The sequence below is a fragment of the Cupriavidus sp. OV096 genome, from assembly GCF_900115455.1.
GTDB lineage: Bacteria > Pseudomonadota > Gammaproteobacteria > Burkholderiales > Burkholderiaceae > Cupriavidus.
The window spans coordinates 55,811-113,481 of record NZ_FOWM01000012.1 but is presented as its reverse complement, the minus strand read 5'-3'; the positions used below and the strand labels follow the sequence as shown (position 1 = coordinate 113,481).

44 protein-coding genes and 1 tRNA gene (2 of these 45 running past the window's edge) are annotated in these 57,671 nt (G+C 60.8%); 26 read left to right on the top strand and 19 right to left on the bottom strand.

What is annotated here, in order from left to right; all coding sequences use genetic code 11:
• The 6 genes from BM115_RS22085 to BM115_RS22060 form a co-directional block, all read left to right on the top strand.
• On the top strand, positions 1-586 hold the 3' portion of the coding sequence (locus BM115_RS22085) for a cytochrome b (protein WP_092299237.1). Its footprint begins 818 nt before the window's first position; 586 of the gene's 1,404 nt are visible here — the last part of the coding sequence; its start codon lies beyond the left edge, outside the window; the stop codon is at positions 584-586.
• A gap of 37 nt (positions 587-623) precedes the next feature.
• The gene (locus BM115_RS22080; RefSeq protein WP_092299234.1) at positions 624-1,367 is read left to right on the top strand and encodes a cytochrome c1; all 744 of its coding nucleotides are present in this window, start codon (positions 624-626) and stop codon (positions 1,365-1,367) included.
• A 244-nt stretch (positions 1,368-1,611) separates the two neighbouring features.
• Positions 1,612-2,223, top strand: a complete 612-nt coding sequence (locus BM115_RS22075) for a glutathione S-transferase N-terminal domain-containing protein (RefSeq protein WP_008643086.1) — start codon at positions 1,612-1,614, stop codon at positions 2,221-2,223.
• A gap of 27 nt (positions 2,224-2,250) precedes the next feature.
• Positions 2,251-2,739: a ClpXP protease specificity-enhancing factor gene (locus tag BM115_RS22070; protein ID WP_092299231.1), complete on the top strand. Its 489-nt coding sequence runs from the start codon at positions 2,251-2,253 to the stop codon at positions 2,737-2,739.
• Between the two features lie 50 nt (positions 2,740-2,789).
• A tRNA-Thr gene (locus tag BM115_RS22065) sits at positions 2,790-2,865 on the top strand.
• A 225-nt stretch (positions 2,866-3,090) separates the two neighbouring features.
• Positions 3,091-3,864, top strand: coding sequence for a hypothetical protein (locus tag BM115_RS22060; protein WP_092299228.1), 774 nt, complete (start codon positions 3,091-3,093; stop codon positions 3,862-3,864).
• A gap of 188 nt (positions 3,865-4,052) precedes the next feature.
• Here BM115_RS22060 and BM115_RS27175 read toward each other — a convergent pair whose 3' ends face one another.
• Entirely contained in the window at positions 4,053-5,006 is a 954-nt protein-coding gene (locus BM115_RS27175) for a hypothetical protein (RefSeq protein ID WP_143093932.1), read from the bottom strand.
• 791 nt (positions 5,007-5,797) lie between these two features.
• Here BM115_RS27175 and BM115_RS22055 point away from each other — a divergent pair.
• Positions 5,798-7,018: a hypothetical protein gene (locus BM115_RS22055; protein WP_092299225.1), complete on the top strand. Its 1,221-nt coding sequence runs from the start codon at positions 5,798-5,800 to the stop codon at positions 7,016-7,018.
• 364 nt (positions 7,019-7,382) lie between these two features.
• Here BM115_RS22055 and BM115_RS22050 read toward each other — a convergent pair whose 3' ends face one another.
• Both BM115_RS22050 and BM115_RS22045 read right to left on the bottom strand, forming a co-directional pair.
• Positions 7,383-9,278, bottom strand: coding sequence for a UvrD-helicase domain-containing protein (locus tag BM115_RS22050; RefSeq protein WP_092299222.1), 1,896 nt, complete (start codon positions 9,276-9,278; stop codon positions 7,383-7,385).
• Complete coding sequence (locus tag BM115_RS22045) at positions 9,278-11,233, bottom strand: ATP-dependent nuclease (RefSeq protein ID WP_092299219.1); 1,956 nt, start codon at positions 11,231-11,233, stop codon at positions 9,278-9,280. The genes BM115_RS22050 and BM115_RS22045 overlap by 1 nt, the downstream gene beginning before the upstream one ends.
• A gap of 644 nt (positions 11,234-11,877) precedes the next feature.
• Here BM115_RS22045 and BM115_RS27170 point away from each other — a divergent pair.
• Positions 11,878-13,224, top strand: a complete 1,347-nt coding sequence (locus BM115_RS27170; RefSeq protein ID WP_143093931.1) for a hypothetical protein — start codon at positions 11,878-11,880, stop codon at positions 13,222-13,224.
• A gap of 154 nt (positions 13,225-13,378) precedes the next feature.
• Here the strand turns inward: BM115_RS27170 and BM115_RS22040 are convergent, their stop codons facing one another.
• The 3 genes from BM115_RS22040 to BM115_RS22030 form a co-directional block, all read right to left on the bottom strand.
• The gene (locus BM115_RS22040) at positions 13,379-13,738 is read right to left on the bottom strand and encodes a hypothetical protein (RefSeq protein ID WP_092299216.1); all 360 of its coding nucleotides are present in this window, start codon (positions 13,736-13,738) and stop codon (positions 13,379-13,381) included.
• A 42-nt stretch (positions 13,739-13,780) separates the two neighbouring features.
• The gene (locus tag BM115_RS22035; RefSeq protein ID WP_092299213.1) at positions 13,781-14,149 is read right to left on the bottom strand and encodes a hypothetical protein; all 369 of its coding nucleotides are present in this window, start codon (positions 14,147-14,149) and stop codon (positions 13,781-13,783) included.
• A 181-nt stretch (positions 14,150-14,330) separates the two neighbouring features.
• A complete protein-coding gene (locus tag BM115_RS22030) occupies positions 14,331-16,190 on the bottom strand; it encodes a hypothetical protein (RefSeq protein WP_255370938.1) in 1,860 nt (619 codons plus the stop codon).
• Positions 16,191-16,350: 160 nt separating this feature from the next.
• On the opposite strand from BM115_RS22030, the gene BM115_RS22025 reads away from it, so the two are divergent.
• On the top strand, positions 16,351-16,698 hold the full coding sequence (locus BM115_RS22025; RefSeq protein ID WP_092299210.1) for a helix-turn-helix domain-containing protein: 348 nt from the start codon (positions 16,351-16,353) through the stop codon (positions 16,696-16,698).
• 22 nt (positions 16,699-16,720) lie between these two features.
• Here the strand turns inward: BM115_RS22025 and BM115_RS22020 are convergent, their stop codons facing one another.
• From BM115_RS22020 to BM115_RS21995, 6 genes are all read right to left on the bottom strand, one after another.
• Complete coding sequence (locus tag BM115_RS22020; protein WP_092299207.1) at positions 16,721-17,023, bottom strand: hypothetical protein; 303 nt, start codon at positions 17,021-17,023, stop codon at positions 16,721-16,723.
• 102 nt (positions 17,024-17,125) lie between these two features.
• Positions 17,126-18,097 carry a hypothetical protein gene (locus tag BM115_RS22015; RefSeq protein WP_092299204.1) on the bottom strand — a complete coding sequence of 324 codons (972 nt, stop codon included), beginning with the start codon at positions 18,095-18,097 and terminating at the stop codon, positions 17,126-17,128.
• Positions 18,094-19,005, bottom strand: a complete 912-nt coding sequence (locus tag BM115_RS22010) for a recombination directionality factor (protein ID WP_092299201.1) — start codon at positions 19,003-19,005, stop codon at positions 18,094-18,096. Before BM115_RS22010 ends, BM115_RS22015 begins: the two co-directional genes overlap by 4 nt.
• Positions 18,999-20,015, bottom strand: a complete 1,017-nt coding sequence (locus tag BM115_RS22005) for a YqaJ viral recombinase family nuclease (RefSeq protein ID WP_092299198.1) — start codon at positions 20,013-20,015, stop codon at positions 18,999-19,001. Before BM115_RS22005 ends, BM115_RS22010 begins: the two co-directional genes overlap by 7 nt.
• A gap of 70 nt (positions 20,016-20,085) precedes the next feature.
• The gene (locus BM115_RS22000; protein ID WP_092299195.1) at positions 20,086-21,051 is read right to left on the bottom strand and encodes a DUF932 domain-containing protein; all 966 of its coding nucleotides are present in this window, start codon (positions 21,049-21,051) and stop codon (positions 20,086-20,088) included.
• Between the two features lie 106 nt (positions 21,052-21,157).
• Positions 21,158-21,613 (bottom strand): hypothetical protein, encoded by a 456-nt coding sequence (locus tag BM115_RS21995; protein ID WP_218158053.1) that lies wholly within the window; start codon positions 21,611-21,613, stop codon positions 21,158-21,160.
• A gap of 612 nt (positions 21,614-22,225) precedes the next feature.
• On the opposite strand from BM115_RS21995, the gene BM115_RS21990 reads away from it, so the two are divergent.
• The 9 genes from BM115_RS21990 to BM115_RS21950 all read left to right on the top strand — a co-directional run bounded on the left by BM115_RS21990 (position 22,226) and on the right by BM115_RS21950 (position 42,154).
• Entirely contained in the window at positions 22,226-22,441 is a 216-nt protein-coding gene (locus tag BM115_RS21990; RefSeq protein ID WP_092299192.1) for a methylation-associated defense system helix-turn-helix domain-containing protein MAD1, read from the top strand.
• Positions 22,434-24,476, top strand: coding sequence for a methylation-associated defense system DNA methyltransferase MAD2 (locus BM115_RS21985; RefSeq protein ID WP_218158052.1), 2,043 nt, complete (start codon positions 22,434-22,436; stop codon positions 24,474-24,476). Before BM115_RS21990 ends, BM115_RS21985 begins: the two co-directional genes overlap by 8 nt.
• A complete protein-coding gene (locus tag BM115_RS21980) occupies positions 24,473-25,810 on the top strand; it encodes a methylation-associated defense system AAA family ATPase MAD3 (RefSeq protein WP_092299189.1) in 1,338 nt (445 codons plus the stop codon). Before BM115_RS21985 ends, BM115_RS21980 begins: the two co-directional genes overlap by 4 nt.
• Positions 25,807-26,463, top strand: a complete 657-nt coding sequence (locus tag BM115_RS21975; RefSeq protein WP_092299186.1) for a methylation-associated defense system protein MAD4 — start codon at positions 25,807-25,809, stop codon at positions 26,461-26,463. Before BM115_RS21980 ends, BM115_RS21975 begins: the two co-directional genes overlap by 4 nt.
• Complete coding sequence (locus tag BM115_RS27165) at positions 26,460-27,857, top strand: methylation-associated defense system restriction endonuclease subunit S MAD5 (RefSeq protein ID WP_143093930.1); 1,398 nt, start codon at positions 26,460-26,462, stop codon at positions 27,855-27,857. Before BM115_RS21975 ends, BM115_RS27165 begins: the two co-directional genes overlap by 4 nt.
• A complete protein-coding gene (locus tag BM115_RS21965) occupies positions 27,811-32,022 on the top strand; it encodes a methylation-associated defense system protein kinase MAD6 (RefSeq protein ID WP_218158051.1) in 4,212 nt (1,403 codons plus the stop codon). Before BM115_RS27165 ends, BM115_RS21965 begins: the two co-directional genes overlap by 47 nt.
• Positions 32,019-33,695, top strand: coding sequence for a methylation-associated defense system protein MAD7 (locus BM115_RS21960; RefSeq protein WP_218158050.1), 1,677 nt, complete (start codon positions 32,019-32,021; stop codon positions 33,693-33,695). Before BM115_RS21965 ends, BM115_RS21960 begins: the two co-directional genes overlap by 4 nt.
• Complete coding sequence (locus BM115_RS21955) at positions 33,692-39,244, top strand: methylation-associated defense system ATP-binding protein MAD8 (RefSeq protein ID WP_092299177.1); 5,553 nt, start codon at positions 33,692-33,694, stop codon at positions 39,242-39,244. The genes BM115_RS21960 and BM115_RS21955 overlap by 4 nt, the downstream gene beginning before the upstream one ends.
• 258 nt (positions 39,245-39,502) lie before the next feature.
• Positions 39,503-42,154 (top strand): ATP-binding domain-containing protein, encoded by a 2,652-nt coding sequence (locus BM115_RS21950; RefSeq protein WP_092299174.1) that lies wholly within the window; start codon positions 39,503-39,505, stop codon positions 42,152-42,154.
• Here BM115_RS21950 and BM115_RS21945 read toward each other — a convergent pair.
• Positions 42,054-43,556 (bottom strand): tyrosine-type recombinase/integrase, encoded by a 1,503-nt coding sequence (locus BM115_RS21945; protein ID WP_092299171.1) that lies wholly within the window; start codon positions 43,554-43,556, stop codon positions 42,054-42,056. The two genes, BM115_RS21950 and BM115_RS21945, sit on opposite strands and share 101 nt — an antisense overlap.
• 280 nt (positions 43,557-43,836) lie before the next feature.
• Here BM115_RS21945 and BM115_RS21940 point away from each other — a divergent pair, with 280 nt between their 5' ends.
• The 5 genes from BM115_RS21940 (at position 43,837) to BM115_RS21920 (ending at position 48,718) form a co-directional block, all read left to right on the top strand.
• Entirely contained in the window at positions 43,837-44,535 is a 699-nt protein-coding gene (locus tag BM115_RS21940) for a DUF3348 domain-containing protein (RefSeq protein WP_092299168.1), read from the top strand.
• 10 nt (positions 44,536-44,545) lie between these two features.
• Positions 44,546-46,441 (top strand): DUF802 domain-containing protein, encoded by a 1,896-nt coding sequence (locus BM115_RS21935; protein ID WP_092299165.1) that lies wholly within the window; start codon positions 44,546-44,548, stop codon positions 46,439-46,441.
• A complete protein-coding gene (locus BM115_RS21930) occupies positions 46,438-47,085 on the top strand; it encodes an OmpA family protein (protein WP_092299162.1) in 648 nt (215 codons plus the stop codon). Before BM115_RS21935 ends, BM115_RS21930 begins: the two co-directional genes overlap by 4 nt.
• The gene (locus BM115_RS21925; protein WP_092299159.1) at positions 47,078-47,758 is read left to right on the top strand and encodes a DUF2894 domain-containing protein; all 681 of its coding nucleotides are present in this window, start codon (positions 47,078-47,080) and stop codon (positions 47,756-47,758) included. The genes BM115_RS21930 and BM115_RS21925 overlap by 8 nt, the downstream gene beginning before the upstream one ends.
• Before the next feature lie 63 nt (positions 47,759-47,821).
• Complete coding sequence (locus BM115_RS21920; protein ID WP_092299478.1) at positions 47,822-48,718, top strand: endo alpha-1,4 polygalactosaminidase; 897 nt, start codon at positions 47,822-47,824, stop codon at positions 48,716-48,718.
• Between the two features lie 40 nt (positions 48,719-48,758).
• Here BM115_RS21920 and BM115_RS21915 read toward each other — a convergent pair whose 3' ends face one another.
• The 5 genes from BM115_RS21915 to BM115_RS21895 all read right to left on the bottom strand — a co-directional run bounded on the left by BM115_RS21915 (position 48,759) and on the right by BM115_RS21895 (position 51,461).
• Positions 48,759-49,262, bottom strand: a complete 504-nt coding sequence (locus BM115_RS21915) for a M48 family metallopeptidase (protein WP_092299475.1) — start codon at positions 49,260-49,262, stop codon at positions 48,759-48,761.
• A gap of 49 nt (positions 49,263-49,311) precedes the next feature.
• The gene (locus BM115_RS21910; RefSeq protein WP_092299156.1) at positions 49,312-49,533 is read right to left on the bottom strand and encodes a hypothetical protein; all 222 of its coding nucleotides are present in this window, start codon (positions 49,531-49,533) and stop codon (positions 49,312-49,314) included.
• Between the two features lie 74 nt (positions 49,534-49,607).
• The gene (locus BM115_RS21905; RefSeq protein WP_255370936.1) at positions 49,608-49,910 is read right to left on the bottom strand and encodes a hypothetical protein; all 303 of its coding nucleotides are present in this window, start codon (positions 49,908-49,910) and stop codon (positions 49,608-49,610) included.
• 206 nt (positions 49,911-50,116) lie between these two features.
• Positions 50,117-50,560 carry a hypothetical protein gene (locus tag BM115_RS21900; protein WP_255370935.1) on the bottom strand — a complete coding sequence of 148 codons (444 nt, stop codon included), beginning with the start codon at positions 50,558-50,560 and terminating at the stop codon, positions 50,117-50,119.
• Positions 50,561-50,618: 58 nt separating this feature from the next.
• A complete protein-coding gene (locus BM115_RS21895; RefSeq protein ID WP_092299153.1) occupies positions 50,619-51,461 on the bottom strand; it encodes a hypothetical protein in 843 nt (280 codons plus the stop codon).
• Between the two features lie 169 nt (positions 51,462-51,630).
• Here BM115_RS21895 and ettA point away from each other — a divergent pair, with 169 nt between their 5' ends.
• Positions 51,631-53,298 carry an energy-dependent translational throttle protein EttA gene (ettA, locus tag BM115_RS21890; RefSeq protein WP_092299149.1) on the top strand — a complete coding sequence of 556 codons (1,668 nt, stop codon included), beginning with the start codon at positions 51,631-51,633 and terminating at the stop codon, positions 53,296-53,298.
• A gap of 57 nt (positions 53,299-53,355) precedes the next feature.
• On the opposite strand, the gene BM115_RS21885 is transcribed toward ettA, so the two are convergent.
• Positions 53,356-54,489 carry a metallophosphoesterase gene (locus BM115_RS21885; RefSeq protein ID WP_092299466.1) on the bottom strand — a complete coding sequence of 378 codons (1,134 nt, stop codon included), beginning with the start codon at positions 54,487-54,489 and terminating at the stop codon, positions 53,356-53,358.
• A 288-nt stretch (positions 54,490-54,777) separates the two neighbouring features.
• Between BM115_RS21885 and BM115_RS21880 the strand changes: the two genes are divergently transcribed.
• Positions 54,778-57,204 carry a carbohydrate-binding family V/XII gene (locus tag BM115_RS21880; protein WP_092299146.1) on the top strand — a complete coding sequence of 809 codons (2,427 nt, stop codon included), beginning with the start codon at positions 54,778-54,780 and terminating at the stop codon, positions 57,202-57,204.
• Positions 57,205-57,375: 171 nt separating this feature from the next.
• Positions 57,376-57,671: the beginning of an efflux RND transporter periplasmic adaptor subunit gene (locus tag BM115_RS21875; protein ID WP_092299143.1), read on the top strand. It continues 898 nt past the right edge of the window; only the first 296 of its 1,194 coding nucleotides appear in the window; it begins with the start codon at positions 57,376-57,378; its stop codon lies off the right edge, out of view.

Here is a 57,671-nt window from a genome sequence, read left to right as displayed (position 1 = left end):
GATCTTCTTCTTCCCGGAAGTGGGCGGCTATTTCCTCGAAGCCAACAACTTCTTCCCGGCCGATCCGCTGAAGACGCCGCCGCACATCGCGCCGGTCTGGTACTTCACCCCGTTCTATTCGATGCTGCGCGCTACGACGTCGAACTTCCTGCCGGTGCTGTGGCTGTTCTTCGCCATCGTGCTGGGCCTGGTGGTCCTGCGCAGCAAGGATGTGCGCGTGAAGATCGGCTCGGTGGCGATCCTCGTGATCCTGGCGGCAGGCTTCTACTTCATCGAAGCCAAGTTCTGGGGCGTGCTGGTGATGGGCGGCTCCGTGGTCGTGCTGTTCTTCATGCCCTGGCTCGACTGCTCGCCGGTCAAGTCCATCCGCTATCGTCCCGCCTTCCATAAGACAATTCTGATTGTCTTCGTGGTGGTGTTCCTGGTCCTCGGCTACCTGGGCGTGCAACCGCCGTCGCCGGTGGGTGAGAAGGTGTCGCAGCTCGGTACGCTGCTGTACTTCGCCTTCTTCCTGACCATGCCGCTGTGGAGCCGTGCCGGCGAGTTCAAGCCGGTGCCGGAGCGTGTCACGTTCCATCCGCACTAAGCGCCGCGCGACCCCCAAAAGAGGACAAGGACACAAGATGAAAAAGTTGCTTTCGATCTTCGCACTGGTCGGCGCGTGCTTCGCGGCCATGCCCGCGATGGCTTCCGAGGGGGGCTACCCCCTGGAGCCGGCGCCGCTCGACACCAGCGACGTGTCGTCGCTGCAGCGCGGTGCCAAGCTGTTCGTCAACTACTGCCTGAACTGCCATGGCGCGTCGATGATGCGCTACAACCGGCTCAGGGACTTGGCGCTGACGGATGACCAGATCCGTCAGAACCTGCTCTTCACGGCCGACAAGGTGGGCGAGACCATGACGATCGCGATGCCACCGAAGGACGCCAAGACGTTCTTCGGCGCCATGCCGCCGGACCTGTCGGTCATCGCCCGCGCCCGCGGCAACGACTGGCTGTACACCTACCTGCGTACCTTCTACCGCGACGACACGCGCGCCACGGGCTGGAACAACCTCGTCTTCCCGGCCGTCGGCATGCCGCACGTGCTGTGGGAGCTGCAGGGCCAGCGCACGGCCAAGTTCGCCGAAGTGGAAGAACACGGCCAGAAGGTGCACAAGTTCGCGGGCTTCGAGCAGGTCACGCCGGGCAAGCTGAGCACGCAGGAATATGACCAGGCCGCGGCCGATATCGTGAACTACCTGAACTGGATGGCCGAACCGGCGCAGAGCCACCGCAAGCGTCTGGGCGTCTGGGTGCTGCTGTTCCTCGGCGTGTTCACGGTCTTTGCCTGGCGCCTGAACGCGGCTTTCTGGAAGGACGTGAAGTAAGTTGTAACAGCCGTCAGCGGCTGCCGGCAGGGCCGGCGCGGAAGTTGCACTGTTGCAGCACCGCGCCGGCCCTTTTCCGTTGCGGATCGGCAGTCTAGGTGGCTCAAGCGTCTCTTTCTCTATTTGTAACTTATTTGCTTTTCGATGGGGCGTTCTGACAGAATGTTTGCCCTGTCCGATCTAGCGCTGCCAAGTTCGCCGTCATGCACTGCATCCGGCGACTTTACACCCAAGGAATTCAACCATGATGGTGTTGTATTCGGGTACGACTTGCCCGTTTTCCCAACGTTGCCGCCTTGTCCTGTTCGAAAAGGGCATGGATTTTGAAATTCGCGACGTTGATCTGTTCAACAAGCCGGAAGACATTTCGGTGATGAACCCGTACGGCCAGGTGCCGATTCTCGTCGAACGTGACCTGATCCTGTACGAATCGAACATCATCAACGAGTATATCGACGAGCGCTTCCCGCACCCGCAGCTGATGCCGGCCGACCCGGTGCAGCGTGCACGCGCCCGCCTGTTCCTCTTCAATTTCGAGAAGGAACTGTTCACCCACGTGTACGTGCTCGAGAACGAGAAGGGCAAGGCCGCCGAGAAGAATCACGAGCGCGCCCGCGCCGCGATTCGCGACCGCCTGACCCAGCTCGCACCGATCTTCGTGAAGAACAAGTACATGCTCGGTGAAGAATTTTCGATGCTCGACGTCGCCATCGCGCCGCTGCTGTGGCGCCTGGATCACTACGGGATCGAGCTCTCGAAGAACGCCGCGCCGCTACTCAAGTATGCGGAACGGATCTTCAGCCGCCCGGCGTACATCGAGGCGCTGACCCCGTCTGAAAAGGTCATGCGTCGTTAAGACGGTATCGACGCCACCGGAAGCGTAATGTCTGAAACATCCACCAAGCCTTACCTGATCCGCGCCATTTACGAGTGGTGCACGGATAACGGTTTTACGCCGTATATCGCCGTGTTTGTCGACGGGAATACGAACGTGCCGCGCGAATTCGTGAAGAACAACGAGATCGTGCTGAACGTGAGTTTCGACGCGACGAGCGGGCTGGACATGGGTAACGAGTGGATCGGATTCAGCGCGCGCTTTGGTGGTGTTTCCCGCAAGATCGACGTGCCCGTGGAAAACGTGCTGGCGATCTACGCGCGGGAAAATGGCCAGGGCATGGCGTTCCCGGTGGAGCGCAGCATCCCCGAGACGCAGGCCGCCACCGAGCGTGAAAACAATCCCCCGCCGAAGCTGGCACCGGTGGATGCAGACACGCCGGTCACGGCCGAACAGGGCGGCACGGACGACGATCCGACTCCGCCCCCGGTACCGCGAATCGGAGGCAAGAAGCCGTCGCTGAAGGTGGTGAAGTAGCCATCGTCAAAGTGGGTCGCATGCAGTAGAATCGCGGTCTGCAACAAAATGCCGGCTTAGCTCATCAGGTAGAGCAGTTGATTTGTAATCATCAGGTGGCGGGTTCGAGTCCTGCAGCCGGCACCAATAGAAATCAAGGGGTTACAGGCGATTTGCTTGTAGCCCCTTGTGCATTCTGGGGTTCATGTAACCGTCATGTAACCAAACTGGATCCTCGTCGATCCATCCGGAACCATATCCCCGCGTACACGCTGCCGCAGTTAGCGCCCCATTTGCTCGTGTGGTACATCGGTCTCGCACGATAGAATCCTTGCCAAGATTAGTACCACCGCATCAAAGGGGAACGGGGTCGTGTCACAAGCAAGTACGCCACAAGAACGCGTCGCTGCCGCAAGGCAGCTCTATGCCGTCTTGAAAAAATATCTCGATCGGTCAACCTGGACGCCGGTCGAAGGGGCGCTCATCCTGTCGGGATTGCACGCGCCGGCCGGATGTGCGGAGATTCCGCGTGAAGCAACAGGTCTCGATGGCAAGCCGTTCAGGGCGGACGTTATCGATCGCTTGACCAAGGCGCGCGAGATCATGCGGCTGTGGGAGTGGTCCTGGGACGATGAGGAAAGCGGCACCGTTGCACCGACACGGCTTGAGCCCCATGAATTTCTCGCGTGGTGTCAGGATGTCGATATCGACACGGAATGGATACGCCTCGTATTTGAGGTCATCAGCGCTGGCAAGGTGCAAACAGATCAACCGGATCTGATCCCGCTTAGTGTTGCGGAATACGCAACGCAATCGGCTGAGACGATCAGCGCAATCCACGCCCTGGCGGGGCAGGTGTCGAGCGAATCATCAGTGGGTGTCCCGGCACTGAAGGCAGTGGAAAAGAGCGCGCCGCGTGTTCCAATGCCGATTCCGGCAAACCGGGATCACGTATCCACAGAAGAGTTGGCGGCCATTCTGGCGATCGAACCTCAGTCGATTCGCAAGCGCTACTCTTTGGATGGAAGCTACCTTGGCATCCGGCCGACAAAGCTTCCCAATCGTCGATTGTTGTGGCTGGTCGCGGATGTCCAGAAACTGGTGGGAGGCAACCGCCGCGACGCTGCCGAACCGGGCACCAAATAGTTGTTTCGCCCATATGGGGCGGGGAGATACCCGTCGGACTCCCATCCCGATCGGCCAATTGCAGCCGCTTCTGGCGCAGTCCAGATGGTGTTCGGCACCTTTGCCGAGCACCCGCCGCCATGCGCGGACATCTTGAAGCCGCCAGTCAGCTGGTGCTGATTTCCAGCCGCCCGTACAAAGCCCTCAAATCAGTAATCCCCGGGCAAATCGAAGGTTATGCGTGGCTCCGCTAGCGCATCGGGCATGCCGTGTCTGACGGCGAGGTCGATTAGCCTCTCCAGCACTTGGGTACGGGATACGCCAAGCCCTTTGGCTAGCTTGTCCAGATCCTTAATGGTTGCATCAGGCAGAACAAAATTCCTCTGGCGAATTTTATTCTTTTCCTGCTTCTTACGATATTTTCGCTGGCTCCAGAGCTTTTTGATGTGAGCTACGTGACTTTTCTTTTCAAAATCAGAAACCTGAAGCGAGTCGAAATAGCATTTCAATCCCGTGCCGCCAGGGTATTTTCTGAACTCCTGACCAATGACGGGATTTAGTTGAATTGAATCCGATAGCGTGTATTGCATTCGGGTGTCAAGAACTTGCCATGCGAAATCGCATCGTCCGGGTTCGTCATCGTCACTAAACCAATTCAGATACGACGTATCCTGCAAATGCCGAAGCCAGGATTGATGAAGCGTTGCGAGATGGTTTTTCTTGTCGAGCAAAGAGCCTAAGATAAGATCCATTAGGCAAATGAAATAATCGCGCTTGCTAAAACGTGCCTCGGCGTCTGGGATTTCTATTTTCAGAAAATTGCGGGTGCGATAAATGAGCCAGCAGAGTTGCCGATCATCGGTGCCTATCCAATCGAAATCCTCTGTTCTATTAAAAAATCTTCCAGCGTGCAACGTCTGGATCGATGCGGCTTGACCTCTCAGCATTTGATCAAGCTCAAAATCGATATCCCCATCTAAAAGCGGTGATTTGACATGGACGATCGACTCAATCGGCGACGCACTTAGTCGCATGAGCAGGACGGGGCGACCAGGGAAAAAATACTTCAGCCATGCCCATAGCCACCGCCTTTCTCGCGAGGAAGGCATCTCTCCCCAATAATCTGCAATCCGCCCTAATGTCCCGTTCGTTTGAATAGTCATGGTCTATTAAATTGCTTGCTTGATGAAGAATCATACCGACTTAAGCGGGAGTAGCTCAAGAGGAATTAAAGAGTGATAGAGGAATCTTTCAAGATGAGAACAGGAAGATCTCTAGAGGTTTTATGGAAGTGCCACTGGGATGAGATGCCATGTGGACGCTGGGGTCCGGGGGAGTGCAAGAAATTCAGTACTGGAATCCTCAACTGTCATCCATCGTGCAGATCCAGTACCGGGGGGATGCCCAGATAAGGCGCCAGATCATCGGGGCAATGCCGTTCCCGGCCAGGGCGCCAGTACTTGTCCGTCAAGCTATTCGGCGACGACGAAATTCGGGGTCCCTAGATCCGTGGCCCCAGGGCCGGAAGACCAAGCTCATGGGGCAGGGAACGATCACGCATGCGGTTGCCGTCAGTTGCGTTTCTGGTCGCCCATTCATTCGGATAACTCGGTATTCAGGTGAGTTTAAGAAACTGTCAATCTCCTTGTGAAACCTCCCGGCATACACGGTGTTTCAGCCCGTAAACACGTTTTCTGCGCAAGCATTGCCTTGCATCCTTCTAATTTAAGATATGCATTGTAAGATTGGGGTATGTAATATCTGAAGGAACTATGAGCTTGTCGGTGCCTAGTATCGTTTATATGAAAGAGAAGTGAGTTTATCTGAGTGAATGTTTATGTCTAAGCGGGAGGGTCACTCCTAAGCAGTGCTTCCCTTGTAGATCGAAGAGGGAGCCGATAGTTATTTCTTACATCAAAGATGAATCACCTGAGGGAACAACCACAGGTGAATCATGCAAGCAGCAAATCCGCTCGAGTATCGTCAACAAGTAACGGAGGGTATCAATCCGAGATTCTGGGAGATTGGTGAATATGGGCTCGTTATCAACGATCTGCTAACGTTTCTGAGGGTGGCTCTGGCAACAGAGCGATTGCCTTTCGAGATCCATCATGCAGGCGCAGTCAAGTACGCCTCACCCAACACAGTGGTCATTCATGATTCCTACTCGCTGGATTATTACTTCCATGCGATGCGGGATTTGATGGGTATCGTGATGCCGGGGTATGCCTACAGTCCGCTCTTGCATTTGTTCCATACATGCTTTCAGCAGCATCGCTGGCTGCGCTACTGCTCCTTCCTCAATCCAAATGCTCCCCTGTCGGTCGTGCCGATGTTGGAAGCGGAGGTGTTTAATGACTTTGTCCGGATGCTCCGTAAGGAGGCGCGGCAGCAGGGTACTTGGTTGCATATGCGGAAGTGGAAGAGCGACACGGAGCGCAGCCAGGCTGCAACGATTGCGGACCACGTGCCGAAGTTGCTTGGTGGCGGGGATTGGCTGGAACCGATCCGGGTGGATTTCCAATACCAACAGAACGTCTCCACGCTGGCTGACGCCTTGGCGTACGGTCAATGGGTCGTGACGGATGCCGATCAGTGGGCATACGTGTCTGCGCAAGCGGAATGGTCGTCAGACTACCCAGAGTCACGCGCAAGAATTGACTCCCGTATCGCGATGCAGGATCGGGGAAAGTTCTTTGCCAATATCTACCGTGACGTAGACAGACAAACCTTCCAGTACATGCGTGGCTACATCAGCAAGATGGAGCGTGGAGAGAACGGCGCCAACCACTTTCACTGCTGTTTCTTTCTCGACGCGAAGCGGCCAGCGCACGTCACGACGAGTGCGGTGATTGAGGTCATCTCCCGCCGGTGGGAACGGGTCACCAAACAAAGAGGCTTCGTGTTCAACTGCCACTCGCCGGACCGCCGGCAAGAATTGAAAGCACAGGGGCGATGGGTGTTGGACCCGCTGGCAGGCCATAACGAGAAGCAGGTGACGCGATTGACGGACTACCTCGTCGGTTACTTCGCCCGCGACAAGGACCAATCCATCCATGTCAAGCCGGCCGCCAGATCACGGGCGTTGACGATGGCAGTGGGGAGGGCTTCAACTGGTGGTTGCATAAACGCTAAAACTCCACGCCCCACCTGCGCTCTCACTGCCGGCTGGTAAGAACTGTCCGTGTCGAATCAGAAAGGCCTTGACTTCGGGCTTTGCCAGGGCGGTCCACTACCTTTTTCGCTACCTGGCTCAGTCGCGCAGGGGGGCTACTGGCACCCAAGCGAAAAAGGTTCATCGCCAATTCCCGGGGTGAGCAGAGCTCGGCCAGAAGCGGAAGTTTTACTGGTTTCGATACAATCGATCAAGGGACTGACTTCTGCCGCACAAGACTTCACCAATGATGGGCAGCTCATGCCCAGAGCCGGTCGACGCTCTGGGCGGCGCTACCACCGCACCTCAGGAGCTGGCTTGTCGTCCACAGTTGCGACTTAAGGCCCCGCCGCTGAACCGAAAGACAGCCAACCTCTGACCCGCCTCAGTTGATATCGACTTCCTCTATGCCGGCGTCGGCCAACATTTGGTATAGATCAGAGACCCGCTCACGCGCGCCGCGGCGCTCGCAGAACAGAAAGATTGCGCGTTGCTTGGCGCGCGACAAAGCTACGAAGAACGTCGCCATTCCCTCAGGGTTGCGAGGCGTGTGACTCCACCATGATCGATCGTCGAGGCCGATAAAAAAGACGGTGTCATACTCCAGTCCCTTACTCTTGTGCACCGTCATCAATGGGATGTTGGATGTGCCGACGAACCGGTCGATGCAGTCAGGCCAGTTCGGTGTCACGGAGGCTGCCTCCTGTAGGTGCAGCGAGAAAGCTTCGATCATGACTTCGAGCAAGTCGTTGCGCATGTATGCCGGAAAGGCGCCCTTGATCGCGGCTACCTCCAGGAATCCAAATATCTCCTGCGTGATTTCCACCGCCAACTCGGTCGAGGGAGCTTGGCCGCGGATGCCCTGCCGGAGTTTGCCAAGGAAGCTCTGGATGTCCCGATCCGCTCGCTCCCGCAGGAGTTCGTCGTCCTCGTCTGCACCGCGAATCGCATAAACGGCGCTGGAGAGCACAGACCAGGCCGCAGCACTGCGCTGCCCGGTGGCAAGTTGCAAGGCTGCCAAAGCTACGGAAGCCGCCTCGTCGACCATCAAATCCTGAACATTGGTCCGCCCAATGCTTCGGCTCTCGTTGCGCAGGCTCAGCCCCGCCGCAGCAAATATTGGCCGAAGCTCCTCCTCGAACTGGTCGGCACGCTGACGCACGAGAAGCACGTAATCGCGGGGTTTATTCTGGCGCGCAGTCATGTCTGCAGCGATCCACTGCGCAAGCCGCTGTCCTTCGGCAGCGATGGAACTGCTCTTCCATACCTGCACGACATCCGTGTCCAGTTGGCTTGCCGCCTGAGATTGAATCTGCGGCGATTCCGGATCCAGAGCCTGGGCGACGAAGTGCTGAACGCGCACCAGCTCCGGCGACGATCTGAAGTTGAAGAGCAGGTTCACCCGCTGCGCCCCGAAGTCGGCCTCAAACCGCTCGAAGGCATCCTGACGCGCGCCGGCCCAGCCCATGATGCGTTGCTTGTGGTCGCCCACCGCAGTGACGGCCGTCCCACCGTGCCCGAACGTGGAGAGCAGGAAGTCGTATTGAGCGAAGGAAGTATCCTGGAACTCGTCCACGAACACGTAGGGATAGGTCATGCGCAGCGCGCGAGCGATCCTGGGGTTCGCCCGCACGATGAGCTCGGCTAAACGATTCAAGGTGACGAACGTCAGCTTCGACACCGCGGCACCGAACAGCTGTTGGTGGACCCAATGATAGATAGCGAACTCTTCCGCCATTCTGAGTTGCTGGGGTGCATCCACCGCCAGTCGATGCCCACCGATGTCCTGCGCTTCGAACGTGTCGGGAGAGAACTCCGCGACCCTAGCCTGCCAGGCCGGCTGCGCCATGCTGCGGATGCGGTTCAACTCCTCCTCCACCATGCGCCGGGTAGAGAAACCGATATCGTAGGGTCGAGTGGGACGCCAATGCTGGGGAATGGCCGCCTGAAAGCGGTCGACCAGGCTCTTGGTGAACGCGTCAAACGTGAGCGACATGAAACGCCCCGCCAGTTCGGGCGGGCAGCGCTGGCGTACGCGCGCCGCGAGGTTGGCCGCGGCGTCCGTCTTGAAGGAGATCGCGAGGATCTGCTGCGGCGCCTTGCACAACCCTGTCTCAAGCAGGTAGGCCGCGCGCTGCGCAAGAAACTCGGACTTGCCTGCGCCAGGGCCGGCGACCACCGACGTCGACTCCTCACGACGCAGGGCTGTCCAAGCGTTGGGCTCGAGATTCGATATGCCGCGCGGACGCCACGCCTCGGGCGCTACAGGTCGCCAGGTCATCACGTGGCAGCCCGCTCAAGAACGTCACGGACGTTTACCAGCATGCGCTGCAAGGGCTGAGGCATCGCGGCCGTCAGTTCCGCCTGCGTGAGGCGGCTCAAAACCCTGACGTGCGTGCTGGGCTTGCCACGGCCCAGAAAGAGATACCGATACCAGCGCAGATCATCGTCCGTTGCGGCGTCGTAGAAGGCCGGCGCGCCGTCATCGCCAAGGACTGCTTCCCGCGGATCGCCCGTGCCGGACGGACCTCGCATCCCCGCGTCAAGCACCCGATATGCCATCGCATAGGCTACCAGCATGGTGAAATCCAGATCAAGCGGGCCGGAGAAATAGACGCGGAACCTCTCCAGCCATGTCGCCCACTGGCGTAGACCGTCGATGTCCGACTGGTTTGACGCCGCGATTTCGGCAAGGTTCTGCTCTGGGCCGCCTGGCCTTAGGATGTCCCCAAAGACCTCCTGGGGCGTGTGGCCGATGCTCAGCAGCTGTTCGCACACAGTCTTGACCCGACCATAGCCGCCGCCGCTACGTCCCCAGTCGAGGTCTAGCAGGGTGGCGTGCGGCACCTGGAGGTCGGTCAGCAGCCGCCACAGGTGGTTGACGTGGCGACCGCCCAGCGGCACGACGGCGACGAATGAGCGGTCGATGGGAAAGTCCATGGCCTTGGCCAGCAGCGGCAGCACAACTTCCTCTGTGGCGCCTTCACCGAGAATGACGTAGCGCGCAAAGTACAACTCGGGATAGGCCCGCACAGCCTCCCGGATGAACTTCGACGCGTCTTCATCCGCAACTGGCAGGCTGATCTGCCGCACCTCCGAGCAACGGCTGTGCAGGTTTAGGCGGAAGTGCCGCACGTCGGAGGGGTCGACCCGAGCGAGAATGCTGGGCGAGTGGCTTGAGACGATGGCCTGGGCATTGCTACCAGCTGCGCTTTCCTGCACCTGCTTGATGATGCGGGACAGGTAGAACGGAGCCAGATTGTTCTCGGGCTCTTCCAGCGCCACGATGGTCAGCGCAGGCAACGGGACGCCAGCCTCCGCGAAGCCCTCCGGAGCGTTATCGCCTGCGAGCCGAGCCTCGATATCCAATGTCGCTGCGGCCATGGCGATGTGGAACAACGACCGCTGTCCGTCGCTGAGGTCCTCGAGCGCCCGGTCATGCCCGTCCTCGGTGGGGTGGAACACGACCTCGACGCGGCGAATGAACTCCTGCCAGCGTGTGTCGACCGGCCGGAAGATCGGCGTCGCATCGGTGCCAGCAGAATGAAGCTGCTGCCAGCGTTGGGTCACCGCGGTGCTGATGCTAGACACTGCAGCTTCAGCGGAGAACGCCTGATTGACCTCATCACCCGCGCCAGTCAGCGAATCCTTGACCTCTTGGGACCAGTTGATAGCCCGCCAGAGCCGGCCATGGACAAAGGCGGTAACCTGCGATGCACCGTCTCTCGTCGCAGGGATGTAGAGGAGCTGGATGCGAGAGCGGTCGGCTCCGCGCAGTTGCTGCAGGTCGCTCTCCTCGAAGGCGCCGAAGGTCTGCACGGCGCAGTAGGACTCTTCGATTGCGCCGTCTAGAGTGCCATCGTCGGTCCACGTCGCCTGCAGCTTCAGGCGGACCTTTAGGTTGCCGTTCTCCTCAGCCGCCATGTTCTTGAAGAACGCCGGCACGACGGGGCTGTCATCGTCGGCATCCAACTCTGGAAACGCGACGATGGCCTCGATTACCAGCGTGCGGGCCGCCGGGCGCTCGACCTCGTCGAAGGGAACATGGAAGTCTTGCTTGCGCAGGCGCCGTTGCTCGGACGTCACGCCGAACATGCGTTGCAAGGCCTGCATTAGCGCCGTCTTGCCAGTGCCGTTGTCGCCAACGAATGCTACTAGAGACGGACCAAGGACAACCTGGGTCCGCTGAGGACCGAAGCAGCGAAAATTCTCCAGCACAAGCCGTTCAATGTGCATGCAATCTTCCTGGTGGCAGTTTCATGAGAGATGCCTGGGGCCGTGGCCCGAGCGAGGCTGCAGCGCCTGTGCGCCGATCCGAAGGGCAAAGCGTCGCACTCCGACCGCGGTCGCTGGCTCGAATGACAGTATTGTGGCCTAGGGTGCTGCGCGGCAGAAGCCCAGTGCTGAAAAAAGAGGCAATTTCAGGGGCCTCGACCCGTCACCCTCCTCGAATAAATCGACCCTGCGCGATTCTGAGAGGTCGATTTTCGAGCGCTCATTTTTCAATCCTTCTGCCGCGCAGACTACTAGACCGTGAGTTGAGGGAGCGCCATCACCGACCGCAACCGTTTTTTTTTGTATATCGGTCGTTCGTGGCGTCGAAATCCGTACTGACGTAGCTGGAGCGCGCCTCGGTCTACTTAGCCAAGGCTGTTTCACCTTCTGGCACCCATCGTCCCCGAGGAGCCGACCGCAGTCGAGAGGTCCGCCAACTAGTGGAAGCGGGCGACGTTACCTTCCAGGTCGTCGTGAATATCTACTAGTAGGATGCGAACGACAGAGACGTCGTGTGCCGGTGATAGCCCCACGGCAACGGGACATGTTTCCATGATTGTGACCGTCTTGCGCTGGGATGCGCAAACCTACCGAGGAAAACTGTTATGACAGAGGAAGCGCGCGAGACGACGGGCAGCGAGGTGGCTAGTGCGCAGGTGGCTCCACTGTCCCGTGAGCAGCTATACGAACTCATCTGGCGGGAGCCCATGCTTCGGGTTGCCGAGCGGCTGGGGGTGTCGTCGAGCTACATGGCTCGAGTGTGTACTGAGCTACGTGTGCCTCGACCACCGCGGGGATATTGGGCACAACTCGAGTTCGGAAAGGCGCCTGCAAAGCCCGCATTGCCGGAGGCCAGAGCAGGCGATATTGCCGAATGGAGCCCGGGCGACTTCATCGGCACCAACGAGCGGGCGGCCAAAAAGATAGCACGGATTCCGTCGCCAACCGTTGAAGGTGCGTCGATGCCTGCCCCCAAGATACGTAGGCAGTCCCACCAGGCGACCACAGGGAAGCCTTTGCACCCGCTACTGATCGGGATTAAGCCCTTCTTTGAGAAGACTCGCGATAGCGAGACCGGCATTCTTCGTCCGTTTAAACGTTTATTGGTCGACGTTCTATCGTCGAGGGAACGGTTGGACGTGGCAATCGATGCAGCCGATAAGCTGTTCCGAACGCTGACTTCGCGTGGGCATCGAGTGACGATGGCACCGACTAGTGGGCAAATGGGACGAGCCGATGTTGACCTGCGCGAGATTCCCGGGAAGGACCGCTACCAGCAGAGCGCCTGGGCGCCTGAGCGGCCAACAGTCGTGTATGTCGGCAACGTTCCAATCGGTTTGACGCTCTTCGAAATGACCGAGATCGTCGAAATGCTATACGTTGGCAATAGCCAGTATGTCCCGGTTCGAAATCTTACTTCTGAGCAACGCCGCAGGTACTCAGCGCCTAGATATTGGACGACGACAAAGGATCTGGCTTCCGGCCGCCTTTGCTTACAGGCTTACTGCCCGTCGTGGCGGGTCAATTGGGTCAAGCGATGGCCTGAAGAGAGGTCGGGACAGTTTTCTTCAATGGTGCCCGACATTGTGCGGGAACTTGAGTCAGTTGGCCCTGAGCTAAGTGCAAAACTGGAGGCGGCGAGAATCTTGGCCGAGGAAGAGGACCGGCGGTGGAAAGACGAGCAACAGCGTCGGCGAGAAGCAGAGGAACGCGCGCGGCAAGAAAAATTTCGTCAGGATTCGCGCAGAGATCTTCTTGCAGCAATCGCAGGTTGGGACGAAGCGCGTCGGATTGACGCTTATTTTACCGCGGCGGCGCTAGCGGCTGAGCACCTTGGCGCTGATGATCGGCATAGCCTATTGCGCCGTATTGCCCTCGCAAGGGAGTTGATAGGCGAGAACGATCCCGTTGAAACATTGCTTCACTGGAAGGCACCAAGTGAGAGGAACTGACCGACAAGAGACAGGGAAATTGGCCATAGGTCGCTATCGGTCGTATTGAGTTGCGCTGAGAGCCTCACCTCACTCGGTCGGCGAAAAAAATCAAGCGGTAGACATAGAGGAGAGTGGGCACAACGCCCACTCTCCTCGTTCATGCCGCACAAGCTTACATCGGCGCGATGTTGTACTTGGCCATGATTTTTTCGATCTCGCTGTTGCGGGCGCTGGACATGTCATAGTGACACTCGTTATCCGAGCACTTGCTCTCGAACTGACCAGCCCACTTTTTGTGGGATTTCAGAATGCTCTCCTTTTCCGACTCAGGAACACGACTGGAGTCCAAGAGTCGCTGGGTGTTGCCTTTTACGCGCAGCATACTGCCTCTGAGGCCGTATTCGAGACACTGATCTCGCTCGTACTGACTGCGTTTCATTTTGCAGACATCGCTGGCGCGAAACTGAGCTTGGGCTTGGGTGGCGAACGTAGAGATAGCGAGGATGGCGACTGCCGCGAGGAATTTGCGCATGATGTTGTTTTTGTGAGAGGCGAAGACAGGTTGTCGGCGACTTCAATTCAGCCTCATATCGGGCACGCCGTACTTCGACGTTTCCTTGTAGGTGAAGTCCTTGAAGTCCTGAATCCGCTCGATGTAACACGCATTTTCTGGATAGCCCAAATCATCTTTCTTGCATTGTCGAGCGGCGTCCGACGTGATGGCATTGCGTTTCGCTTCAACCCTTTGTTTCGCGGATGCAGGAACCTTGCGCGATTCTTGGACCGCGAAAAGATACTCATCGGCTTCTTGCATACTGCTGCCAATCAAATCTGACCAGCAATTGATCCTGTCCTTTTTGGAAGGCATCGTGTCGCACGTGTGGACAGCGAATGCCGCCGTGGAGGTCAGGGCGAGAGCGAGGGCAATGATGGTTTTGCGCATGGGAGGATATTCGTGAAGAAGCTCATAGAGAGCGATCTAAGCCGTTCTCTACAGGGTTGCGAAGGAATGGCGTCTATAGACGTTGGTGCCTGTGTCCCGTGACTGACAAAGTAGCTGTTCCAGAAGAAGAGGACCCGCAGGTCCTCGAGCCAGCTCAAGGCGAAGCGCCGGCAAACCGTGATCACGGATTCTGTCGCTGACCGATGCGAATGGCCGCTTCGCGCATCGACGCGGCCACGACCTCGGTCAGGTCGGCACGGAACTGCATGACCGTGGTCGGTTGACTGGCTGGCTGCAGATAGCCCGTCAGCAGTTTGCCGTCCATCAGGCCGACTACCAGCGCTCCCCCGGAAAGCACGGGATTCTTGACGCGATCATTGATAGGCACGTTAGCTGCGCCTATCACCTTCGGGAGGGTAATCGTCATTACCTGCGGATTCCGCGGATAGATGGACCAGCTACCCACCACCGGGAAGTTCAGCGGATTGTTGGTGTAGTTGCAGCCCTCCTTGTTGCTCTTGTCGACTTCCGCCACACCGTTGGACTTGATGTTCAGCAACACGCAGCCCCCACCGATATCCGTTTGGGTACCGATCGCATCCCCTATCGAGGTATAGGTTTGCGCAGGATCGCCTAGCGAGTATTGCGCCGAGCCATTGACCATGGTCGGAACGTTGACTGTTTGGCCGTTGATCCAGGGCAGCCCGATGCCCTGGTTAACCAGCATCAGTCGATCGTTGCCGTACGCCATCGTGGCAAGATAGCCGGTGGTGCCGCTAGCGAACGTACCGACCATGGCAGACCGTACCGGGTTGCGGTAGTCGATATGCAGGCTCCTGGACAGCGGGCTCCCGCCCACGTCAAGCGTCCGGTACGACACTGTCACCTGGTCATTTGTGTTGGGATCCGTGCCAATCAGCTTCGAACCGACCGACGACAGTGCGTAAGACGGATGCATCTGTGCAGCCGGCAGCCAGTCGGTCCAGGTGCCGTCCGCCTTCATTTCGTAGGCACCAGCACCTCCGTTCTGTGAAATCCACGAACCACTAAACCAGCCGTCATAGCTGCCAACCGGCGAAGCAGGCGACCAGGCACCGTTGCGCTGTACTTCCTGAACGACGGAAAGGGTGGATCCGGCGAGGGCGAACGCTTCGCGCACGGGCGAGAGCGTGCCATCGGGCGTGGTGCCGATGATGGACTGCATCAGATCGCCATCCACCGTGTAAAGCGGACTGGCCAGGACGGCGGTCGCCTCAGCCTCGGTGCTGAGCGAAGAACGGGCAAGCTGAGCGTTGACATCGGTCTGCTGCACTCCCTCGATATTCCCCTTGGCTGCGTAGGCATTCATCGTGGCCTGGACTTGCGCCCAAGAAATCGGCCCTTGGCCTCCCAAGGCAGTCAGGCGACTAACCATGCTGGCTGCAACTGCCGCTGTGTCCTTGCTGCCTGAGGCGATGAAGTCGGCAGCGGGATCGATGGAAGCCGAACCGGTAAGGCTTTGCACCGCCTGCAAAGCCTGTTCTGCAGTGCGCCCGGCCTTCACCTGCGAGACCACCATTGTCGTTAGCGGCGTAATGTTCTGGGTCTTGCCCGATACAACAGCCGATAGCGTGAACGTGGAACTGAACGGCACACCGGGATTCGAGAGATCCGTGGTTTCCGGTGTCACGATGACATTGATCTGCTTGCCAATCACGTCACCCGGTGCATTGAGCGTGTAGCCACCGGTTCCGTCGGTCGTTGTCATCGGCAGTGAGGTATCACAGCCACCCTGGCCATCGTCGAAGCAGACTTTGGCGTTGACTAGATAGCCGTCAATAGCCTTGCCGGTGATGCCGCTCGCGGCGGGCTGCTGGGGAGGCGAGGGAGGATTGCCATTCGAAGGCGTCGAGCCGTCACCGCCACCGCCACACCCACCCAACACCAGGAGGGCAGCGCTGAAGATGCCTGCTTTAAGGGCAGGCCTCCTCGATCTCGAGTTGCGCACAACGCGATTCGCGCCGTTGTGACGCTCCACTTCTTTGCAAGTATTTGAATTCATTGTGATTTTCTTAGTTCTGCGGAATTGACCAAGGAAGCCGATGGTTCGCTACCGGCAAGCCATCGAGAATGTTAACGACTTAAAAGGTTGAAATTCAACCCCAAAAGCACTTCATGTCAGAAAGATGATGCCCAACCATTCGGGTGGATTCGGAGAAGGCATGCGCAAAACGGACATGGACCAGCTTGCCGGCGTCGTAGGACGGGCGATTGCCAGGCAGCGCATCGCCGCCGAGCTGACGCAGGAGCAGGTTGCGGAACAGTTGGGGATTGGCAACGAGGCGGTATCCCGCATGGAGCGGGGCGTCGTGATGCCAACGATTGGCCGACTTGCCGAGCTGGCCGACATCTTTCAGTGCGAAACGGCAGATCTCCTGACAGAAGCCAGTAATCGCGTCAGCGACCAGGCCCACCACCTCGCCCGACTACTATCCAAAGTCAGTAGCGGTGATCGCGCTATGCTGGTGGAGATGGTCGAAAGGCTGGCGACGCGGCTCGCCCGGCGCTGAAGCTGCCTGTCACCGCTTTCCTTCAATACTCATCCGGCAACAGAACGGTCGTGACCGACCTGTCCGCCTCGGTGATTACCCAGATTTTTGTGCCGGTGTCCAAGGTGTAGCTGGACAGCAGCCGCATCCCCGTGATCAGGGACGTTTCGTTCTGCGCGCGGTCCTCGTCGTCCAATTCGCCCCAGTCGCCATGCATGTGGCGCACCAGCAAGGCAATGGGGTGAGATTCTGCGTGTCGGAGCGCAGCCAGCGCGCCGGGTGTCGCCACGAGGCGGCCAAGCCGGAAGCGCGGCGCACTCGCCGCAGGCGCATGGGAATTCGTCATACTGTTCTCCAGATGAAGGGGACGTGCGCAAACCTCCGGAGAGTCCGGATGCGGGCACGTCGAATAGAAAGGAAGTGAGAGGCCGCGGCCGGGATGCGCGGTTTATGCCACCGGGCAGATGACGGCGACTTGTCGGCGCAGTGCTGTCGCGCGGGCCTGGGAGCAACTGAGGTGCCGGCGAATGTCGGCAACGGTCGGTCGCACCAGCCCGGCAGCGACGTCCTGGGCGAGCCGCATCACGTCGGCATCGGCGGACGTAATGCCAACCAACGACGAGACTGGCGGTGTTTCCGGACGACGACCATCCGTGACGACCGCGTGGCTCACCGGCATTGATGCGCGACTCCGATTGGTACGAACTGGCCGTGGAATAGGATCGGGAGTCGGCGGACGCGACCGCAGCCCGACCGTCCACAACAGGCAGGCGACGCCTTCCAGGACTGACGCAAAAGCCAGTCCCGACAGCAGATCGATGCGCTCGCCAGTCGTGCCGAACAGCCCGGCCAGCCGCGCCGTGACCGGATCGGTCGCCAGGGCGTCCCGCTGAGCGGTAGTGCGGTCGTCTATCGCCTGATGACGCCTGACCTCGTCGGCTTCGGCATTCAGCGCGTCAAGCTTGGCGGCAAGCGTCACGCGACGCGCTTCCAGTGACCCGCAGTCGTGTTGGCAGCCGCGGGCATTGGCTCTCGCCAATTGCGCCGTGACTGTCACCCGTTCAGCCATCACCGCTGTGAGATTGCGCTCAGGTGGTGGAGCTGGCGCGGCGACTGATGCCGCCCGCTGCTCTCCCGCACGCAACTGCGCCAGCAGGAAGAATGTCAGGTGGCCGTAGCAGGCAGTGACCATACAGGCGAGCCACAAGGCGGCCACTACGCCGCGCACGGCCGGTCGAGCCTCACGGATCAGGGCGGGCAGCAGGTGCGCGCTCAAGACCAGTACGAGACCCGTCGCCACCCACACCAGCCGCTCCGCCAATGCCCCACCACGCTGCCAACTGGCCAGCACTGACAGGCAGACCGCCGTGGCCGTCGCCCCGATCGCCAACGGCACCACCCAGCGGGACGGGCCGATCATGCCGCCGCTCCCCGTAGTTGCGCCGCCTTGCGGTCGAGCTTGTCGCGCAACGTGGGCAACCCTGCGTCAGCCCGTTCCGGCTCGTCCGGCTCAGGCGCACGTTCGGAGGCGTCAGGATAGAACTCATCCGCGATGGCCGTAGCCTCTTCGGGGCTATCCTCGAAGGCGCCATTCGCAAAGCCAAGCCGGGCCGCCACATCCAGGGCCGTCTGGTCGAAGCCGGACGCCTTGCGACGCCCATCGAGTTCTCGCGCCTGGGTCAGGGTCTCCTCCAGCGTACTGCCCGATCGAACGCCGAGGTCGACGTAATAGATGGCCGACCGGTAACTTTGACTCGTCGATTTCCCACGCAATTTGAGTTCCAGCGGCAGGCAGGCCAGCAGGTTCCCGGACACGGCGCTGAAATAGTGCAGTCGCGCCGCGAGCGCTCGGATCGAGTTGTACGAGGCCGTGCGAAAGATGAAGCTGCCCATCTCGTCCTCGTCGCCGATAATCGCGTTCAGTCGCCCATAGGGCTTGCAGCCGCCCGAGCCGCCAAACTGGCAGCCGTCCGGCGACGGACAAGGCAGACTGCTGACACCATCACGCTCCACGCGCTTGCAGACCTCTCCATTGCCGACGCAGACCGGCCGGCCGGTTTCGCGATCGAACAGCGTGTATTCGGCGCGCAGGTTCAGATCCGGATCGTTGAACAGCATCCGCACCGGAATCGACCGCAACTTGCCCGGCGTGGCCTTGCGCAGCGATTCGTTGAGCGGATGCAGCATCCAACCATCCCGGCTCTGGACTTGAGTCGTCAATGTGAACTGGTCGTCGCTCGCCGGGACGCGCTTGCCGTTCTTCTCGACCACGCGGCCAATGGAAATGCGCCCGATGACGGGCGGGGTGATGGCCAATCCTTTCAGCATGTGGATTCTCCTTGGGGATGCACTAGAAAGCGGCGGGAGCCGGGCTTGGTGAGGGTGTAGGGCTGTTGCAACTCGGGGTGATCGGCCAGCAGTTGCTTGAGATCGACGCCGGTACCGTCCTTGCTGCGTTTGAAGGAAACCTCGCCGGTTTCGAACAACGCGCGAGAGGCGTCACCCATGGCCTGCTGGATCGTCTGCTTGAGCCTGGCCTCCGTCTCGGCACGTTTCGTCAGATCGGCGCGCAGGGCGACCAAATCAGCGAAGGCTGCGCTCAGCAGGCGGTCGCCGGTGAAGTCCACGGTCTGCCCACTGTCTTGGGAATAGAGGCAGCGCAACGCAGCATCGGCGGACTCAGAGCCATCCGCTGGCGGAGGGGAGTCGGTTTGGCAGTGCTGCCAGAATGCGGCTTCCAGCGTGATCAGTCGGCCAATCAGTGCATCATCCCGCTCGATGCGGTGGACCTCCAGTTTCTGGCCGCACAGCAGCACCGCGACATCCGCGGCTTGCTTGCCGGTGACGGCCAGTTGATGTTGCACTTGGAGAGCCACGTACTCGGGCACGCCGTCGCGCCACAGTCGGGCGCCGAATTCGCCAGCGGTTTTGCACTCGAGAATCTGCACGTCCGGTGCGCCGACGACCTCTCGATCAATGTTGGCGAGCATGAAAGACACAGTCGGATGTCGCAGCACGGCATTGACCTTGCGAACGCGTCGCCCGGTTTGCTGGGTGTAGGCTGCCGCCACGATTGGCTCCAGCAACGTTCCCCAATAGACTGGCTCTTGGGTGTCGTTGGGATCGGGCTTCGGTAGCTCAGCATCCCGATCGGTCTTCTCGAGCCAGAGTTCCAGTTGACTCTTGTAGGGATTGAGGCCGACTGCGGCAGCGGCATCCGATCCGCCGATGCCAGTTCTGCGGACTGCCAGCCAGTCGTCGCGGTTCAGTTCTGTTGTTTTGACCAGCCGCAATGCGGCTTGGCGCTTATGTGCCGGGTTAGGCAGCGGAGCATTCATGGAACCTCCAGAAAAACGAAGCCCGGCAGTCCAGGCTCCCGGGTCGTGGAAGATGCATACGGGATTGCACTCAAAGGACAAGCTTCAGTGCGTCCTCCCACGCCTTCTGCTTTAGTTGTGCACCTTGGCCGAACCAGGCGGCATCGCGCCGGTGATCGTCACTGCGGGCGCGGCGGTGGTGGTCGACATACTCGGTGATGCTGTTGACCAGCCCCCATGCCGTTCCCGCTGCGGACGGCAGGTCGGCGCCCTTGCCTTGCCCGGCATAGAGCTGCCCCACGGCCTTGATTGCCCGCTCGTTGACGACGGTCCCCTCGCGGTCACCGTTGTTTGTGGCAGGGTAGGTGAGCACGCGCCGGAAGAAGGCTTCGGCGGCTGCGTCACTGACTTTGCGTTCCGCGAGCGCCTTGGTGCGGACCATGAACGCGTCCCAGGAAGAGACCGCGATGCCCAGTTGGCGCTTGACGGCCTGTGCGTCGAACTGGCTGCGGTGCGGCACCTTGACGGCGCCGGTGCCGTTGCCAAGCGCGATTTGCAGCGTGTTGTTGCAAACCACCCGGACGGATGTGAATTGGGCCGTGGTGGCAAGGGTGCCGTCGCACGCGGTGGCGAGTAGCAGGTAGCCTTCCACCTTGTCGCGGCCTTTGAGAAGCCCTGACTGGCCGGTCCTGGCGAGGGCCCACAGTTTCTTGCCGTCTTTGAGCACGCCAGCGGTTTCCAGCGCAAAGCCGCCGACTTCAGTCAGATCCCGGTAGAACTCCAGCACTTCGGAGGGCTGCACCACCTGGTAGCGGCTGGAGACAACCGACAGTGGCGCCTTTGTGTCAGAACGGTACAGCACGCGTTGGTCGGGAAATGCGTGGATTGCGCCCAAACCAGCGTTGCCGGAAAGGAAGCGCACTTCGGATGACTCGATAGTGAAGTTCATGCCAGCTTGTCGTGCCCAGACTTCGAGCGGCTGGTTGGCGGCAAGCTGGTTGCCGAGGCCATGCCAAGGGGTTTCGTTGACGTAGGCCATCGATTGGACGAGATGCATGAATTGCTCCTTGGGAAGACAAGTGCATAAAGCCCGGCAGGTGCCGGGCGGATAAGAGAGTGAGTGGCTGTGCGGAAGCGGCGCTGAGGCTGCGCCTACTGAGGCGTCAGGCGCGAGGCAGCGAAAACGGCTCGTCGTCCTCGCTTAGATCGAATGGATCGATTCCGTACGCGTGCGCAGATGCGTTGTTGGGGGACGATCGCCGTGGGGCGCGAGGCTCTGCCGAGGTTTGCCCGAACGTGTGCCTGCATTCTAGGCAGCGGTAGTTGTGCAGGACCTTTTCATCGATCAATTCGCCCAAGGTAGCACCGGCCGAGCAGCCGGCAGTTCCGCCCAGGACGCCTCCGAGGATGGCCCCGGCGACCGTGCCTAGGGCGGCACCGGGAGGGCCGGCGATGAGTCCGATTCGGCCGCCGAGCGTGCCGCCGATGCGGGCGCCGTTCATGGCAGCGGCAAAACCGCTGGCGGCGCCTGCGATGGCGCCGAGGGTGCCGCCAACTTTGCGTGCGTGGTTACGGGTCACGATTTGCGACGACTGGCAATGTGGGCAGGTTGTCATCATGCCGCTTGCCCCTTGTGGTCAGGGCCACGGTTGGTGCAGCGCAAGTGGCCCCAGAGTGCGCCGATCAGGAACAGCAGGGCAAATACGCAGAGGCTTTCGAGGGAGGAGTTGTTTGGTATCACGATGGCTCCATGGGGGAAATGCAGACCAGGTGGTCTGGAGGCGGTGGCATCCCATCGCTCTCAATGGAGTGATATGTGACTGAGATTTCTTTGAATCAGGGCGCGTTTTCTTGGTGCGAGCTATTCCGGCGATGCGAACTTCGCGCAGCGGCACCGGCGTGCTGATCTGAGTGAGCGAATTTTGAGTCAGTTGCTGTGAGGCAGCTCTCGGTTGGCTTCTGACACTGCAATGCAAAAGGAACAAACAACCGCGCGAATAGCGGACGTTCCCGCTACCGTCCATGATGCACATCGTAGGTCACGGCTGGAGGAGGCGTGAGGCTCACTTTGAAAACTGGAGGCTAAAGCATGGCCTTCAGCCGACTCAAGTCATCCCGACAGGGGCTAACCCGATCAAAACGGGTTAAAACACTATTTAACCCACTGGAAATGGCGTAGACTGTGGTCAGTTGCCGCCACTCTGGCGGCGCATTTCTGTTTGGATGCAGACATGGACGACCGCTGGCTCTCCGTCGATGAAATCGCCGATTACCTCGGTGTCGCCAAAGACACCATCTACACCTGGGTGACCTCCAAGGGCATGCCAGGGCACAAGGTCGGGCGCTTCTGGAAATTCAAGAAGGAAGACGTGGACGCCTGGGTGCGAGAAGGTGGTGCTGCTGCCATCAGTGATGACTTTGACGATAAGGAGCCGCGCAATGCGTAAGCAGCGCTCAACACACGACAACAACGACATGAGCGCCCTTGATCAAGCTGCCCAAGTGCCCGAAAGCGGCCTCGAGGAGGGCAAGGTCTTTGATTACATCACCGGCAACCCGGTGAAAGACAGCGACAAAGAACAGGTTCGCCAGCGTATCGCACGTGCCATCATTCATGAGTACGGCATTGCGGCCGAAGATATGGAGCCCGACTTCAAGGTCAAGGTGGAGGGCAAGAACCGTAAGCTCGACATCGCCATCTTCAAGCCCGGACAGGCTCATACGGTAGACAACCTATCCCGCGCCGTAGTTGTCGAGAAGGAGCCCAAGCTCGGCACCAAGGGGGCATATCGCATGCGCGACCCGGAAGAGGCGCGCAAAGAATTTGAGGTGCTGGAAACTGTGATGGCCGGAGTCGAGAGCTGCGACTACGGCCTTTGGACTAACGGCCTGGAGTTCTTCTTTTTCAAGAAGGAAGTCACCCGCTTCGACACCAAGTTCAAGCCCATCGGCGACTGGCCAATGGGTGACGACACCTTCAGCGTTGAAGGCCGTTCGATGGGGCGCTTGCGCCGCGCCGACCCAGTGATGTTGCGCACCGCTTTCCGCCGTTGCCACAACTACATCCATGGCAACGAAGGGATGCCCAAGGATGCCGCCTTCTGGCAGTTCCTCTATCTCATCTTCTGCAAGATGTATGACGAGCAGCAGCCCAATGCTGCTCGTCGGTTCTGGGTGGGGCCGTTTGAGCCGTTTGAACCCGCTGGGCGCGAACAGATACGTCTTCGCATCAAGCCGCTTTTTGAGGCGGTGAAGAAGAAATACGACGGCCTCTTCAAGGGCAACGAAGAGATTACCCTGTCCGACCGCGCCTTGGCCTTCATCGTGTCGGAGTTGGCACGTTACGACTTCGGCCGTACCGATGTCGACGCCAAGGGCACGGCCTATCAAGAGATCGTTGGCACCAACTTGCGCGGAGATCGAGGCCAGTACTTCACGCCGCGTGGCGCCATCAGCCTGGTGGTCAAGATGCTCGCACCCAAGGAGCATGAGCGTGTGCTGGACTCATCCTGCGGCACCGGAGGTTTCCTGGTCGAAACCTTGAACTACCTGAACAAGGTCTTCCATGACGAGAGGCACATCAAAACAGGGGATGAAAACTCCGAAGAGTTCGTCTCCATACGAGACCGGCTCGCTAACTACGCTGCCAAGAACTTGTTCGGTGCCGACTTTGACCCGTTCTTGGTGCGAGCGGCGCAGATGAACGTGATGATGGCTGGCAACTCGCTCGGTCACCTGTATCACATGAACTCGCTGGAATTCCCGGTGGGACATCTGCCCGGCGTTCAAGCCGCAAAGGAGGCAATCCCTCTTGGCACGATTGATGTCTTGATGACTAACCCGCCGTTTGGCTCGGACATCCCCGTCACCGAAAAGACCATTCTGGAGCAGTACGAGTTGGCCCGTCGCTGGGAGCGGCAAGGCAATGGCTTCGTAATGACCAACGCCATAAAGCCGGCCGTGTCGCCCGAGATTCTGTTCATCGAAAGGTGTGTGAAATGGCTTAAGCCGGGTGGCCGAGCCGGCATCGTCCTGCCCGATGGCATCTTGGGAAACCCTGGTGACGAGTACATCCGCTACTGGATTCTTCGACATTGTTGGGTACTAGCAAGCATCGACTTACCGGTGGAATCCTTCATCGTAGAGGCCAACGTCAACATCCTCACCAGCCTGCTCTTTCTCAAGCGTAAGCCTGCTGAAGTTATTCAGGCAGAGGACTTGGGCCAGAAGAAAGACTACCCCGTCTTTATGGCGGTGGCCGAGAAAGTGGGCTTCGATCGCCGTGGCAACACGCTCTACAAGCGCCATCCCGACGGAGAAGAAATCCTGGTCGATGTTAGCCACGAAGAGAAGGTCCGCATCGGTGGGGGCCTGCAGGTACGCACGCTTTATCGCAAAGAGCGCATCCTCGATGATGACCTGCCCGAGATTGCCAAGGCCTACGCCGAGTTCCGCGCCGAGCACCCGGAGCCAAGCAAATGATCACTCGCTTGGAAGCCACACGCTATCGCTGCTTTGAACACCTAGGCGTTGATGTTGGCGACTTTCGCGTTCTCGTCGGTGCCAACGGCTCTGGCAAGACCACGCTGCTTGATCTGCCGGTGCTTTTGGGCGATCTGCTGCGCGCCACAAACGTGTCTGCTCCCTTCATGGAGCGTCGCCCCGAACTGCCACCGCGCGCCGGTAGTCTGAGCGAACTGGTGTTCGCCGGGCGCGGAAGTGACTTTTCGCTAGCTGTCGAAGCACGCTTGCCAGACGCCGTGCAATCCAAGGTACTGGAAGGTATGTTCGCTCGAAAGCGCACCGAACGGTCGCGTCAGGCATTGCAGGAAGATCGCCGTCAGTGGCCCACCCACATCCGCTACGAAATTGGTTTGCGGATCGGCGCTGACCATTCGCTGCAGGTAGCTTACGAGTACCTCCTTATGTTCCCAGAGTCGGACGGGCCCGACCGCCGCCAGGCGGGTTTTCATGGCGTTGCTGCTGGAAGCAAGAAGCACTGGCATCTCACGTTGAAGCGCGAGATTGGCTACGAATCAGAGTTTACGCCTGAAACACCCCTGGCAAATGCGGCCAAAGTGGGTCTACCCGAAACCCTGCTCGCCATGCCGCGTGTACTGTTCGAGTCTGAGGCGGGCTACCCCGCTGCCCGTTGGTTGCACGGTCTGTTGACCACAGATGCAGTGTTCCTTGAGCCCAACTGGTCGGCAATGCGCCAAGCCAGCCCACCAGGGCAGCCTAAGATCATCACGGCCAATGGGCGCAACATGCCGTGGCTCGCGTTGGAATTGAAGCGAGAAGGCTCGCCGGAAGGAGCGCCTGCTGACTTCCGCAGCGAGCGCTACGCCGACTGGATCGCCCACGTGCAAACCGCGCTGCCGCAGGTGACGGATATCGAAGTGCGTGAGCGTGAGGACGACCACCATGCCTACTTCGTGGTCAGCTACAAGGGCGATTTCAAAGTGCCTTCGCCTGGCTTGTCGGATGGCACCCTGCGCATCCTCACGCTGACGCTGCTGCCCTATCTCAGCGAACACCCAGCCATCCTGGTGACCGAAGAGCCAGAGAATGGCATTCATCCGCGCGCTATCGAGGCCGTTCTGCAATCACTATCGTCCATGTACGACAGCCAAGTGTGGGTGTCATCGCACTCACCCGTCGTGCTGGCCCGAGCCAAGTTGGATCAGTTGCTGTGCGCACGGCTTGCCAGTGAAGGGGGGGTAGAGATGGTCGCCGGTACCGATCACCCTCGCCTGCAGGAGTGGCGCGGTGGCATCGATCTTGGCAGCCTCTTTGCAGCGGGAGTGCTGGGATGATGAACAAACGCCCCTGTGTCATCTTGGTAGCCGACAGCAACATGGCGGCCACCTTCCGTGGCTACTTCAAGCGCGACGGCTGGCACCTCAGCCTCGGCTGTGCGCCCTTTGAAATCAACACCGATGTCGGTGCTGACCTGATCGTGGATGAAGGCGGCAATGATCCGGGTGTTTACACCAAGGGACATGAACTGCTGCGTCCTTACCAAAACAGCCATCAGCGTGCATTGGTGGTTTTGGATTGTGAGTGGGAGGGCTCGCCGGGCAAGGTGGCCATCGTTGAGCACATCACCGCCCGTTTGGCGGCAAGTGGCTGGGCCGAGGATGCGGTCAAGGTGATCGCCATTGAACCGGAACTGGAAAATTGGCTGTGGCAAGACAAGCCGCAAGTGGCGGACGCGCTTCGCTACAAGGACGACAAATCCCTGCGTCAACACTTGGCCGACAACGATTTGTGGCCCCTTGATGCCGCCAAGCCGCCCCGACCAAAGGAGACGGTAGAGTGGGTGCTCAAGCTGACCCGCCAGCCGCGTTCTTCGGCGATTTATCAGAAGCTGGCAGGGCACATCTCGATCAAAGGATGCACGGACGCCGCATTCGCCGAAATGCATGCGGCGATTTTGGCGTGGTTCCCGGTGGAGGTGGCTGCATGACCTTCGCGAGTTTCAAGAATGCGTGCGTCGTCCGTTCCAGCTGGCTGGAAGAAGGCGGCCGGAGGCTGGATTGCAACCCGTACATGTCTGGGGCGTTGGAGGCGCGTGATGCCCTGAAACGCCTGTCTGTCACCGAAAAGCTTACAGATGTTACGGAACGAATTTTTCACGCGGGTCGAGAGGGGCGAATCTGGGTTGAGGATCCCAAGTACGGAGTTCCCTTCATGGGTAGCTCAGACATTCGTGTCGCAGACTTTTCTGCGCTGCCTCTGATCGCAAAGAAGCAGGTAGCGCGCAATCCGTTGTTTACGTTGGGCGAGGGTTGGACACTAATTACACGCTCAGGAACAATCGGCCGCATGGCTTATGCACGGCCTGATATGGCTGGCATGGCTTGCTCAGAACATGTGCTTCGAGTTGTTCCCGATTCCCAGCGCATCCCCCCCGGCTATCTGTACGCCTTCCTCTCCAGTCGCTACGGCGTGCCTTTGGTCGTCTCAGGTACCTACGGCGCGATTATCCAGCACATCGAGCCTGAGCATATCGCGGCCTTACCAGTGCCGAGGTTTGACCCTTCGACTGAAACCGCTATTGCCGCAAAGGTGGACGCGGCTGCGCGTGCGCGTGCTCAGGCAGTGGAGCTGCTACGTGAAGCAGCAAATCGTTTGCACAGCAGGCTTGGGCTCAAACAGGCCACGCCAGTTGCCTCACTGCCCAAACCGGACGTCGTTTCGGTTCCCAGTGAATCCTTCAGGGATCGAGGGGATGCGTACTTCTACGGTGCCAGAAACGCAGAGTCCCGCAAGGCTTTCGATGGTGTAGCCAAGAACCGTCCACTAGGAGAGGTGGCAGAGGTTTTTATTCCAGGCATCTTCAAGCGGCTTTATGCATCCGATCCCCAGTTCGGTAGCCCTTACATCACAGGTGGAGACGTATTCGAGTTGGCTCCGACCTCGGAGAAGTACTTGATGCGACGCGTTGCTGCCGAATATCGCTTGCTGCTTAAGCAAGGAATGGTCGTTGTGCAGGAAGCGGGTCAGCTTGGTGGCCTGATCGGCCGGTCCGTGATGGTGGGCAGCTATCTCGATGGGTTCTCTTGCAGCAACAACATGATTCGTATAGTCCCAGAGGACGATATCGATGGTGGCTACCTCTTCACATTGTTGTCCAGCGAGCATGGGGTTCGGCTATTGTCTCGCGAAGCAGCGGGATCCAGCATCCCGCACACCGATGAGCAGAGGGTCAAGCGAATTCGTGTCCCTTGGCCCTCACGATCCGACCGGGAAGAGATTGGCGCACCAGCGATTCGCGCCCGTGAGTTGAGGGACCAAGCTTGCATCTGGGAGCGTGAAGCACGCGATTTGCTGGAAGCAAAAATTTTGGGAGGGGTATGACATGGCTAGGGTGATTCCCGTAGGTCAGCCGGTCAACGATGCGGAGCGCAGCGCTATCGCTAACCTGCGGGATCGTTTGCCCGATAGCTACATACTGCTTCACAACTTCGAGATCGAACGCCACGGAGAGCGATTTGAAATCGACATCGCTCTGCTGACCCCGCACTCGCTGTACCTCATCGATGTGAAGGGCACGCGCGGCACCATCGACGTGTACGGCAACAAGTGGTATCCCGAGGGGCGAGCGCCGTATCCCTCGCCGCTGGGCAAGCTGCGTGGGCATGCTCGCACGGTCAAGGGCTTGATTACTCAGGCCCATCCAGGACGGCATGAGCTTGACGACATCTATGTGGATGCGGCCATCCTGCTCACTGCGCCGGATGCGCACTTGAGCGACCGCGAGCAACTTGACGTAGACCAAGTGGTGAAGTTGAAGGACGCCGAGCGCTACTTCAAAGATGCCACGCGCGTTCCCGCTCGCTTCTCCAAGAACATCCTTAAACAGCAAGCGTTGGTCCTGCATGCCTTGAAAGTGGTGAAGCCAGCCGCTGCCGTGCAGCGCTTCGGCCACTGGGATGTAAAGGAGAAGCTCGGCGCAGCGCAGGCCTATACCGAGTTCCGGGCCGAGAATGCCTTTGCTGGTGGCACGGCCCGGTTGCGGGTGTACCAGGCGGACCCCTATCAGCCTGAAGAGGTGCGCAAGGCCCAGGTTAATCGCATTTCCAATGCCTACCGGGCGCTGTCCAAGTTGCCCCTGCACCCCAACATTGTTGCCGCGCGGGACTTCTTCCCCACCGACGACGACAAGTCCTTCATCCTGATCTTGGACGATGCGCCCGGACAAGCGCTGACAGTGCACATGGCACGGCCACAGTTGGCGCTGACATTGGACCAGAAATGGCGTGTCGCCAAAGACCTACTGGCCGCGCTGGCTCACGCGCACCACCACGGCGTGTTGCATCGCAACCTCACGCCAGCCGCAATCTTGATTGGTCAGGATGGTACCACCCGCATCACAGACTTCGACTTTGCGAAGCCCAGCGGGGACCGCAGCCTGACGATTGCGGCTGACATTGTTGACCTGGTTGAGAAAGCGTATGTGGCGCCGGAGGCGTTCCGCGAGCCTGGTGCCGCGTCTACTGCGTCGGATGTTTTTTCGGCTGGCGTCATCCTCTATGAGCTGTTCACTGGAGAGCGCCCATTTGCGGGGGAGCCTACCACCGTGTGGGATCGCGCGGGTGAGTTCCTGAACAAGCCCTCCGCACTGCGGCCGGAACTGAATGGCGCCTTCGATGAATGGTTGCAAAGCCTGTGTGCATTTGACGAGCACAAGCGGTTACCCGCTTCGACTGCGCTAGCCGCATTGAATGCCCTACTGCAACCGGCGGTACAGACCACAGCTGGGCCAGTCGAAACGCCGAAGGCCGAGCCCATTGACGCGCCGGAGGATCAAGCCGACTACTTGAATCTGGCTGCGGGCTACCGGTTGACCCACAAGTTCATCATTGAGAAGAAGTTGGGGCGTGGCAGCTTCGGCGTGGTCTACAAGGTGATCGATACCTTGGGTGATGTGGCTCGCACGGTAAAGCTCATCGTCAGCGACCGGCACTCGACCCTGGAGCGCCTGAAGAAGGAATACCGCCACTTGGTGCACATCCCCGAGCACCCGCACGTGGTGCGCGTGCTGGACGCGGACGTGATTCCTGGCCGCGACATCCCCTTTCTCGTGTTTGAGTACGTAGAGGGTTCCGACGTTGGCGACATGATTCAGGATCGCTTGCTGTCACCCGAAGACGCTCTGGAGCTGGGCAAACAAGTGATTGAAGGCTTGGTGCACTTGCATGCACAGGGCTTCCATCACTGCGACATCAAGCCGCGCAATCTCCTGTGGACACAGAAGGGCGCGAAGATCATCGACTTCAACGTCTCGGTGCGTGCCGATGACAAAGAGTCGCGCGGTGGAGGCTCGCGCCGCTATCTGCCCCCAGATTTTGACCCCGAAGTCATTCCGCACAATGGCGAGCGCGCGGACCGCGATCTGTACGCCTTGGGGTTGACGCTGTATGAGGCCCTGACCTCCCGCTACCCCTGGGACACGACCGAGCCTCCCATCAACAAGCCTGCGCCAGACCCGCGGGAGTTGTCAGGCTTTGCCGACCTGGCGCCGGAGTTGGTGAATGTGGTGCTGAAGGCCATTGCACCGCGCCGGGCAGAGCGCTACCACTCCGCAATGGATTTCCGTGATGCCCTGGCCGAGGTGCGCCACGCAAGGCGCATTCAAACGGTGAGCCTGACGGCGATGGCTGCCGCAGCCAGCAGTGGCAATGCGGTGCTGTTCGAATCCGCACCCAATAGCAACGCCTTCGTCTCGCACTTGCTGACGCTCTACAGCCAGAGCCGCCGCAGCAATGCTGGTACGCGCGGCATGGATGCCCTGGGCTTCTCCACCTATGTGGACACGGCACTGGATCGAGCGCTGTTGCCCGCCGTGCTGCTGGGTGAGTTCCGTTTGGTGTTGATATCAGGCAATGCGGGTGATGGCAAGACGGCCTTCTTGCAGCGCCTGGAGAAGGAAGTCGAAGCCCGTGGAGGTTCGGCCAATCGCGGCCTGCCCAACGGCAGCGAGCTGACCTTGGACGGCAAGCGCTACCTGATCAACTACGACGGTAGTCAGGATGAGGGCAACAAGGACAACAACCAGGTCTTGTTGGATTTCTTAGCCCCGTTCAAAGGCAGTGATACCAGCGGTTGGAAGCCTCAAGAGACCCGCCTCATTGCGATCAACGAAGGCCGGTTGGTGGACTTCCTAGCGACGCATGAGAGCGACTTCCCGGCACTGACAGCGCTGGTTCGGCGGGCGTTCTCAACGGGTGAGGCCGACTCAGGCGTGGCGGTGGTGAACCTGAACCTGCGGAGTGTCGTGGCCGATGCTGATGGCGGTTCGATTCTGGAGCGTACGCTGCAAAGCATCGTGCAGCCCAAGAACTGGTCGGCCTGTGAGCGCTGCGATTTGAAGGACAGCTGCTATGCCCATTACAACGCGCGTAGCTTCCAGGACGAAATCGCTGGCCCGCGCTTGCTGGAGCGGCTCAAGACGCTTTACACCATGGCGCACCTGCGGGGGCGCTTGCACATCACGATGCGCGATCTGCGCTCGGCCCTGTCGTTCATGCTGATTGGCAACCGCGACTGCGGCGAGATTCATGCGCTGTATGCGGCCGGGAAACATGATGAAGTCGCCCGTAGCTTCTACTTCAACAGCTGGATGGGCGGCGGGCAACCAACATCAGATCGCTTGCTCACCTTGTTGAGTGATCTCGATGTAGGCAAGCAGGAAGACCCGCGTTTTGACCGAGGGCTGGATTTCGTGCAGCCGGATGACCGCGCCTTGTTTCGTTTTGAGCGCCGGGGCCAGTTCGATTTCGAGGTGTTGAAGCGCTTGTTCGGAGAGCTGCCGCGCGGCTTGTCAGATTCGTCTGTGCGACATCGTGCGCGTAAGCATCGGGGGTATGTGGCGATGGCTCGCCGCAAGCACTTCTTCGAGCGGCGCGACACAAGCTGGGAAAAGATGCTGCCGTACCGCTCGGCCAAACGCATGGTGGAGATCGTTCGTGGCGCTACGCCAATTGATGAACTCACGAGCGAAATTCTGCATGCCATCAACCGAGGCGAGGGGCTGCAGCGACCGGAGCGCCTAGGGGCCAGCTTGGCCTTGCAGTTGCGACAGGTCGAACACGGAACGGTTCGCAGCTACCGGCTCTTCCCGGTGGAGGGCTTTGGGCTGCAGGTGCAAGACTTTGCGGCCAAGGCTCGCTTCGTTGAGCATCTGCCGACAGGCCTGCTGCTGAAGTTCCACGGCCAGGGGGCGGGCGCCATCACCAGTGAACTGATCATCAACCTTGATGTGTTCGAGATGTTGGTGCGCCTGAATGAAGGCTACCGGCCCAGCGTCGAGGAAATGCAGGGCTTCTATCTCTGTCTTGGCGTCTTCAAGAACAGCCTCAACGCACAGCCCTATCGGGAAATTCTGCTGACCACGACCGGCCATGACTTCTATCGCCTGGCTCGCCATGACGATGGCCGTGTGGAGATGCGTTTGCTGCGGGGGCCGGTAGCGGATATGCGTAAAGAAGAGGCCATAGAACACGGCGTCAGGGGGAAATGATGGCATTGCAGAAGAAGGACCGGGAGTTCCGACTCCCGAAGATCAGCTATCTCGACTTCAAGACCATCGAGATGGACCGGGTGCTCACGGGCCTGTTTGAGCGCTTGGAACACGGCGGCTATCCCAGCGTGTTTCGCGACAAGCGTGAGCTGACTGTGGGCAAGTTCGTGGACGACATCCTCGACGCCAGCGACAAATTCTTGGGCTTCACGCAGCACCGAGACATGGTGGAGCGTTGGGTGGAAACCCACCTGATGGACATCGTAAACCGGGGCAAGAAGAATGCGGCTGTGGCTGGCCCTCGACCCCTGCATGGCTACACCTACCGTTTTCGCAACCCCAAGCATTCGCGTGACTACGGCGCGGCCCAGCACCTCTATCAGATGCTGCACCACGCTCGGAATCTTTCAGGCCACAAAGCCATTGAGCACCTGAAGGGCTTCTTCTTTGATGGCTTCGACAAGCTAACGCGCGAGCTGAATGACAAGGCACTAACGGACATCGAGACGGCCACGCTGCTGCACTTCTTGTCTCAGCGTAAAGACACGGCAGACACGCGTGCAGGAGGCGACCGCTTTGCGCCGGTGTGCATTGGATCGGCAGACTTGATGGCGGAGGATATTCAGCGACTTCTGTTCTACAAGCCCTTCATGCCCCGCTCGGTGATGGTGGAGTACCTGAAGGTGCTGCTCTCGTTCCACTTGGCGCTGTATCACCTGCGCTTGTTGAAACTGCTGCCTGCCTGGCAGAAGCTGGAGGGCGCGAATTCGCTGTGCGCAGAGTCGGCGTGCCCGATGAAGCCGCGCGAACAGCGTGATCCGCAGGGGGACTGCCCCTACAAGCTGGGATTGTTTGTTGACCTCTCCGGCAGCGCTGAGTCAGCAACGGCAACGCTCGCTGAGCGCAGTGCCGATGGGTATTACCGGCGCATCCCAAGTTTCGTCCGCGCGTACTTCGTTGCCAAAAAGCTCGACGAGTTCTCAGAGCATCTTGTCCGACGTGGCAAGTTGATCCGCCCCTTGAACTCGGTATTCTCCGTTGGCGAACTGTACGGGCTGCAAGGTGAACCCTTCGCGGAAGAACGTAACAAGTTCTTCGGCGAGCGCCTGGCCGGGCTTCTGGAGTCCCTGTCGGAAGGGGATGCGGGGTTGGATGCCGAGGTAGCGGCCATCACCAAGATGGGGCTCTCGGATTTCGAGACCTACATCGAGATTTTGGTGGCCCTCCGTGGCGCCTTCCACAGGAAGTACATCATTGAGTCGCTGGACGCGACGATGCTAAAGAACAAGTCGGGAGCACTGCTCGCTCAGACCCGCGCACGGAACGCTCCCCGACGGTTCGCGCTTGAAAGCCGTCTGCTGGAAGTACTTCTGCAGATTGCAGTCTTGCGCCCAGGAGGGGAGCAAGGCTACTTCACGGGTGAGATGCGGATCGATGATCTGCTGTCCTTCCTGCGTGAGCGCTACGGCCTCTACATCGATCAGTTGCCGCCCGGCGAAGGGTTCGCAACGCCCACTATCGACGAGCGGAAAGCCTTGCGAAGCAATGTGCAGGCCTTCACCGGACGCCTCCGAGAGATTGGTTTCTATCGAGACTTGTCCGACGCCTATGTGACCCAGACAGTTGTGCCGCGCTACACGATCGCAGAACGAGCCGAAGGAGCGCGCACATGAGCCAGGGCCTGCGTGAACTCACCAGTCAAGAACTGAACGCGGCGCTTGAGTCCGTCTTGCTGCCGAGGCTGTCCAAGCTTCTGGCTGCCCGCGACCTTGGGCATTGCATGCGTGTCACGGATCTGGACCGTGAGCTGATGATACGTTTGGCCGGTGGCCTTCGGGCGGCCGTTCCTTCTGCCAATGTGGTGGTGTTGGCAGACGATAGTCTTCGGGCACTGGCGCCGGATTTGGCCGTCAGCAGCACCAAGCTGGTCGAGCTACGGAACCCGCTGCCCAACGACGAGCTTCGGCCACCGCTGCTCGTGTTTGTGCCAAACGATCTGCGTGCTTCCGCAGAGGACTCTTTTGGGGTCGCGACGTTTGAAGAGGTGTCAATTGACGGCTCCTACGCCGAGCTGAATGCGCAGCTGATCACCCAGGTTCCAGCCAATCTCCGAGTTGCAGTCGAGGCATGTTTGAGTGAGCTGCGCCGCGGTGATGCCCGTTGGCGATATGCCGATGATGCCGCAGTGGCCCGGTACCTGCTCACCTGTCAGGTCAACGACTTTGATCAGGAAGCCATGGGCGCGGCACTGTTCGAGCTGGCCCTCGTGCCTGATTTTGAGCTGTTCCAACAGGCCGAGCGTGCCCCTGTGCGGGTAGGGCGCAACCGCGAGTGTGTCGAGCGCGTCACGTGGTCCACCAAGACGGAGCGCGTCCGCGCCCTTGAATTGGGCTTGCTTGATCCAGCTTTCTGCAAGCAGTTGGGCGAGTTTTTTTCGCGGGTCGGCGTTGCCAATCCAAGGGAGTGGACGCAACTCGTCGTCCGTGACCGTGTGCATTGGCCATTAGCCTTCAACAAGTGGCTGTTTGAGGATGGGGGCGTCAACCCCGACGCCATCTACATCGGCGATGTTGTCCTGCCAGACTTGCCGGTGGTGAAGGATGACGACGAAGACCCCCGTTTGGCAGAGCTGATTGGGCATAGGGTATTGCCCATCTCGAAGACCGGGTTGAAGAAGTTCAGCGTCTCGTTCCGAGTCGATCCCGTGCCATCAAAGGTGGAGGGCTTGTCTCGGTTTGTGGCGGAGGTGGTGTCGCGTGACAACGGCCCAACAGGCCTGCGCCGCCGCAAAGCGGCATGGGCCAAAGGCACCGATTCAGGGGTGATCGCCTTTTCGTCGATTGGCAAGATCGACTGGGAAGAAGGCTGGCACTTCGTTCGTGTGTATGCGGAAACCGAGGATGGTGACCGCATTCCGCTCGCCGATGGCGAGGGCAATCCTGTTCGCTTCAACAGCGATGCATCGGAAGCGCACGCCAATGCCAACGACAGCGATCTCTTCTATGTGGTCGCCGATGATGAGGTGGAGGTTGAGCCTCCGCAACGCGCGGTACCGCGAGAGCCTAGCCTGATGCACGCCTTGCTACGCGCGCGATTTGCGGCTGTGGCGCAGGATCGAGACCCCAGTTCCGTTTCGATCACGGGCTGTGCTTGGGTGGAGCGAAGCAGCAAGGCTGCGGCCAGTGGCGAGACCTTGGAGGTTCGGCTGGGCAAAGAAGGAAAAGCGAACGTCTTGGTGTCTGGTGTATTGGCCGGCCTGGAACGTGCGTTTCTTAACGACCCGGACGGCATCAATCGATTGAGGCTGTCGGTCAGCGCATCTGGCGTTGCTACGCGCTCAACGATCTCCTTCAAATGGCCTGTCTCCGACGAGGCGACAAGATTCCGTGAAGCTCGGGCAACACTCTTTGGTGCTGTCTTGCAGGGCGATCAGCGTCTGATCATGCAGGCCAGCGATCTTCTGAGCTTGCAGGAGCCCGTTCAGAACTATGCGGCTGCCTATCTGACTTGGATCGATGCGGTACTGGTTCGATCCGGCTCAACCGATGCCGCCGTCGTGCGCCAAGCGCTGGACGAGTTGCGTTGCGCACTCACCATCGATTCGGTGGCTTTGGTGCTGGAGGACTATCAAGGTAGGCGGCGCGACGCCGTTCTATTGGGCCCGACGCATCCTCTGCGTGCGAACTGGCATGCCGCGTGGAGCCAGCTTGGACAGACCTGGGTGGAGCGCACTCAGGCGAGTGGCCGCGAGTTTGTGGTCCCAACCCGCGACGCGGTGATCAAGCAGCTTGCGCCTGCCGCTTTTCCTCCGGTGCTGCCCTTCGGTGAGGAGCTTGGGCGCACCGCGCTGGCAGTGGACAACATCAACCCGTTCTGGTCACTGTATGCAGCGACTGACGAGAAAGACCCTCGTGGTTTGGTTGGGGAGGTATGTGCCGCGCTCGGCCTGCCGGAGCCTGCCATCGGCGGCGCGACCATCGACAGCGCCTACTTGGCAGCTCGGGTACAGCGCTATCTAATTCAACACCCGTATGTTGAGACTCTGACAATCAACGCGTTCAACGCGGGGCGAGCGGGGGCCTTGGCCGAAGTGCTGCTGGCACTGCAGCGTCATCCCGAGTTTGCTGATATTCGGTACGACATCAGGCTGTTCGTGCTCGATCCGGCTGCGCCCTCGACAGGGGAAGCTTTGCTGGAGCTGTTGGCGCCGGATTCTGGAACGAGCGCAAAGGAGGCGGATGCATTCTCAACGCCGACTGACAGCCATCTACACCCGAAGCTGCGATTGGCAATCCGAGCGATCAAGGAGTTTCGAGACGACCCGGATTTGCATTCGGCACATTTGTCGTTCCTGTTTGACTTGTTCCCTGCCGAAGAGATTCGTGCCGTAGACGTTCGTGACTCGGATGATGCCTCCTTCGTCCATGGCCTGGTTCAGCCCTTTGAGGTGGATTACCTGGAGGACGAGCAGTCTATTACTTGGCTTCGTCGCCCGCTGCACGGTGTCGCGGAGCCGATTGAGGGGGCGGAGGCGCTGTCCGATCTGATGGGGGGCATCTCACGTGCAGCATCGGTTGCCGTGGCAACCGTGGCACGCAGCCAGTACTTACCGCATGCGCGGCCTGTAGTGGCGTTGAGTCTGTCGGCAGACGAGCGAGCAATGCTTCATCAGGTGCACGAGGTCAGTGATTGGGTGCTCACGATTGACCGAAATCTGGGCATCGAGTTTTTTGACCATCGGCGGCACTCCACACGCCCTGATTATCTGATCGATCACTCCCCCGACATGGCCAATGCGATGAGCCATCGGTTGGCAATTACTTCGCGCTCTGTGGCTGAGCTGGAGTCGTTGTTGGTGCCCATTCTGGGCGAGTACGGTCTGCCAAATACGGGGCGCCATGCCTTGGTGATGCTGGATCAGCTGCGCTCGCTGTCTGGCCGCTTGGCCCTGAAGTTGTTGTCGTCGTCATCGCAAAGAGCTGAGGCGATGGGGCTCGCACTCTCCCGCTTGTTTCTCGAACATCAAGGCGTTTTTCAGAACCAGGTCGTGGTGCCGTTGGATGCGCATTTGGAGTTGTACAAGCCCCTTCGGCAGAGCGCCGAAGAGATGGGGGATGAGGTTAACTTCCGGCGAACTGATCTTGCCCTGTTCGATCTTGATCCGGCCAGCCGCGAGTTGACTTGCAGGTTGGTCGAGGTTAAGTGCTACAGCCAGGTTGGTGATGTAGCTGCCTACGCGCAATTGAAGGCGTCCATTGCTGAGCAAATCGGGCAGACGGAACAGGTTCTCGCCTACCACTTCGACCCCAAGCACGCTGAGGTGGATCGCCCGGATCGCCCGATCAAAAACCGTGACCTCGCAGCATTGCTGGGTTTCTATCTGGATCGCTCAGAGCGGTACGGCGTCGTCCTGCCTGAGGCGGCAGAAGAGGCGCACTACTTCTTGCGGCGTTTGGATGAGCGTCCTTACACGCTGAAGTTCACGCGAAGCGCTGTGGTGTTTGACTTCAGCAAGCCAGGCACAGAACCGGCCGAGCATGAGAACGGCATAGAGTTCTACCGAATTGGCAGTGATCTGATTCGGCAACTGGTTGAGTCGGCGGTCACCGACACAGAGACTATCGCCAGCTTGCAGGTCGCCCGGTCCGCAGATACGGCACGGGAAATCACTCAGGAGCTGCTGCGCCGCAGGGAGTTGGCTCCAGCCGTCCCGACCTTTGAGACTGCAGCCTTCCTGAGCCCGCCTCGTGATCGAACGCTGGCTTGGGATGACAGCCCACGGGTTACCTACCAGCCGCCCGAAGTTGTCCCTGCCGCGCAGGCGCGCGAATCGGAGCCTGCCGTGGTGGTGGCCCCTGTGGTGATTGCACCTGCTCAGTCGCCAATCGCTACGCCAGAACCGACGCCATTTGCAGCGGATAATCAGAAGCTGACTCAGGTGCCGGAGGACGAAGTGGTGTTGGCAGCGACAGTCCCCGCCGTCGCGCCTGCATTTGAGGCAGTTGCAGCTCCCGGCAGTCGGGTTGCCTACGACATCATGCTCGGCGCGACCGGATCAACGCCTCAGTACGGTTTACTTGGTGAGGTGTCTGGGCGCAAGGTTGCGCTAGACCTCAATCAGACTCACACCATCAGTCTGTTCGGTGTTCAAGGAGGCGGGAAGAGCTACACATTGGGTAGCGTTGCGGAAATGGCCTCGCTGGCTATACCTGGCATCAACTGCCTGCCCGAGCCGCTGTCCACGGTGATCTTCCACTACAGCCCGACCATGGACTACAAGCCAGAGTTTACGTCGATGGTGGGCGCCAATAGCGTTGAGGACCAGGTTCGCGCGCTGAAGGACGTGTACGGCGCAGAGCCGAAGGCCCTGGCCGATGTATTGCTGCTTGTGCCAGCAGACAAGATCGAAGAACGGCGGGCGGAGTATCCGGATATAGAGGTGTCGCCGCTGCAATTTTCTGCGTCGGAGTTGAAGGCCTCGCACTGGAAGTTCCTGATGGGGGCCGTGGGCAATCAGGCCACGTACATCCGCCAAATCATGCGCATCATGAAGTCCATGCGCGACGACATCAGCTTGGAAGGGCTGCGTGCCGGTATCGAAGCTTCGTCCGTCCCTGATCACTTGAAGGAGCTGGCCAAGATGCGCCTAGACTTGGCCGCCGAGTACATCAACGATTCGACCTCACTCACCGAGGCGGTTAAGCCTGGGCGCTTGATCATCGTGGACCTTCGAGACGAGTTCATCGAAAAGGATGAAGCTCTTGGGCTCTTCGTTGTGCTGTTGCAGCTGTTTGCAGATGCTCGGATTGATGGGCGCAGCTTCAACAAGCTAGTGGTGTTCGATGAGGCCCACAAGTACATCGAAAGCCCAGACCTGGTTGCCGGGCTGATCGAGGTGGTTCGGGAAATGCGGCACAAGGGCGTGAGCATCATGGTGGCCAGCCAAGACCCACCATCTGTGCCGGTCAGCCTGATCGAGCTGTCTAGTCAGATCATCATGCACAAGTTCAACTCGCCTGCCTGGCTGAAACACATCCAGAAGGCCAACGCTGCACTCGGCAATTTGACGCCTGAGCGCATGGCTCAGCTTAAGGCCGGTGAGGCCTACATATGGTCAAGCAAGGCCACTGACGAGTCATTCTCAAAGGGTGCTGTCAAACTGCGTTGCAGGCCCCGTGTGACGCAGCACGGTGGCGCCACGCGGGTGGCGGTCAGCGATTGATGACTGTCTGATTTTTAACGAGGAGATATTGGGGGCTGGCGCGGCCCCTAAGTGTCCGGACAAAGTTATGAGAGAAACTTCGGGTTGAAGATCGAGAGGTCAATTGAGTGAGCCGTGGATCAAGTGTCAAGCGGTATCTCAGCTCGGCCGAAGTTCGGAAGCTTTTCTAATACTAGACCTTCCTATTGTCTATAGAGATGCGACGATAGGAGGCGAACGGTGCCCTACAAACTACCAAGAGAAAACAGGGAGCGTTGCATGACCGATGAGGTGATTCATGTTGTGGCCCAGGAGGCATTGGAGACCTTCGGAAAGGTGGAGTCACTAGCGCAAGAGCAACTGACATCTGCGCAGCGCTCGGACCCCCGCAACAGTTTAGCGATTCAGCAGTCACTGAACAACCGGGCTGCAGCGGACAATCTGATATCTATCGGTGATAGCAATACACGCGCGCTCTTGGCATTGGTCCGAACGCCGGCAATTGCTCGCGTGGTCGTAGCAAGTGAAGATGGCCAGCCGGACACCTACTACATCTGTCGTAGTACGGGCATTGTGGTCCCGGGCATCAAGTTGGCAGGCTATCGGACCGATCTCGGTAGGCTCGCATCGCTGAATGTTGGTGACGAGGAAGAATTCGCGATCGGTAAACGGCTCGTCTGGCTGAAGGTGTTGGAAAAGCTGGAACTCCAGCCTCATAAGGCTCAGGAAGAATGGGATTCCTTACCTTCCGTATGGCGCCGGGAGTCTGAAGTTCCATTGACCATTCAGTCGCTCAGAGAGTTGATTGAACCCCCTGCGGAAGATGCCGGTTTCATGGCCATTCTTGATGCCGGGAGAATCGATAACAATGTGGTCGAAGGGCTGACCCACCAGATCCGCACAGCCATGACTTTGCGGGATCAAGCGGTTCTCGATAAGTTTCAGGATGAGATTTTCCGCTTGCCATTAGACCGTCGGCTCATCATTCTGGGCCCGCCCGGGACGGGCAAGACTACGACGCTGATCAAGCGCTTAGGTCAGAAGCTGGATCAGGACCCGGCTGTAGACCGTGATGGAGCAGCTGAGTCTCGCAAGGGCCGGTGGGTGATGTTCACACCCTCGGAATTACTCAAGCAATACCTAAAGGAGGCATTCGGTCGCGAAGGAATAGCGGCGCCGGACGAGCGGATCAAGACGTGGGCAAAGCGGCGTCACGAACTTGCCCGACAAGTCTTTGGCATCCTCAAGACCAGTACTGGCGGGACACTTATCCTCAAGGAGGACAAGGACCATCTGCCGGCAGTCGTAATTGAGGATCCGCGTTCTTGGTTCGATCAGTTCCGCATTTTCCACCAGCAGCGGGTAGCCGCAGCATTGGAACAAGGGGTGGCGACATTGCATGATGTGTCGCCCGGAAGTGCTGGTGCCCTGTTGCAACGCATTTCGGGCCTGTTACCAGCATTGAAGGATGGGAAAATTCTGAACGTCTACTCTAGGCTTCACGAGTTGGAGGAGGACATCGAGCCGCTCCTCAAGCAGAGCAAGGCAAAGACGGAGAAGTGGATCGAAGAGCAGGGTGGTGTCCTGTACCGGCAGAACAAGTCGGTTTTCAATGACTTGAACGATTTTCTCGAATCTCTCAACCAGTCTGACGAAGATGAGGATGAGGAGAACGAGTTCGACGATGATGTCGGCGACGCAGTCGTCCAACAGCCAAGCGGCAACCCCGCCCAGAAAGGCTTCCAGGCGTACCGGCGCTTCCTGCAGTCATATGCTCGGAGCCGATTCAAAGGCCGGCAACCTAGCAAGGCGTCGCGTGCTGCTCGAATTCGGGATTGGGTGGGGGATCGCCTGCCCGAGAATGAACGATTGAAGGCCCTCGGCGAGGAGATGACTTTTCAGAATGCATTGCGGCGCTTCCGAAATGCGTGGAAGCGCTATCTCCTGGATGTGCCTCTCAGCTACCGTGCTTTTCGGCGGCAGTGCCTCGCACAAGGCGGTTTCGAGTATCGGCGTCCGGAGGCAGTGGCACATGTCGATGCGACGGAACTGGATGCTATCCTGCTGCTGATGCTTCGCTCAGCCCGTGAACTCATGATGCTGGGATTTGTGCAACGCAGACTCGACGAACCGAAGTTCGGTGAGTTGCAACGAATAGCCGGGCAGTTCCAGCAGCAGGTGCTGGTGGATGAGGCAACGGATTTCTCCGTGCTGCAATTGGCCTGCATGGAGGCACTGACGGATATGAAGACTCAGTCGTTCTTCGCGTGCGGGGATTTCAATCAACGTATCACAAGTCATGGCGTGCGCAGCCGAGAACAACTGAGCTGGATCTCGGCGAGGCTGGAGGCGCGTAGCATCAATACCGTCTATCGTCAGAGCCGCAAGCTCAACGCCTTTGCCGCTGAACTGCTGGCCCTTATGGGCGGCGATGTCTCGGCTCAAGCGCAGTTGCCCGAACATTCAAATCATGAGGGCGTTGCGCCAGTACTTGCCGAGCTGATTCAAGAGTCCGATACGGCGTCTTGGTTGCTGGCGCGCATCAAAGAGATCGAGAACACAGTCAAGGACATGCCCAGCATCGCCATACTTGTGCCGTCAGAGGATCAAGTCAAGCTAGTGGCTGAAGCACTAAATCAGCGGTTGGAAGAAATCAACATGCGGGCTGTCGCCTGTGTGGATGGTCAAGTGTTGGGCGATCAAGGTGATATCCGAGTTTTCGACGTGCAGCACATCAAGGGGCTGGAATTCGAAGCTGTGTTCTTCGTGGGTGTAGACGCATTGGCTGAAACCAAGACCGAGATCTTCGACCGTTTCGTGTATGTCGGTGCTACGCGTGCGGCAACGTACCTAGGCATGGTGTGTCGGGGTGGTCTACCGGAACGGTTGCGGCCACTCCGGCCGCTGTTTGTTCCCCAATGGCCCGTGTAGCGAGGTCGGTGTCGGGGGAGTGGCTGGCACCTGCTGGCAGATCGTTACTCCCCAGAGTAACAATCCCAGCCTGCTCTAACATCCAGGCTTCGATTTTATCGTGCCACATCCGTAGCATGTCGAGCGGTCGGCGCCGGTAATGCTTTTCGGCCAGCGCCGAGGGCTTATGCCCCTGAATCTGGGCCACGACGCCAACCGGCACCTCACACCATTCGGACAGCGTGCCGAACGATCGACGCAGGCCGTGTAGCGTCACATGAGGCAGACCGGCTGCTCCAATTGCCTGGTTGTGTGCGTAACGTGGTTCGGCAATCCGTCCCTTCTCGGAGTTGAGACTGTGAAACACCCAAGGTGACGGTTCCCATTTCTCGCCGCGGGCTTCCAGGCTGCGCAGGCGCCGCCTACTGGGCGGCGTTTCATTGAGGCGCTTCAGATCGAGCAATAGGGAGGCTAGGTAGGGTGTGAGAGGAATCACACGCCCGGTTTCGATCTTGTCTGCGATCTGGAGACTTCGCCACTGGAAGTCGACATTTTCCCAGCGCAGGGCAGCGAGTTCTTCCCTGCGCGCGCCGGTGATTAGCAGGCCCTGCAAATACGCGGACTGTACAGGATTGTGCAAGGCGCGGACGGCTGAGAACCATGCCGCGAGTTGCTCCCTTTGCAGGCTGTCGCCTTCCTTGGTGCTGGTGCCCGGCAATGCCCCCGTGACCTTGGGGGACGTGCAGCAATCCGACGGAATGATGCCCGCGTATTTGTCCTCGCCTTCGCACCACTTAGCGAAAGCCTTGAGCATACGAAAGCCGTAGGCAGCGCTGGTCGGCCGAATAGGCACCTCGGATTCCAGCCATGCCGTAACCGTTTTGGCTGTGAGGCTGGACAGCTTCAGGGCCATCAACGGGTAAAGTGGACCGCGCTCCGTCTTTTTGCCGCCCCGTTTGGTCAGTTCGCCGCCTGCTGCAGCGAGTTTGAGGTGATCGTTGATATAGCCTGCGGATCTCGGTTTCTTGGTCTTCGGCGAGATTTTGGTGCGCAGGACGTCGAGATAGTCAGCCCACGCGTCGGCCACGGTCACGCTTTCTCGGATCGCCGTTGCTCGTCGTGCCTGATGACTGGCACGCTGTTCCGCCTTCACTTCGCGCGGGTCGTGGCCGGCGTCGATGAGTGTCTGCAGTCGGCGTGCTTCTTCCTGGGCCTTGCTGATGGTCCAGCTACGCGGGTCGCCAATGGTTAGGCGGACGGTCTGCCCGTGAACCTTGCCTTGGAAGATGTAGGACTTGGCCCCACTCGCGGTGGCGCGTAGTCCTAGGCCGGGAGATGCTGAATCCCACATGAAGGCTTGTGATTTGCCCTGGGGGCATCGGTGCGCATCGACGCGCGCGGCGGTGAAGTTGACCTTGGCCATTCTATGTAACCTCCATGTAACCAGATTGTGCGGTATTCAGTCCATTTCGGTCAACGCGGAAATCAACAGGTATAGTAAGGAATCCCTTTATTCATGCGGTTTTTTGCGGTTACACGGATGCCGATCAACATCGAGAAATACCGTTCTTTGGTGATTTGTAATCATCAGGTGGCGGGTTCGAGTCCTGCAGCCGGCACCAGATAAAACAAGGGGTTACAGCAAGCGCTGTAACCCCTTGTCCGTTGTAAACTGCTTGGTTTTTCGATCGGAAACCGGCGGTATGTCCCATCTGCCACGGCGCACTGCCCATAGCGGCCCGACGCTCGTTCGGCTCCTGTCTCGCCTGATCCACGTCGATGCTGCGGAACCTGCCAGTTCCCTCTCCCACCAGCTAAGCCAATGGCTCGGGTGGACGGATGCCATCGCGCTGTCCGCCGCACTTACCAGCCATCCAGTGCCGGGATCGTCGCTGCCGCCGCGCCCGGGGAATGCCGAGGCGCGTGATGCCGTGCGCGTGCGCGCGGCGCTGGCCAATGCGATTGTCGATGACGGCACATCAAGCGCGCGGCGTCGTGGGCCGGGGCGTCCAGCCGTGCCGGCGGAGTCGCCTGACGCCACGGTCGATTTTGCTGTCTATCGCCACCGCTATCTGACCACGCAACAAACCATGGCGACGGAAATCGGCATATTGCGAGGCCGGCTACGCAAGGCGCTGACCGCCCGGCAGCCCGCGATGGCGAAGCTGGCGATGGTGGATACCGTCATGGAGCGCGTGGTGGGTGCGCGCGAGCAGAGCCTGCTGGCGAGCGTGCCGGCGCTGTTGGAAACCCATTTCGAGCACTTGCGCCAAGCCCATGAGCATGCGCCCGGCGCCTGGCTCACGCAGTTCCGCAAAGACATGCAGGCTGTCCTGCTTGCCGAACTGGACATCCGTTTTGAACCGGTCGAAGGGCTGCTCGCCGCCCTGCGCGCTGGCTAACTGCATAGACATGAACAGAATTCTTCCCCATATCGTCGCTTTTGTTGCCGGTCTCGCCGTGGTTTGCTGGATCGGTGCCGGCTACGCGGGCGCGAACGCGCTCGCCCTCGCCGTGACGTTGGTGATCGGTGCCTTCTACGTGACTGGCGCGTTCGAACTCCAGTGCTATCGGCAGGCGACGGCCTCGCTGGCGCATGCGGTCTCGAATTTGTCCGAGAAACCGGCGGGTCTCGGCCAGTGGCTGGACACGCTTCCAGCCGGTCTGCGCGATGCCGTCCGGCTGCGCGTCGAGGGCGAGCGCGTGACGCTCCCCGCGCCGACGCTGACGCCGTATCTCGTCGGATTGCTAGTCCTGCTCGGCATGTTCGGCACTTTCCTCGGCATGGTGGCCACGCTGCGCGGCACGGGCATGGCACTGGAAGGGGCGACGGACCTGCAAGCCATGCGTGCTTCGCTGGCGGCACCGGTGAAGGGGCTGGGTTTCGCGTTCGGTACCTCGGTCGCGGGCGTTGCCACGTCGGCGATGCTGGGCCTGATCGCGGCGCTGTGTCGGCGCGAGCGCATCGAAGCCGTGCGGCAACTCGACACCCGCATCGCCACCACGCTGCGCCCGTTCTCGCGCAGCCATCAGCGCGATGAGATGTTCCGGCTCGTGCAGCGTCAGGCCGAGGTCATGCCGACGCTGGTCGACCGTCTGCAAGACATGATGGCCACGATGGAGCGCCAGAGCCGGACCCTGGCCGAGCGCCTTGCCGCGGGCCAGGAGGCGTTTCACGGTTCGACCGAAGCGACTTACACGCGGCTGGCGTCCTCCGTCGAAGAAAGCTTGAAATCCAGTATTGCCGAGAGCGCGCGCGTAGTCAGCGCGGTGGTCGAGCCCGCCGTCAGGGAGACGATGGCCGGTCTCGCGCAGGAGATGTCGGCATTGCGCGAGACCGTCTCTGGGACGGTGCAGCAACAACTCGAAGGCATCTCGACCCAGTTCGCGACAACCACTGCCAATGTCGCCGATGTCTGGCAGCAGGCCTTGGGCGACCATCGACACGCAAGCGAAGCCCTGACGCGCGACCTCCGCCAATCACTCGATACCTTCGGTGAAGCCCTGGTACGCGAGAACCAGCAAGCACTGGCTGGCACTTCGGCCAGTTTCGCATCGCAATCAGCATCGCTGGCGGCGGCGGTGAGCCAGTCGCACGCTGATCTTCAGGCCCAGTTGCTGGCTCGCGACGAACAGCGCCTGGCCGCGTGGACCGATGCGCTCGGCGCCATGGCCGCCGCCATCGCCACGCAGACGCAAGCCCAGGCCAGTGAGACGATTGCGGAAGTGTCTCGCCTCGTCGAGGCCACGACGGCGGCCCCCAAGGCAGCGGCCGCCATCATCGAGGAACTGCGGGAGAAGCTCTCCGACGGCCTCGCGCGCGACAACGCGATGCTCGCCGAACGTGGGCGCCTGCTGGCATCGCTGGAAACGCTGCTCGATGCCGTGAACCATGCCTCCACCGGCCAGCGCGCCGCGGTTGACGGCCTCGTGACGACCACGGCGGAGCTGCTCGAGCGCGTCGGTGCCCGGTTTGCCGAGACGGTCGAGTCCGAATCCGGACGCATGGCGACGATTGCCGCGCAGGTGTCGTGCAGCGCCGTCGAGACCGCCAGCCTTGGCGAGTCGTTCGGCGCCGCCGTGCAGGTGTTCAGCGATGCCAACGGGCAGTTGGTCGCGCATTTGGAACGCATCGAGGCTGCGCTCGACAAGTCGATGACGCGCAGCGACGAGCAGCTCGCCTACTACGTGGCGCAGGCGCGGGAAGTGGTCGATCTCAGCATGCTGTCGCAGAAGCAAATCCTGGAAGACCTGCAACGGCTGGCAGCGCCGGGCGCGGCCAACGGACCGGGCGCGGAGGCCGCATGAGTGAGGACCTCGACGCCGGCGTGGAGTCAACGGCGCCCGTCTGGGCCGTCTTCGGTGACCTGATGTCGGTGCTACTGGGCGGCTTCGTGCTGATTTTGCTTGGGGTGATCGGCTTCCAGATGGAGCTGTCGGCCCGGCTCGAAGCCGAGGTCAAGCAGCGGCAGGAGGAGATGCAGCGGCGCGAGACGCTCGAGAAGGCGCTGGCGGGGCCGCTTTCGGCGGGCCGCGTGACGCTCGTGAACGGGCGCATCGGTATCAGCGGGAACGTGCTGTTCGCGGTGAATTCGGACCAGTTGCAGCCAGAAGGGCGCGAGTTGCTGAAGGGGCTCGCTGCGCCGCTGGGGGCCTATCTGCATGCGCGCGACGAGATCCTGATGGTGAGCGGCTATACCGATGACACCCAGGTGCGCGACAGCAATCGCCGCTTTGCCGACAATTGGGAATTGTCTGCCCAGCGCGCACTGACTGTGACGCGCGCGCTAATCGATGCGGGCATTCCCGCCGCGATGGTGTTCTCTGCCGCGTTCGGCGCCGAGCAGCCGGTGGTGCCGAATGCCGACGTCGCGAGCCGCGCCAAAAACCGCCGCGTGGAGATCGCGCCGATTCCGAGAGTGTCCACGGGTGCGGCAAAGTCTCATGGCTGAATTGGACCCGCACCAGGACCCGCACCAGGACCCGCGCCAGGATCCGCGCGCCCGCCTCGCCGCCTGGCGCGAGCGCGGCGCCGAACGGATCGACCCGGTGCGCTTCCGATTCCTGGAAGCGCTGGCGCGGCGCTCGGCGACCCAGCATGGCGAAGCGCGCGAACTGCTCGATGCACGGCTTGCGCACCTCGTGGCGTCCTTTGGCGATGCCCTCACGCAAGCCGCCCCACGCGCTGACCGGCCGGCCAAGCCAGACGCCAGCCCGCTCGGCGGACTCGTGGAATACATCGCTGCGCGGTCCTCGGCCAGTGCGCTGCCACCTGTCGCTGGCGCGCAACGCGGTCCCGAGCCGGCGCCGGCCCTGATCGACTATTTCCGCGACAGTTGGGCGCGCGTCAGCGCCGACCGCCAGTTGCGCGCGGCACTGGACAGCGTGCCGGCGAACGCCGGGCCGCTCAATACGAATCATCTTGTGCATGGCGCACTTGCGCTGATGCAGGACGTATCGCCGGGCTATTTCCAGCGTTTCTTGTCCTATGTCGATGGCCTGGCGTGGCTCGAGCAGATGAGCCCCGGCGGCGCGCCCGCCGAGCCGACAGCACGCCGTGCCGCAAGCGCCCCAAAACGGCCGCGCGTCAAGCGCCGTGCCGCCGATGCCGACCCCCTTGCCTGATCGCCCATGCTTGCACGCATAATGTGCCGCATACAGTTGGGATAACAACAGGAAGGGTCAATGATGGATAACAATCAGGGCATGGGCCGCCTCGCGCGCCCGGCCGCGGCGGTGGCCGTCGCAACGCTTGCTGCCTGCGGCGGCGGGGGCGATGACGACGGCGGTTCGGTCGTCCGCGTCTCGGACGCTGCCGCCACGACGAGCAAGTCCACCGCCAGCGCCAGCGTACTCCCCACAACGCGCTGGATGCCGGCCGTGACGGACACGTGGCAACTCCAGCTTCAGGGCAAGCTCAACACGTCGTACAACGCCGTCGTGTTCGATTTCGACCTCTTCGACACCCCGCAGGCCACCATCGACACGCTGAAGTCCCAAGGCAAGCGCGTGGTCTGCTACTTCTCCGCCGGTAGCAGCGAGAACTGGCGTTCGGATTACTCTCAATTCACGGCCGCCGACCAGGGCCATCAGCTCGATGGCTGGGCAGGCGAGCGCTGGCTCGACACCCGTTCCGCCAACGTCCGCAAGATCATGACGGCGCGGATGGATCTGGCGAAGGCGAAGGGGTGCGATGGCATCGACACGGACAATGTCGACGGCTACACCAACAACCCCGGCGTGCCGTTGACGGCCGCGACGCAGCTCGACTACAACCGCTTTCTGGCCACCGAGGCCCACGCGCGCGGGCTGGCCATCGGGCTCAAGAACGATATCGATCAGGTCGCCCAGCTTGCCGGCGATTTCGATTTCGCGGTCAACGAGCAGTGCTTCCAGTACAACGAATGCGGGGTCTACGCGGCGTTCACCACGCAGGGCAAGGCCGTTTTCAATGTGGAATATGCGGCGAAATGGAAGGACCCCGCGCGGCGCCCGACGCTCTGCGCGAAGGCTCAGGCGCTGAACCTGCGCACGGTGGTCTTGCCGCTGAAGCTGAACGATAACTTCCGCTACACCTGCGACTAGGCTGTTGCAATTCAGGCCGGGGAAAGGCCGGTGCGGCGCTTTAGTCCGGCGTCTTGCCGGTTTTCTCCAGCTCGCGCCACGCCAGGAACAGCCGCGTATCGAATTCGAGCTGGTGATAGCGTGGCTCCATGTGCTCGCAGAGCCGATAGAACGCCTTGCTGTGGTCGCTCTCTTTCAGGTGGGCCAGTTCGTGGACGACGATCATGCGGAGAAAGTCCGCCGGCGCCTCCTTGAACAGCGACGCCACGCGGATTTCCTTCTTGGCCTTGAGCTTGCCGCCCTGCACGCGCGAGATGGCGGTGTGCAGGCCGAGCGCGTGCTGCGCGGTGTCGAGGCGCGCGTCGTAGCCCACCTTGTGCAGCGGCGGCGCGCTGCGCAGGTATTCCTGCTTGATGTCCGACGTGTAGTCGTACAGCGCGCGATCCGTCTGGATCGTGTGCGGGGCCGGATACCGCCGCGCAAGGTGATCCCCCAGCCCGCCCGCCGCAATCAGCGCGCGCACTTGGTCGAGCACCCCGGGCGGATAACCGCCCAGGAAGCGCATCGGATCCTTCACGCCGGGGCGCCAGCCTTCGCTCACAGACCCTTCCTATTTAGTGGTGATGATGGTGATGGTGCATCCAGCTGTTATCCACCGAGTTGACGAACGACTCGACGGCGTCCTTGTCCCCGGTGGCATGGCGCATCATCTCGCCGCACTTGCAGAAACCCTGGTACGGCAGGATGTGCGAGCAGGCCGACGTCTTTTGCAGATACAGTGTGACGGGTTTGGTGCACTTCTTGCACTTGAACTTGAGGGTAAGAGCAGCTTTCATGGCAATTCGGACCGAGTGTCGGAGGCCTCGCGGGATTCGCGGGACAAAGGCGACATTGTAACGATGCCCACGAATCAGCGTGGATCGCTGGTTTTCGACGGGGCAATCCGGAACGGCTCGATTTCGTACTGCTCGCCATGCTTGCGACAGTCATCGGCGATGGAGATCCACCAGTCCACCGTGACGATATACGTGCTGCCGTTGATGTCGTTCTCGGTGGCAACAGTGTCGCGGCCGAGTTTGAGATTTCGGCGGGCCATCGTCAGGGCTTTCAAGCGGGTGTCGGCGTAAAGGCTGGGGTCCCAGAGCATCATCAGCCGTTTTTCTTCCCAGACCACCCAGGCCAGTTCGTTGCCGCTGGGGAATTTATAGCCCACGACACAAAAGTGATTCCGCTCTCGGTTTGCTCTCTCTATCGCGAGGAGGTACTTGATTGTCGCCCTTGGGTCTAGGTAGCCCGGATCAGCGGAGACTCTGAATCGCCCGGAGGCATTGCCGGCAACAGCATCAGGTAGATCATGATTCGCTTGTGTACTGCTCCACCCTAGAAGTGCGAATAGCAGGAAGCCCCAAGGCGCTATTTTCATTGACGCGGCTCCCTGATCGCGAACGGCTCGATTTCGTACTGCTCGCCGTGCTTGCGGCAGTCATCGGCGATGGAGATCCACCAGTCGACTGTGACGAGATAGGTGCTGCCCTTGATGTCGTTCTCGGTGGCTACGGTGTCGCGGCCGAGCATTAGGCTGTGGCGCGCCATTGCCAAGCCGGCCAGCCGCATGTCCGCGTCAGAGCTTCCTCGCCAGAGCAGGAGGGTTCGCTCCTCCTCCCACAAGGTCCAGACCACCAAATATCCTTGCGGCATCCTGTAGCCAACAGTGCAAAATCGATTGCGCTGTTGGTTCTTGCCGCTACTGGCGACCAGATAGCGAATGGCTTTAGCGGGATCCCTGTAATAGGGGTTCGTCGAAGCTCTTGTGCGTCCCGTTGCGGTTTCCGAAACGGCGTCCGGTAGCTTGTCTTTGGCCATGGCATTTATCGAGCAGAAGGCCAAGAGAGCCAGGATTGTCTTTCTCATGGAAGTCGCCCTATTTTTTGGCATTCAACTGCGCAAGAAACGACTTGGTCAATGTGTAGAACTGCTGGCCTCCAAGTTGTTGAAATGGCTCGAAATTGGGCCCCGGTGGCTTTGACGGAAGCGTTCGCCATGCGTACATCTCGCCGGCAGATGGGTCGTTTCCAAAATGCTTTCCACTGGCGACCGCTATCGCATTTTCCACGTAGGTTCGGAAGGCCGCGTTTTTTGCGTGCGTACCGTCGTTCGCAATGTTCATGGTTTTGTTCAGCAGAAGCGCCGGACGGTCCGCAATGATCGGGTAGCTTTCGAAACCCTCTACCTGATTGGGTGCCTTGATAAGATCGGTCAAGCTGGTGGCACCGCGCGCTGCAAAATGTGTTGCCCCGAGGCGTAGCCGATTACGCATGACATGCACCATCCATTGCATGCACTTGAGCGCCTCATCCAGACTGCTGAATTTGTCGCTATCGGGGTTCGCGTTCTCCACCACCAACATCCGCGTCAAAATCCCCGCCTCGGTCCCCGCGTCTGGCAACTCAAGCCTTGGCAACACCTCCACCGTCAGCCTCGGCGTATTCGCATCCCGCTGGGTGGTGCCATATATATAGGCATCGACATGCACCACCCGCCGGCTCACGATGCCGGTTTCGCTGACTTCGATCTTCAGTTGTTGCTCGATATCCCGGTCATTGACCTTGAGCGGGAGGATTCTCAAGGTGGAGTCGCTGCTCCGGAAGGCGAGATGCCTGCGGTTCGGGCCCAGGCCCGAGACCCTGAAAGGGAGTTGGTTTCCAGCGAAGAGCGTGATTTGCGCGCCCATTGCCGCGCCGCTGCGGCGCAATAGTTTTGCCATGTCGGGTCCGATCCAGTGGTGAACCCGCCTGATTCTCCGAACCGCTCCTTGCCTCTGCAATGAGACGAGTCTGAAATTGGGCGCCATTTTTGCCGTGCCCGCGGCACGCCGGCCCCGCCCATCCGCCTGCTACACTCCCGCCATTCCTAGTCACACACCGCACACCTCCATGGCACAGTACGTTTTCACCATGAATCGCGTGGGCAAGATCGTTCCGCCCAAGCGTCACATTCTCAAGGACATTTCGCTGTCCTTCTTCCCCGGCGCCAAGATTGGCGTGCTGGGCCTGAACGGCTCGGGCAAGTCCACGGTGCTGAAGATCATGGCTGGCCTGGACAAGGAGATCGAGGGCGAAGCCACGCCGATGCCGAACCTGAACATCGGCTACCTGCCGCAGGAACCGCAGCTCGACCCCGAGCAGACCGTGCGCGAGTCGGTGGAAGAGGCGCTCGGCGGCGTGTTCGAGGCGCGCAAGAAGCTCGACGAGATCTACGCGGCCTATGCCGAGCCGGACGCCGATTTCGATGCCCTGGCCGCCGATCAGGCGAAATACGAGGCCATCCTGGCCGCCAGCGACGGCAACAACGTCGACCTCCAGCTCGATATCGCCGCCGATGCGCTGCGCCTGCCGCCGTGGGAAGCCAAGGTCGGCCATCTGTCCGGTGGCGAGAAGCGCCGCGTGGCGCTGTGCCGCCTGCTGCTGTCGCGCCCGGACATGCTGCTGCTCGACGAACCGACCAACCACCTGGACGCCGAGTCCGTGGACTGGCTCGAACAGTTCCTCACGCGCTTCCCGGGCACCGTGGTGGCCGTGACCCACGATCGCTACTTCCTCGACAACGCCGCCGAATGGATCCTGGAGCTGGATCGCGGACACGGCATTCCGTGGAAGGGCAACTACAGCTCGTGGCTGGACCAGAAGGAGCAGCGCCTGAAGCAGGAAGAGTCGACCGAGTCGGCGCGCCAGAAGGCACTGAACAAGGAACTGGAGTGGGTGCGCCAGAACCCGAAGGGCCGGCAGGCCAAGTCGAAGGCGCGTCTGGCGCGGTTCGACGAACTGAACAGCCAGGAATACCAGAAGCGCAACGAAACCCAGGAGATTTTCATCCCCGTGGGCGAGCGCCTCGGCAACGAGGTCATCGAGTTCGACGGCGTGAGCAAGGGCTATGGCGACCGCCTGCTGATCGACAACCTGAGCTTCAAGGTGCCGCCGGGCGCGATCGTCGGCATCATCGGGCCGAACGGCGCCGGCAAGTCCACCTTCTTCCGCATGCTGACCGGCAAGGAGCAGCCGGATAGCGGCGAGATCAAGATCGGGCCGACCGTGAAGATGGCGTTCGTCGACCAGAGCCGCGATGCGCTGGATCCGAACAAGACCGTGTTCGAGGAAATCTCGGGCGGTTCGGACGTGCTGACCGTGGGCCACTACGAGACACCGTCGCGCGCCTACATCGGCCGCTTCAACTTCAAGGGCGGCGACCAGCAGAAGCATGTGGGCACGCTCTCCGGCGGCGAGCGCGGCCGGCTGCACATGGCCAAGACGCTGATCGCGGGTGGCAACGTGCTGCTGCTCGATGAACCGTCGAACGATCTCGACGTGGAAACGCTGCGCGCGCTGGAAGATGCGCTGCTGGAATTCGCGGGCTGCGTGATGGTGATCTCGCATGATCGCTGGTTCCTGGACCGCATCGCCACGCACATCCTGGCGTTCGAGGGCGATTCCCACGTGGAATTCTTCCCCGGCAACTACCAGGAATACGAGGCGGACAAGAAGCGCCGCCTCGGCGAGGAAGGCGCCAAGCCGAAGCGCATCCGCTACAAGCCGATCGTACGTTGATCGTGGGATTCCCCTCTCCCGCGCGGGGGAGGGGAATCCGCAGGCATCACCCCCGCATCACCCCCGCACCAGCCTCACCTTCGTGATCTCCGAAGGCGCCCCGAAGCGTTTCGGTGGCCCCCAGTAGCCCGTTCCGCGGCTCACATACACCCACAGGTTTTCATGCCGGTTCAGCCCATGCACGTAGGGCTGCTGCATCGGCACGAACAGGTTCCACGGCCAGAACTGCCCGCCATGGGTATGTCCGGACAATTGCAGCTGGAAGCCGGCCGCCGCTGCCGCCGGTGCGGTACGTGGCTGGTGGGCCAGCAGCACCCGCACCGCCGCGTGCGCCGGCGCGCCGGCCAGCGCCTGCACCGGGTCGCTGCGATGGCTATCGATGAAGTGGCCTGCCGAATAGTCGGTCACGCCGCCCAGCACCAGCGCTGCGCCGTCCCGCTCCACCACCACATGCTCGTTCATCAGCACGCGCAGGCCCAATCGGCGTAGTTCAACGATCCACGCCTCGGCGCCCGAGTAGTACTCATGGTTGCCGGTCACGACGAAGGCCCCGTGTTTGGCCGATAGCCGGCCCAGCGGTGCGGTGTGGTCGGCCAGCTCGCGCACGGTGCCGTCCACGAGGTCGCCGGTCACGGCCACCGCATCGGCCTGCAGCTGGTTCACGCGGTCCACGATGCGGTCCAGGTAGGGCTTCTTGATCGTCGGGCCGACGTGGATGTCGCTGATCTGGGCGATCGTGAAGCCGTGCAGCGCCTCGGGCAGGTTGGGAATCGGCACATCCACCTCGACCACCCGGGCCAGCCCGCGCGCATTGAAATAGCCGATCACGCTGACCAGCAGCGCCAGCCCCACCACGGCGACCGCGCTGTCGGGCAGCAGGGCGGGCGGATGCCAGCCCACGGCCAGCGTCCCGAGCAGGAACAGGTCGCGCGCCACGGTCAGGATCAGCAGCGTTGAGAAAAATCCCATCGCCAGCATGCCGAGCCAGGAAACCCGGTCCGCCCAGGGCGGCGTCAGGCGCCGTGCCAGCAGCGCGGTGGGCAGCAGCAGGGCCGAGATGACGAGCCAGAGCGCGCCCAGGCAGGCCACGGCCATCGGCACGGGCAGGTCCGGCAACAGCCGCACGCCGATATAGCCATGCAGCAGCGCCGTGATGGAGGCGGCAAAGAGAATCGAACGGCGGGGCGGCAGGGCGCTCATCGGATGGCCTTAGGCATCGTAGTTATCCGAGGAAGGTGAGGCTGGCATAACGCGGCTTCAAGGGCAGGGTGCCAGATTCAGAGGATTTTCAAGCGAAGCAAGATGCACACCTGGCCTCAGGCCGGGCGGTCCAAACCGTACCCAGTGCTGCGGTGATCTGCGCGGATTCAACGTACGAAATGAATGTTTTCGACAGGGATTGTCCCGTCTGAGCGCCTCCATTAGATTCCTCTCAGCAGCCCGCTTGTGCCGGATGCTGCGCAATTCGACGGAGTCGCCATGTCGTTCCGCTTCATGCGTGGGTTGTCCTGCCGGGCGATGGTCGCCCTGGCCTTGCTGGGCGCCACCGCGCCAATCCTGGCTGCACAGCCGCCGGCGCGCTCGCCGCTCACGCCACTCACGTGGCCGCGCAACTTTGATACCGCCGGCGACCACATCGAGCTCTATCAGCCAGAAATCGAGAAATGGGATGGCACCCGCATGTCGGGCCGCGCCGCCGTGGCGGTGGGCCCGCGCGACGGCACGCCGACCTACGGCGTGGTGCATTTCTCCGCGACGGCCGACATCGACAAGCCCTCGGCACTGGTCCAGCTCTCCCAGATCGAGATCGAAAGCGTGGAAGTCCCCACCCGCCCCGACGCGGCCGACACGGTGCGCCAGGCGGTCATCGCGCGGCTGCCGGCCAAGGGGCTGACGGTGCCGCTGGATCAACTGCAGGCCAGCTACGCGGTGTCCCAGCAACTGGGCCGCGCGGTGCGCGTGCCGGTGAAGAACGACGTGCCGCAGATCCTGTTCGCCACCACGCCGACCTTGCTGGTGCATGTCGATGGTGAACCCGCGTGGCGCGCCGTGGGCGGCACGTCGCTGGAGCGGGCGATCAACAGCCGCGCCCTGCTGTTGCGCGAAGCGGGCGGGGAGCTTTGGCTCAACGCCGCCGGTTACTGGTACAAGTCCGAGTCGGCGGGCGGCGCGTGGGCCGTGGTGCCGTCGCCGCCGGCGGCCCTGCTCGGCGCGGCCAGCAAGATCCAGGCAAACAAGGCCGAGCCGAAGCCCGATCCGATGTTGCCGGCCAGCGGCAAGCCGCCCGCGCAGGCGCCGGCCGTGCTGCTGGCCACGCAGCCGGCCGAACTGATCGTCACCAGCGGCGAGCCGAAGATGACCCCGGTGGGCGGCACCAGCCTGCTCACGGTGTCCAACGCCGATCACGCGGTCTTCGTCGATCCATCCACCAACCAGTCTTACGTGCTGCTCTCGGGCCGCTGGTTCCGCGCGCCAATGCTGACCGGGCCGTGGACGCACGTGGCTGGCAATCAGCTACCGGCCGACTTCGCCAAGATCTCCCCGCAGGATCCCAAGGCCAACGTGCTGGTCTCGGTGCCGGGCACGCCGCAGGCGCGCGAGGCCGAGATCGCCGCCACGATTCCGCAGACGGCATCGGTGGCGCGGGCCAAGGCCACGGTGGCCGTGGTCTATGACGGCACGCCGAAGTTCGTGCCGATCACCGGCACCTCGCTGCAATACGCGGTGAACACGGGCACGCCGGTGATCGAGGTGGATAGCAACCATTACTACGCCGTGGCCAACGGCGTCTGGTTCACGGCGAGCGTGCCGGGCGGACCGTGGCATGTGGCCACCGAGGTGCCGTCCGCCATCTACACCATCCCGCCGAGTTCGCCGATCTACTACGTCACCTACGTGCGGGTCTATTCGGTCACGCCTGAGGCGGTGGTGGTCGGCTACACCCCCGGCTACATGGGCGTGGTGGTCAACCCCGACGGCACCGTGGTCTATGGCACCGGCTATGTCTATCCGCCCTATGTGGGCGCCTACTACTACGGTTACCCCGCCACCTACGGCTATGGCGCCGGGTTTGCCGTGGGCGTGACCGAGGGCTTCGCGTTCGGCTTCGCGGCCGGCGCCATCTGGGGCGCGGCGTCGCCGTACTGGGGCCCGTACTGGTGGGGCGGCGGCTACGGCTGGAACTACGTCAACGTGAATCAGGCGAATTTCTATGGCCGATGGGGCCAGGGCACGGTCACGCACGCCCAGGGCTGGAACGCGTGGACCGGCACCCAGTGGCGCGGCACGGCGGGGTCCGGCTACAACCCGGCCACCGGCGCGCGCTACCAGGGCAGCCGGGGCGCCGCATTCAATCCGTATTCGGGCGACTACGCCGCCGGGCGGCAGGGCTCGTTCTCGAATCCATCCACCGGGCGCGAAGGCGCCGGGCGCGGCGGCGTGGTCGGCAACGAGTACACGGGCAACTACGCGGGCGGCCGGCAGGTGGCGGGCTACAACGCGCAAACCGGCCGGGCTGGCGCCGCCGAGTTCGGCGTGGCCGGCAACACCCAGACCGGCGACCACACCGCCGGCAGCCGCGGTGTGGTGGTCAATCCGAACAAGAACAACGCCGTGGCGTGGAACAACGGCAACGTCTACGCCGGCCACGACGGCAACGTCTACCAGCGCACCGACGATGGCTGGCAGCAGCACACCCCCAACGGCTGGCAGCCGGTGCAGCCAAACAGCGACGTGCAGAACCGGCTCGACCAGCAGCGCCAGGCGCGCGATGTCGGCCAGCAACGCTTCGGCAATTCCGCGCAGCAGTGGCAGGGCCGCGGGGGCGGCTTCCAGGGCGGGGGCGGGCGCTTCGGTGGCGGCGGATTCGGCGGCGGAGGCGGTCGCTTCCACGGCTTCCGGCGCTGATCGCGCGCAGTCTCGAACCCGCCTGTCCGCAGAGACTGCATCGAACGATTTTGTTGAAGGCGGCGACGAAAAGATTGAATGGTGGCGCCGCCGACGCCGCTTTAACCTGCCCACACGCACGTTGTGCGGCACGCCGCCGCGCAGCGAGACCCAACCGCAGCGGAGCGGCACATGAAACTGGTTTTCCCCATCGTCCTGGCCGTTGCCGCGCTCGGCCTGGGTGCCTGCAAGAAATCCGAACCCCCGCCGGCAGCCCAGCAGGCCGTGCCGGTGCAGGTGGTCAAGACGGCGGCGCAGGACCTGCCCGTGACCTTCGATTTCGTCGGCCAGACCGAGAGCGACCAGGCCGTCGATATCCGCGCCCGCGTGGCCGGCTTCCTGATCAAGCGCAACTACACCGAAGGCGCGGTGGTCAAGGAAAACCAGCTGCTGTTCGAGATCGACCACAAGCCGTTCCAGGTCCAGCT

What these genes read in the sequence shown, in the direction of transcription:
- BM115_RS22080 (WP_092299234.1), top strand. Translation starts at nt 624, where the DNA reads ATGAAAAAGTTGCTTTCGATCTTCGCACTGGTCGGCGCGTGCTTCGCG.
- BM115_RS22075 (WP_008643086.1), top strand. Translation starts at nt 1,612, where the DNA reads ATGATGGTGTTGTATTCGGGTACGACTTGCCCGTTTTCCCAACGTTGC.
- BM115_RS22070 (WP_092299231.1), top strand. Translation starts at nt 2,251, where the DNA reads ATGTCTGAAACATCCACCAAGCCTTACCTGATCCGCGCCATTTACGAG.
- BM115_RS27175 (WP_143093932.1), bottom strand. Translation starts at nt 5,006, where the DNA reads ATGACTATTCAAACGAACGGGACATTAGGGCGGATTGCAGATTATTGG.
- BM115_RS22055 (WP_092299225.1), top strand. Translation starts at nt 5,798, where the DNA reads ATGCAAGCAGCAAATCCGCTCGAGTATCGTCAACAAGTAACGGAGGGT.
- BM115_RS22050 (WP_092299222.1), bottom strand. Translation starts at nt 9,278, where the DNA reads ATGACCTGGCGACCTGTAGCGCCCGAGGCGTGGCGTCCGCGCGGCATA.
- BM115_RS22045 (WP_092299219.1), bottom strand. Translation starts at nt 11,233, where the DNA reads ATGCACATTGAACGGCTTGTGCTGGAGAATTTTCGCTGCTTCGGTCCT.
- BM115_RS27170 (WP_143093931.1), top strand. Translation starts at nt 11,878, where the DNA reads ATGACAGAGGAAGCGCGCGAGACGACGGGCAGCGAGGTGGCTAGTGCG.
- BM115_RS22040 (WP_092299216.1), bottom strand. Translation starts at nt 13,738, where the DNA reads ATGCGCAAATTCCTCGCGGCAGTCGCCATCCTCGCTATCTCTACGTTC.
- BM115_RS22035 (WP_092299213.1), bottom strand. Translation starts at nt 14,149, where the DNA reads ATGCGCAAAACCATCATTGCCCTCGCTCTCGCCCTGACCTCCACGGCG.
- BM115_RS22030 (WP_255370938.1), bottom strand. Translation starts at nt 16,190, where the DNA reads ATGAATTCAAATACTTGCAAAGAAGTGGAGCGTCACAACGGCGCGAAT.
- BM115_RS22025 (WP_092299210.1), top strand. Translation starts at nt 16,351, where the DNA reads ATGCGCAAAACGGACATGGACCAGCTTGCCGGCGTCGTAGGACGGGCG.
- BM115_RS22020 (WP_092299207.1), bottom strand. Translation starts at nt 17,023, where the DNA reads ATGACGAATTCCCATGCGCCTGCGGCGAGTGCGCCGCGCTTCCGGCTT.
- BM115_RS22015 (WP_092299204.1), bottom strand. Translation starts at nt 18,097, where the DNA reads ATGATCGGCCCGTCCCGCTGGGTGGTGCCGTTGGCGATCGGGGCGACG.
- BM115_RS22010 (WP_092299201.1), bottom strand. Translation starts at nt 19,005, where the DNA reads ATGCTGAAAGGATTGGCCATCACCCCGCCCGTCATCGGGCGCATTTCC.
- BM115_RS22005 (WP_092299198.1), bottom strand. Translation starts at nt 20,015, where the DNA reads ATGAATGCTCCGCTGCCTAACCCGGCACATAAGCGCCAAGCCGCATTG.
- BM115_RS22000 (WP_092299195.1), bottom strand. Translation starts at nt 21,051, where the DNA reads ATGCATCTCGTCCAATCGATGGCCTACGTCAACGAAACCCCTTGGCAT.
- BM115_RS21995 (WP_218158053.1), bottom strand. Translation starts at nt 21,613, where the DNA reads ATGATGACAACCTGCCCACATTGCCAGTCGTCGCAAATCGTGACCCGT.
- BM115_RS21990 (WP_092299192.1), top strand. Translation starts at nt 22,226, where the DNA reads ATGGACGACCGCTGGCTCTCCGTCGATGAAATCGCCGATTACCTCGGT.
- BM115_RS21985 (WP_218158052.1), top strand. Translation starts at nt 22,434, where the DNA reads ATGCGTAAGCAGCGCTCAACACACGACAACAACGACATGAGCGCCCTT.
- BM115_RS21980 (WP_092299189.1), top strand. Translation starts at nt 24,473, where the DNA reads ATGATCACTCGCTTGGAAGCCACACGCTATCGCTGCTTTGAACACCTA.
- BM115_RS21975 (WP_092299186.1), top strand. Translation starts at nt 25,807, where the DNA reads ATGATGAACAAACGCCCCTGTGTCATCTTGGTAGCCGACAGCAACATG.
- BM115_RS27165 (WP_143093930.1), top strand. Translation starts at nt 26,460, where the DNA reads ATGACCTTCGCGAGTTTCAAGAATGCGTGCGTCGTCCGTTCCAGCTGG.
- BM115_RS21960 (WP_218158050.1), top strand. Translation starts at nt 32,019, where the DNA reads ATGATGGCATTGCAGAAGAAGGACCGGGAGTTCCGACTCCCGAAGATC.
- BM115_RS21955 (WP_092299177.1), top strand. Translation starts at nt 33,692, where the DNA reads ATGAGCCAGGGCCTGCGTGAACTCACCAGTCAAGAACTGAACGCGGCG.
- BM115_RS21950 (WP_092299174.1), top strand. Translation starts at nt 39,503, where the DNA reads ATGACCGATGAGGTGATTCATGTTGTGGCCCAGGAGGCATTGGAGACC.
- BM115_RS21945 (WP_092299171.1), bottom strand. Translation starts at nt 43,556, where the DNA reads ATGGCCAAGGTCAACTTCACCGCCGCGCGCGTCGATGCGCACCGATGC.
- BM115_RS21940 (WP_092299168.1), top strand. Translation starts at nt 43,837, where the DNA reads ATGTCCCATCTGCCACGGCGCACTGCCCATAGCGGCCCGACGCTCGTT.
- BM115_RS21935 (WP_092299165.1), top strand. Translation starts at nt 44,546, where the DNA reads ATGAACAGAATTCTTCCCCATATCGTCGCTTTTGTTGCCGGTCTCGCC.
- BM115_RS21930 (WP_092299162.1), top strand. Translation starts at nt 46,438, where the DNA reads ATGAGTGAGGACCTCGACGCCGGCGTGGAGTCAACGGCGCCCGTCTGG.
- BM115_RS21925 (WP_092299159.1), top strand. Translation starts at nt 47,078, where the DNA reads ATGGCTGAATTGGACCCGCACCAGGACCCGCACCAGGACCCGCGCCAG.
- BM115_RS21920 (WP_092299478.1), top strand. Translation starts at nt 47,822, where the DNA reads ATGGATAACAATCAGGGCATGGGCCGCCTCGCGCGCCCGGCCGCGGCG.
- BM115_RS21915 (WP_092299475.1), bottom strand. Translation starts at nt 49,262, where the DNA reads ATGCGCTTCCTGGGCGGTTATCCGCCCGGGGTGCTCGACCAAGTGCGC.
- BM115_RS21910 (WP_092299156.1), bottom strand. Translation starts at nt 49,533, where the DNA reads ATGAAAGCTGCTCTTACCCTCAAGTTCAAGTGCAAGAAGTGCACCAAA.
- BM115_RS21900 (WP_255370935.1), bottom strand. Translation starts at nt 50,560, where the DNA reads ATGGCCAAAGACAAGCTACCGGACGCCGTTTCGGAAACCGCAACGGGA.
- BM115_RS21895 (WP_092299153.1), bottom strand. Translation starts at nt 51,461, where the DNA reads ATGGCAAAACTATTGCGCCGCAGCGGCGCGGCAATGGGCGCGCAAATC.
- ettA (WP_092299149.1), top strand. Translation starts at nt 51,631, where the DNA reads ATGGCACAGTACGTTTTCACCATGAATCGCGTGGGCAAGATCGTTCCG.
- BM115_RS21880 (WP_092299146.1), top strand. Translation starts at nt 54,778, where the DNA reads ATGTCGTTCCGCTTCATGCGTGGGTTGTCCTGCCGGGCGATGGTCGCC.